This window comes from Legionella sp. MW5194 (assembly GCF_016864235.1).
Lineage (GTDB): Bacteria > Pseudomonadota > Gammaproteobacteria > Legionellales > Legionellaceae > Legionella_C.
Window position 1 is genome coordinate 3060172 of record NZ_CP045732.1, and the last position, 57671, is coordinate 3117842.

The following is a 57671-nucleotide window of genomic DNA, read 5'->3' on the forward strand; positions in this document are numbered from 1 at the left end:
ATAAAATAATTGACTGTTGAGCCCGTGCCTACGCCGACAATCATGTTGTCCTCAATAAAGGCGAGAGCCGCTTTGGCAGCCTGTTGCTTTAATTCATTCATCTTGCACTCACAGGGATAGAAAGCCGCATTCTAACGCCATAAGCTGTTCTTCACCAAATCAAGAATTTCCGTTCCCTGGCCATTGATAATGGCTTTCATCATGTAGAGGCTAAATCCTTTAACCTGTGCTGTGGTAATGGTCGGCGGCATGACCAGCTCGTTGCGGTTAACCCGCACGTCCACCAATGCCGGGCCGGGGTGACTGAAAGCCACCTGCAAAGCCTGTTGTAATTGTTCAGGCTCCTCCACCCGAAACCCCTTAATCCCTATCGCTTCGGCCATGTCGGCAAAATTGGGATTTTGCAACTCGGTGGCATATTCCATCATGCCGCCCACGTGCATTTCCATTTCCACAAAGCCTAAAGTACTGTTATTAAAAATAACAATTTTTATGGGCAAATTCTGCTGCACCAGGGTCAGGACATCCCCCATCAGCATGCTGAATCCGCCATCGCCGCATAAAGCGACCACCTGACGATTGGGAAAGGCGGTTTGCGCCCCGATGGCCTGAGCCAACGCATTGGCCATAGAGCCGTGATTAAAGGAGCCCAATAATCGACGCTGGCCATTCATGCTGAGATAACGCGCTGCCCAGACTGTCGGCGTGCCGACATCGCAGGTAAAAATGGTGTCGACATGCGCCTCCTCATTAATAAGGCGCGTTAAAAACTGCGGGTGGATAACTTTTTTGCCGGGGTTATAATTGGCAAGCGCATCCAAATCACGGCGTGCCTTTTTATAATGGCTAACCGCCTGTTCCAGGTGACTGCTGTCGGTTTTCGTCTCAATCAAAGGCAGCAGGGCTTTGAGGGTGGCGTCGCTATCGCCAATCACCCCAAGCGCGAGATCGGTGCGTTTGCCCAATTGTTCGCCGTGCAAATCAATTTGAATGATGTCCGCTTTACCCGGATAAAATTGCCGGTAAGGGAAGGACGTTCCGAGAAGCAGCAGGGTATCGCAAGCCTCCATTGCATAATAACCGGAAGAGAAGCCAATCAGTCCAGTCATGCCGACGTCATAGGGATTGTCGTATTCGACATAAGGTTTACCGCGCAGGGTATGAACCACCGGCGCACGCAATTTTTCACACAAGGCCATCAGCGATTGATGGGCGTTGGCCGCGCCGATACCGGCAAAAATGGTGATTCTTTTTGCGCTGTTTAACCGCTTTGCCAATTCATTCAATAACTCCGGTTGCGGAATCACCGCGGGTTGCGGCATAGGCATCCACGCCGGCATCGCCTCCGCCCGCATTTCATGCAAGGCCAAATCGCCCGAGATCACCAACACCGCCACACCCCGTTTTGCCAAGGCGGTTTGCATGGCAATTTTCAGCAAACGCGGGACTTGTTCTACCGAGGAAATGACTTCACAAAAACAGCTGCATTCCTTAAATAAAATATTAGGATGGGTTTCCTGAAAATAATCCCCGCCGATTTCCGGCGTTGGGATATGCGCGGCAATCGCTAAAACGGGGGCATTGCTGCGCTGGCAATCATAAAGCCCGTTAATCAGATGCACATTGCCCGGCCCGCAGCTTCCGGCACAGACCGCAAGCTCGCCGGTCAACTGGGCCTCGGCGCCGGCAGCAAAAGCCGCTACCTCCTCATGGCGGGTATGCACCCAGCGGATGTTTTTGCGTTTTTGCAGGGCATTGGTAATGCCGTTTAAAGAATCGCCAACAATACCGTAAATGCGCTTGATGCCTGCCTTTTCCAACGATTCCACAAAAACATCCGAAACAGTAGCCATGTTCAGTCCTTAGCGCCAGGCGTTAGTGTTGATTACTGACCGACAGTGGGTGCTGACATCGGCACCGCCGGCTTGGTCGTTATGGATTGACCTGACGGTTTGGGCGCGTTGGCAGCCGCTGCGGAGGAAGAAGACGAATGTGCGGCTGTACTGGATCCGCTGGTCGGCGCATTCGTACGATCATAGGTCGTAACACTGCCCGAGGAGCTGCTATGATACGTGGTGTCATCCCTGCCGCTGGAGCCGCCCATTAAGCTTTGCATGGTGTCACACCCCGTCATTAATAACGGTGAAGCCAGTAACAATGAGGTCATACAGACAGTGCGCAATTTCAGTTTTTGCATATCATCATCCTTGAATAATTGGAGATACAGTCGTATAGATTCTAGCGGGTGCTCCGGGCGTTGTAAAACGTCAACTTGTTAATACGACAAAATTGGGATAAATATGTCTTATGCGTGCAAAGCGCAACCCAATCATTAAAAGGATTCATTCATGATTTACCAGACTATTCTTGAAACCATAGGTCAGACCCCTGTTGTCCGCATTAACCGGATAAGCCAGGAATTGGACTGCGAACTCTATGCCAAATGTGAATTTTTTAATCCCGGCGGCTCAGTGAAGGATCGTATCGGCTATGAGATGGTTAGAAAGGCACAAGAAGCGGGACGCATTAAGCCCGGCGATACCCTGATAGAGCCTACGTCCGGAAATACGGGGATAGGCATCGCCCTGGCGGGTGCGGTATTGGGCTATCACGTCATTATTACCATGCCAAACAAAATGAGCCAGGAAAAACAGGCTGTACTGGAACGCCTGGGCGCCACCATCTACAGAACCCCGACTGAAGCAGCATCCAGCGATCCGGACAGTCATATTTCCCTGGCTAAGGATCTGCAGCGGCAAATTCCCAATTCCCATATCCTCGATCAATACGCGAACCCCGACAACCCCAATGCCCATTACTACGGGACCGCCCAGGAAATTATTGATGATTTCGGAAAAGACTTGCACATGGTGGTTGCCAGTGTAGGAACAGGAGGCACCATTACTGGCATTGCACGCCGACTGAAAGAATACAACCCGGCCATCCAGATTGTCGGCGTTGACCCCGTCGGTTCAATTCTTGGCGGCGGTTCAGAAATTAAACCTTACCTCGTTGAAGGGATTGGCTATGATTTCTTTCCCGATGTGTTAAACAATGACTTGATAGACCACTACATTAAAACGACAGATGCCGATTCATTCGCCATGGCAAGACGTCTGATTCGCGAAGAAGGCTTGTTAGTCGGCGGCTCCTGTGGCGCAGCGATGTGGGGGGCCCTTAAAGCAGCAAAAACACTCGGGAAACATCAGAAATGCCTGGTTATCCTGCCCGATTCCATCCGCAACTACATGTCTAAATTCGCTAACGATGAGTGGATGAAAGAGCAGGGTTTTCTGTAAGGCAATGGACTCCCCGAATGGGGAGCCCTTTATTTGATGGCCGAAATGGAACTGTGAGTATTTTCCTGATTGTCGTTTTCAATCATGTCCAGTACCAGTTTGGAATCGAGCTGACCAATGCTGACCGCACGGGCAATGGCATGGATAAGTTCCTTAACCACCTGCGCTTCATTGGATTCTTTGTTCAAGGCAATGACGGCGGGTTTGTTCTGAGCTCTGGCGGTGATTTCAGCAAAGAAATGCTCATTACCGTACTCAAGACCTACCTGACAAATGCGCCCGCGCAGGTAATCACTGCTGCCTAATCCTTTGACATACATGGAAATCAGTTGGTCTTTGTTCAAATTGCCATACTGAACCATGTTGGCCAGCAGGCTTTTATAATAATCAAACTCCACCAGCAGCCGCTTGTCTTCCGCTTCAATGCGCGCCAGGATGACCGGCATTTCCGGATCGGGCTTGCTTTGATCAGGGTTTGGTTCAATGGGTGGAACGGGTTGATTGGCAACCAGTTGAAAACGTTCGGGCTGGGATACGCGAGGAATGTAATGTTGTCCCTGCAACTGGATCACGACCTCACTCACCCCTTGGGATTCCGCTTGACCATGGTACTTCATTGCGGGTATTTCTTTGTTGGGCTCAACCACTTTCACGGTAACCGGGATGTGCAGGGCATTGGCTAAGGCAGCAATGGCCGTTTCGTCAATCCAGGTGGCTTGTTGGCGCATTTCAGCAGGTGACGTGCCTTCCGTGTTATCAACGAAAGCACCACGATAGTTTTCGGGATGGGTCACCATTTCATCGACTGCAATCTGGCGAAGGGTATACGCTAATTTATCAATAAATTCAGCCATTTTGGCAGGTGAATCGACCATTCTTGCCGGTGAATCGACTAAATCGCGAACACGCTCGGTCACGGTTTTCAATCCAGAGGCATGCTTCATGGGGAATAATTTAAAATGACGTGCCAATAAACGCTTAAACAAGTCTTCGATGCCCCGGGGACGAGCATTCATGGGGAAATTGTTTTTAGTCAGCAGCTTATCAACCAACGCCGCTGCAATCGCTCTAAAACCGCAATCGCCGTGACCGCCGACATCGACAAACGCCGGTTCCTGAAGTTTGACTATTTTTTTTGAATAAGTCGGGGCCACACCAGCCTGGATGGGCTTGACCCTGGCCGGGTCTCTAAAAAAACTTGATGTACTCATCGCACACCTCTGTGTCGGGTTATTCTTCCATTCTAATCAAACTTGATTAAGGAAATATTAAAAGGAATACTGTTTCTTCAATTACCTGAAAGGTAAAATTTAATCACTTTTCGGGCAATGGGAGTGAATAAATTGCATAAGCTGCACAAAAAAATCCTTATCCCACAAATTATTATGATCTTTATCTGCAAATTCAATCAATTTTTTAGGTTCTTTGGCTCTTTTATACAAAACCTGCGCCTGTTCAAAGGGAACAATCCTGTCCAAACGCCCATGCAGAATAAGCAGTGGCGCACCAATGTGGTCAATCCGGGATAGGGAATCGAACTTATCCCAGGGCGGCAGCAGAAGCCAGGGATAATGAAATCGAGCCACCGCCGTCATGGATGTGTAAGGGGATTGCAGGATCACGGCGCAAACGCGGTATTGTTCAGCCAGTTTGGTCGCGACACCGCTGCCTAAGGATTCGCCATAAAGAATCATCTTCTCGCTGGTCACCCCGTCGTTGCGTAAGAAAGTCATCGCCGCCTCCCCATCGCGGTACAGGCCTGCTTCACTCGGGTTGCCAGAATTACCGCCATAACCGCGGTACTCCACCAGCAATACCCCGTATCCGGCATTTAAAAACCCCGTCACCAACGGCATGCGAAAACCAATATGACCCGCATTGCCGTGTAAATAGAGAATGGTTGGTTTTCCTTTCGCCGCTTTTTTGTACCACGCGTTTAACTGGAGACTATCTGACGTGATTAATTTAACATCCTGCATACTTTGTGCATTGAAATGCTGTCGACTTGGCATTTGTTTTGCTGGAAAATACATAAGATGCCGCTGTAGAAAATACAGAAGTAACATAACCAGAGTGAATACAAAGGCTAGCGCCCAAAGAAACTGTTTCATCATTGCGTCCTTAAAAGGCGAAGTCCTTTACTTTAAAGCAGGGTCTCCATTCAAACAATACACGACCCGGGAGACACTGTACCCAGCAAGGAGATGGTATGGACCGTGTGCGGGAAGAAGATTTGCTGAGAATAAAGGAATTGCTGCGACATGCCAGTGAATTCATTGCCTATTTTGAACTGGCAGAAGTCAAAATGATGGAGTGGCGGCAGGACATTGAATCGCAGACGCAAACGCAGCAGCAACAGACACAGGAACAATTACAAAGCCTGCACAAGGAACTTAAAAATTTACACGAGGTATTGACTCAGGCAGGGCTGCAACGCCTTCGCCAGCATAGTGAACAAACGCTGAAACAGGGAGAAAGTCACCTCCATTCCCTGCAGAAAGCCAGTCAACAAATGCTCGCCGACATGCAGTCTCAGCATCGGGAATTCACTAAAACCGTCGAAAAAAGTTTAGCACAGCTCGATGATTATGCATTGACAGCAATCCAAAAGATCGGCACCTTGCTGGCTGACTATGATGTGCAGCATTTCAAACGGGTAGCGAATGAAAGTTGTGAATACGTGGAAAAGGCAGCCAGTCAGGCTATCACTCAAAGCACGCGCCTGCTTAAAACCTTTCAATGGCGCGCTGCCGCGTTCGCCTGTTTAACGACCCTGCTAACGGCTTTTGCCGTAGGGTTGTATGTCAACAATGAAATGCCCTGGGAAATGCACCAGCAGGCGCGCAATGAGCGCGAAGCGGGTAAATTACTGATGAAAGCGTGGCCCATGCTGTCGCAACAGGAAAAAGACAACATCGTTGCCGGCGGCAAAAGGAACAAATCTTGACCGGCTTAGTCTTTGCCGGCATCACGTCCCTGCTCGCCTTAGCCTGGCCTGCATTCAAACGCCGCCGGCGGCTTTGGCGATGGCGTCAGACGCTAGCCCTTCACCATCATGCCAAACGATTTAAGGCACTCTACCAGGATGTGGATGGCTTTGCGTTATCCCGCTTAAGCCGAACCCATCAGGATGCAATGGAGTACGTTTATGGGGAAATCGAATTTGAACCCTTCATCGCCTTGTTGTCGCTTTGTCACATCACCCCACACACCGTGTTTTATGATTTAGGCAGCGGTGCCGGCAAGGCAGTCGTTGCCTGTGCCATGGTCTACTCGCCTGGACGCAGTTGCGGAATTGAACTTTTCGATCCACTTCATCAAGCCGCTGAGGAGCGGCGCATTCAGTTGCAGGCATGGCCTGAGTATGCGCTTAAAGCTAAGCGCATAGAATTCAGACAGGCCGATTTTCTAGCGTCTGATTTGCGTGATGCTGACTTGATTTTTATTAATTCCACCGCCTTTTTTGGCGATTACTGGCGCAGGATAAGCAGTCATCTGGAACAGTTGAAGCCGGGCACGCAGGTATTAAGCACCAGCAAACCGCTGGATTCTGCTGCGTTTAACGTGCTCAAAACCACCGTCCTGCAAATGAGTTGGGGACGAGTTACCGCCTATTTACAGCACCGCATGCACACGAAATAAACGCCTGTCAGGCCGCTGCATTGCATTATTTGGCTAAATCTTGTTACAGTTAATTGATAACATTGAATAATTTATTCTCGGGTCTATACTGAATATAAAACAATAAAATAGGCATTACCGGAAGTGCGCTGGTAATGGTAGACCTTAGAACGCGGCTAACCGAGGTGGGTATGATTAAATCGGAACTCATTGCAACCCTTGCTGCTGAAATGACACGCCTTCCTGAGAAGCAAGTGACTGACGGCATTAACCGAATTCTCGACTTAATGAGCCAGGCCCTGATTGATGGGAAACGCATTGAGATTAGGGGATTTGGCAGTTTCTCACTGCATTACCGTCCGCCTCGCAATGCCCACAACCCCAAAACCGGGGAAAAAGTGGTCACTGAAGCCAAATACAGTCCCCACTTCAAACCCGGAAAAGAGCTTCGTGAACGGGTAGATGCTTCACGAGGCAAGATACCGCTTGCGAAAGAAGACGAGTAACGTGTTTCAGGTTCGCGGCAAGGTAACGCCGGTTTGCCCTTGGTATTTACCGCCCCTGTCGCGATAGGACACGGCACAGACCTCGTCAGACTCCAAAAACAACATTTGCGCAACCCCCTCGTTAGCATAAATTTTAGCGGGCAGGGGCGTGGTGTTAGAAAATTCAAGCGTCACATGCCCTTCCCATTCCGGTTCAAGCGGAGTCACGTTCACGATTATGCCACAGCGTGCATAGGTGGATTTCCCGAGGCAAATGGTCAAGACATTGCGGGGAATTCGAAAATACTCCACTGTGCGAGCCAGGGCAAAGGAATTCGGTGGAATAATGCAGACATCGGATTGCACATCAACGAAGCTGTTGGCATCAAAATTTTTAGGATCAACAATGGCAGAATTGATGTTGGTAAAAATTTTGAATTCATCGGCACAACGCACATCGTAACCATAACTGGAAACACCATAGGAAATAATACGGCCATTTCCCGTTTCCCTTACCTGCCGGCGCTCATAGGGAGAAATCATGCCTTCTTCCATGGCCATTTTCTCTATCCAGCGATCTGATTTAATTGACATGGCAACCCTGTATAAATTTTAAAACCGATTTTCTACCACAAAGCATGCCGCAGGGGAAGGTGTGGCGCCATTTTCAATTAGTCACCATGCGTTGCAATCGCATTTTCTTTATGTTTTATTGTAAAAAAGAGGCAAGGGGTTTATCGCATGATCTATCTCATCATTTTCCTGTTACTGTGCGCTTTGGCTTACCTGCTAACCCCTCTCATCTTCCCGAGTTACTTTATCAAAAGTCAGAACCATTCCCTGACAAACGAGGATACGCTGACCCACAACGACCTGCTTCAACTATTAAATTTTTTTGAGTACACCCCTGTGGAAATCGATGGGGTCTGTCACGGCTTTACACTAAATTGGGCATTGGCTGCGGCGGGTAACTCAGAAAGTTATTTTTTTAATCTGCTAAACACCTTAAGGACGCAGAAGGCTGTTTTACTTGAGCAATCCAAATCCATCAGCGAAAAGGTAAAAAATCACCAGACGCTGAATAAAAAGGAAATACAAATGGGCGAGTTGCAATCGCTTTTAGGCCTTATCTGCCTTGCCCAGGATCCGGATGTTTATCACGAGGTGTATAATAAACCGCTGGCGCAAAGTGCGATTAATCCAATCCTTAAAATGATCCGCTATCAAAAAACACCGGAACATCAAGCCGTCCAATGCCTGTATCAAAAGACCGTGCCCTGCGCTTCCAAAGCCAGGCTGCAGGAATTCCTGCAGCAACTCCGCCTGCTGCTCAAACCAGAGGATCATGTTGCCATTCTCGCGGGCAGCGAAGAGCACAGTCTTGGCTTTCGCGTTCATTCCAAAGGATGGCTGTTCATGGATATCAATAACCTGTACAGGCAATCAAAACACTACCCGCAACAAATCCTGTCAACGGCAGTCCTCGCAGATCGGTTGTATGAAACGCTTTTTGAAAAGGGCGACCATTTCATCCTATCCACCTGTTTTATCGCCAAGCCAAATGCCAGCTTACTGGATCGTTTAAAGAAACTGGATTTAATGTTCCCGGTCACTAAAAAAAACATGGCCATCACCAATTCACGCGGTTACGGCTTGCTGCCCATTGCGGCGCAAAGTAATGATGTGCCTACGGTGAGGGAGCTGTTGACGCTCGATAATCAGCATGCCTTTCTCAATAAAACTCAGCTTAAGCGTACCTTCTTTTATGCCGCCGCTTATAATCATGCGGCGATTCTCAACATGCTTCGTCGAAAAGCGGGGCTTGATCTCAATACGCCTTGTGACTCCGACCACAACAGCATGCTGGGTCTCGCCTGTCGGGAAGGGCATATGGAGGCGGTGATTGAATTGCTGCGTGACCCAAGGGTGGATGTGAATTACCTCAACAAAGAGGGATACACCCCCTTGATGCTGGCTTGCACCTCCGAATGCACAACCACGAACCGCGCGCTTTTTTCAGCCTTGCTTGAACGCGGAGCCAATACCCTGTCTCCTGACGGTAAGCCCATTGTGGAGCTGGCCGCCTTTTATGATAATCAGGCTGCCGTCGAGGCCATTACCAACCATCAAACCTCAACGACACCCAAGGATTCCGCTTCTGCCCTGAGACGGTGCTTAACAAAAGCCTATGGCCACTTTTTTAAAGCCTCTTCCCCGTCCAAGCCAGAGGGCACAGGTTCACCGGACAGCTGTTCGTTTAGGAACTCAATTTCCGCAACAGATCCCCCAATTCCACAGGCATAGGAAAAATGATGGTGGAATTATTTGTCCCGGCAATGGTTGCCAAGGTCTGGAGATAGCGAAGTTGCATGGCTTGCGGTTGCTCGGCCAGCACTTTGGCAGCCTGCAATAATTTTTCTGATGCCTGCAACTCCCCTTCCGCATGAATGACTTTGGCGCGGCGATCCCGTTCAGCCTCAGCTTGTTTTGCAATTGCACGAATCATGCTTTCATCCAAATCCACGTGTTTAATTTCCACATTGGCCACTTTGATGCCCCAGTTATCGGTTTGCGCATCGAGAATGCGCTGGATGTCGCTGTTTAATTGTTCGCGTTCAGCCAGCATTTCATCGAGTTCGTGCTGCCCTAAAACGGAACGCAGGGTCGTTTGTGCCAATTGACTGGTGGCCTCAAAATAATTCTCTACCTGAATAATGGCATGTTTGGGTTCGACAACCCGAAAATAAAGAACCGCATTGACTCTGACTGACACGTTATCACGGGAAATGACATCCTGGCTGGGTATATCCATCACCACGGTGCGCAAATCCACACGAACCATCTGTTGAACACCCGGAATAACAATAATTAAACCGGGGCCTTTGACCTGCCAGAATCGCCCTAACATAAAAACAACACCGCGCTCGTATTCACGAAGCACTTTGAAGGTCGAGAGCAACAGCAAGACCAGTATGATTAATGTGAACATCAGAAAGGGTGCCATACTATTCTCCTAATTATCCTGCTTCTTCACGGCGTTGCTATTTTCCAGTCGTGATTTTTTTTCAGGTTTTATTTCCTTCACTTCCAAAAGCAACCCTTTCGCGGCAATGACCCTTATCTTCTTATTCTTGCCTATGGGTTGCGACGCGTGCACATTCCATATTTCCCCTCGAATCACAGCTTGCCCCTGTAAATCAATATCCTCCATCGCTCTACCCTCTGCACCCACGAGCATGGCCGTGCCGTGCTGAACTTCATGACGCCGTGACTTGATGGCCATTCCAAGCAGAGTAAACAGCACCAGGATATTGACAGCCGCCATGGCACAAATAGCAGACCAGGCGACTTGGTAGCTTTGATGGTCAGTATCAATTAACAGGATAGACCCAAAAATAAAGGCGGCGCTGCCGCCAATGCCCAACGCACCAAAACTTAGGGAAAATGCCTCGGCTATAATAAAAACGATACCGAGCAGGATTAAGCCCAAACCGGCGTAACTGACAGGCAACAACTGCAACGCATACAAAGCCACGAGCATGGCAATCGCTCCAATGACACCAGGCAATACAAACCCCGGGTTCATTAACTCGAAAAAAATGCCATAAATGCCTAAAAGCAACAGAAGGTAGGCAATCGTGGGTTCGGTGATAATCAAAAGCAATTGCGTACGCCAATCCGGATGAATGCGTTCAATGGTGTTATTTTCAGTTTCCAATTGAATTTTCATGCCGTTTTGCATCACCACTTGCCCCTGCAATTGCTGTAACAAATCTTTCTCACTGTCAGCAATGAAATTGATGACACCCGCCTGTAATGCTTCCTGTGCGGTCATGGTGGCGGCATCGGTGACGGCTTTTTCAGCAAATCGGGGGTCCCGTCCGCGCAACTGTGCCAGGCTGCGGATATAGGCCTGTGCGTCATTGGTTATTTTTTTGCCCATCGTTGAGGTATTTTTTTTATTGCCGGTGCTCTTGTTTTCCCCACCGATCTGGACCGGGCTTGCCGCGCCCAAATGCGTACCCGGTGCCATCGCCGCCAAGGTACTCGCATAAAGAATATACGTGCCGGCGCTCGCCGCCCTGGCGCCGTTAGGAGCCACATACGCAACCACCGGTGTTTTAGACGAAAGAATAGTCTGAACAATGAGACGTAAGGATTTATCCAATCCACCTGGGGTATTGAGGCGCAGAATAATTAATGATGCTTTGTCGGCCTGAGTGATGCCGCGATGAATATAATCCGCCATGGCAGGGCCAATCGCTCCTTCTACATCAAGGACAATCATTTTTGCAGCGTAGGTGATGGTCGGAATAAGCAACAGCGTTAAACAAATAGCCCACTTCACAAGAAAGGCACGTCGTTTGCGCGGGTTCATACAACATCCTGTTTGTCTCCCATCCATTAAGCATAGCATTAACCCTGCTTTGTTATGGGGATTACCAGGGTAGACGGCTGGCCAGCCCTAAGGCTGGCCTCATCATTAGAAGAAAACACCAATCTGAGCAACCACGGTATCGGCTGTTTTACCCGTACCTACCGTATTGGCATTGATTACGCCTGGAGGAGCGATACCGTTGGCAAAATCACCACTGCGGTAGTCAATGTCATGGCGGTATTCAAGACTTTCTACCGTGTCTTTCCAGAGGGAAATATTGAAAACCGTGCTGATGCGTTCCCTCGGTAAATTGAGTGCCAGTGTGTCTTTAGACCATTGATAACCCAATGCCAATGAGGCGGGCTTATCAAAGGCTTTGAATGTCACGCCTCCTTCAATCTGTGCGGCCTGCGGTTTTGCGCCTCGGCCGTTAAAACTTAAGGCATTGGGATTGAATGCTTTGGTCGCGCCGACCCATTCTAAAGCCAGGGTATATCGATCGAAACTCACATTACCATGAATATTAAAGGCGGGTACTTTGCCCACGGCTTCGGAACCATTGGTAATTGAACCAAAGCCGCCAAAGGTGGTTCCTGCGGGGGAGCCCGTATTCTGCATACCGCCGGCGTCGGCAATAGTACCAAGGTATCCGGCACCGATCTCGCCAGTGACATCACCCTGTTCCAGCGTATAACCGGCGTTGACGCCACCTACACCATCACGTCCCAGGGTGGTATCAGAACGGAAGGCGTAAGCCTGGGTATAAGGACCTGTACCCTGTTGGGATTTATAACCCAGGATAATCGGTCTGGCTTTGGTGCGCGCCATGATCATGGTAATGGGCGAACTCACCATGGCGCTTGCATACTTGCCAAAGGGAACAAATAACTGACCTGCGGTAAAATAGAAGGGCGATTTGTCCAGATTACCAATGTTGACAAAGCCCAGGTTCAAATCAAAGGATGAATTGGCGACGCGCTGATTGCTGAGATCGGGCGGTGATTCATCATAGGCAATGCCGATAAACGCTTCCACCATGTCGTTTAAGGCAGCGGCAACATCCAGCTCACTGGATCCCAAGGTAATATCACCCTGTGAATTTCCAATGAAAGGCCTCGAGAGTGTGGCGACGGGTTCCGTTTTACCACTGATGGCAATAATGGGCATGGTAGGGACAGGATAGCCAATTCGCTCATAGGCGCGGTAAAGGCGTCGACGCTGCTGCATTAAACGAATATCGCGGTTAATACTGGAAATATTAACAATGTAATCGGAGCCATCAAAGGCAGGCCGGTCACCAAGGTAGGGCGAGGTCACAACGGGCGTACCGGCAATGTAGGTCAATACTCGCTCATCGGCAACCAATGCGGTTGGGTAAAAGCCGATGGATTCTGGATGACTGTCAATGGTATGCACGCTGAGCAGGCTGCTATGGAATGACAGAGGGCCTTCTCGGGGTATCGGTTTGGTTGGATTAGCCGTCGTTGCAGGCGATTGGCCGGCTGGTTTTTTACTGGGTTTGGGGATTTCCGCCGGTTGTGTGGATTGCGCGACCACCTGCTTTTGCAGTGTGTTAATCTGATCCTGAAGTGCTTTCGTCTGCTTTTGAAGGCGTTGAATTTCTTGCAACAGGTCCTTATCCGCTACAGCAAAACCCGGGCTGGCTAAGGCAGCCAGGGCTAAAAATAATACTTTGTGTTTCACAACCGATACTCCTGATTATAATTCAATCTTCCACTTGCTTCGGCGAGTTGATTATAACTGGAGGGAGTGAGGCTGGCCAGCGATTGTTCACTCTATTTATCTAAAAGGTAGTTTTTTGCAATAAAAAACCCATCCGAAGATGGGTTCTCAGAGCGGGATTGGCATTATGCCGGGGCAACCCATTTCAGACCGCCATACACACCGTACATACCAAAATCAGACATGTCAATTCTTAAGCATCCACACAACGGGTTAATGTGCTGCAATGAATTGAAGTAGTTAAATACCTGATAGCCTGCTTCAATGTTCAGTGTTCCATTCGCTGTTTCATAGGCATAGTTAGCACCTAACTTGGCTTCCACGCTGGGAACCACTGATTTCTGCGTACCATAACGAGTAAAGGCAACCAGATTATTACCAAAGAAGGTTGCTTCGTTATAACGTCCAGTTCCATAAAGAATAGATCCGGAAGTATTGGCTGTAATACTGAAGTTTTCCGTCAGATCATAGGAAAAATCAATACCTACGACAGGTCCCACGCCATTGAAGTCGGTATTTTGCGTACCAAACACGCCAGAGGTCAATAAGAGAATGGTGGGAGAAACAACGCTATAAGCCAGGTTGCTGTTGACACGAATGTCAGCGTACTGGAAACCGCCATAAAAACGAGCGTTCTTGCGCATTCCCATATCCACGTGTTGACCCATCACAGCATTCACACGATCAAACTTGTTGGTGAATGTGTGGGTAAAGTTGGCGGTTACAACACCACCCAGTGGCGAGGGGAAAACGCCAGTGAATGCGCCGTTGTTGCTGTCGACATCATAATGCAGCCAATCGACAGTAATGTCATTGCCTGTGCGGAAATGGTAAGATCCTTCCAGTTCGTATCCCCATCCCCATTCATTATCAACGTCTTTGTATTCACTCAGGGATGAGGCGGCGAGACCGTAAGCCTTGTCAGCATCATAAATCGGCTTTAAGTACAATGCCTGAATCCCGAGATCCCATTTTTTTGCTTCGCAGGGGACAGTAACATCGCCCGGGGTACAAGTCGGGGCCGGTGGAGCACCGTACATACCCGCTGCCGCAAAACCACTGATACTCATTCCTAGAATTGCCAGGGTTGTTCTTTTAAACATGTTTACTCCCTTAATCCAAAAAAAAGCCCATCACAGGTGATGGGCTTAAATCTTACCGAGTTGCTAATTAAACGTTGCCAACCCACTTCAGACCGACGTAAGGACCGTGCAGAGCGAAGTCAGTTTCGATAACGTTAGTAGCCAGGATCAATGGGCTAGTTCCGATATGCTGAGCATTGAAGTAGTTAACCCACATGTAACCAGCATCCAGAGTCAGATCGCCTTGAGCCATAGCGTAAGTGTATTTAGCACCCAGTTTCGCTTCCAGTTCAGGAACGATAGCAGTTTTGGAACCGTGAGTAGTAGCAACTGTAACACCGTTAACTACACGAGCAGTGTCAAACTTGCTGTCGCCAACCAGAATAGCAGTTGCGCCGTTTGCATAAACTGCGAAACCATTACCCCAATCGTAGGACATGTCAGCACCAACACGAGGACCGAAACCGTTGAAACGCAGGTCAGCTGTATCACGAACAGCTAAAGCGTTAACTTGAGCCCAGAAATCAGTGTCGATACGAGCGTACTGAGCACCACCGTGGAAGCGGATGTTTTTGAACTCACCGAAGTCAACGTGTTGACCGAATTCAAAGTTTACAGCATCCCATTGTGGCTCAACACTGGCAACTCCACCGACAGCGAAGAAATCATCAGTGAAATTGAAATCAGTGTCTTTACTGAAGTGGTACCAGTTGATGTTGATGTCGTTACCAGTGCTGAAGTGGTAAGAACCTTCTAACTTGAAGCCCCAACCCCAATCCAGATCCAGGTCGTGGTAGTAGGTGTTGCCAGCAGCATCAGTAGTAGCGAAACGGTAACCGAAATCGCCGTCATAAACTGGTTGCAAATATAAAGCTTGTACACCGAAATCCCAAGCAGTTCTTTCGCAAGGAACGGTTACATTACCAGGGGTGCAAACAGGACCCATGGTACCAGCAAACACTGCACTGCTTCCTAAAGCAAGAACAGCTACCGCTGTTTTTTTCAAATTTAACATTGCTTCATCTCCACTTTTTATTATTAACTTTCCGTTTTGCTGTCAAATCACAACGAGGTGTTGACCACAGTACGCAATCATCGCTCTATCCGAGAACGTACATAGGCAAATTATCTAGTCCAATTCTTGTAAAGTCAACATTAAAATTGCAAGTTTTATCAACAATCTTAATATTTTCCTCGAATTCGCTCATATTTTATTCAGCCTGAAAAATATAATGCAGAACTCTCACAAGCAGGCTTAATGGTTAAGGCTACATGAATTTTTTTAGTTTTGCCACCTGAAAGTAGGCTTTTTTTTGGTTTTTTATGCGAACATCACCAAGCATGCATCTTGTTGATACAACAAGACAAATTAAATGCCATGATCAACGCGTTGAACGTCAGCGTTTCAATCAACACGGATTGAAGAACTATATATAATGTATCGATGCACTGTATACACTGCAAGCAATCTATATTTTTTTCTCTATTTCGACCACCACGCGACGGTTTAATGCCATGCTGGCCTCTGTGGTATTCGGTGCGACCGGATCCAGCACGCCAAACCAGGTGGTATAAATCATGTCCTTGTTAATGCCCTGACTTAACAGAAACTTCTCCACCGCTTTAGCCCTGGCCTCCGACATTGCATTATTAATGGATTTACGGCCCCGATCATCCGAATACCCGTAAATGTTGATTTTTCTGACTTGCGGATCGGCATTCACATAAGTCACGATGCGTTTGAGCTGTCGCAGTTGTGCTTCTTCCAGTTTGTAATCGTTGGTATCAAACAATAACACCGTGGTCTTGACGTGCTCGTAGTTAAATGGCAGGAGATTGCCGAGGCAGCGCTGATATTTGGCATACACTTTCTGAAAATGAACAGGGGAAAGAATCACTGTGACTGGAAATCCTTGTTCCGAACGGTATTGGATACGCGTATTAAATCCCTTAGCCAGATAAGTCAGTGTGCTGAGGGCTGGGTCCCGTGGCAGGAAAAGTGCGAATTCGCCCGGAGTCAGTACGGTTTTAGTAATCGGAAAGCGCAAGGCGCGCGGCTTCCATACAGGCTCTTTCGCATACACCACTGCCGGCAGCTCTCGTTGCACCTGCTCCCACTTACTCATGATGAAATGCGGTGGTCTGGCGGCATATTGCTCAAAATAGGCAATGCCGTAGTTGGGAATAACCAACGACAGACCACAGCGCAGGCGGTTGCCGGTCATTTTCCATTTCTCAAACCCCATGGGGCTTTTGTATTGAACCGGCACGACAGCCTTTGCCTGCTCTCCCCATAAGCTGCCAATCACGATCAAAGGCAAAACGGAACATGTAAAAAACTGCTTTAAAGCCATTTTTTGTTCATCCTGCTTTGTTATTCCGTGTTATGCTCCCTAATATCGGCTAACTTTGTGGAACCTTTATTTTGCAAACACTCGTTATAACCCGTCCGGACGATTGGCATGTGCATTTTCGCGACGGCGAGGCGCTTAAAGAAACAGTCGCTGCAACCGCCATGCATTTTGCCCGTGCACTGGCCATGCCCAACTTAAAGCCGGCATTGACGTCGGTTAAGTCCGTGTTGGCTTATCGGGAACGTCTTATGAAGGCGCTGGCGTCGGCCTATGATTTTACGCCTTACATGACGCTTTATCTCAATGAACAGGTACAGCCCGAGGAGATGCTAGGCATTAAGGATGGCGATGCCATTCTGGGCGCCAAACTCTATCCAGCCGGCGCCACCACCAATTCAGACGAGGGAGCTCAGTCATTACGCGCCCTCTACCCCTTGCTGGAGGTCATGCAGCAGCAGGATCTGGTGTTGCAGATCCATGGCGAAATCACTCACGGGGATATTTTCGATCGCGAAGCCGCGTTTCTTACCGAGGGATTATTGCCCTTAACCCGCAATTTCCCCAAGCTTCGCATTGTTCTGGAACACATTTCCACCAAAGCCGCCGTTGATTTTGTCAGTGCGGCCGGCGAGCGGGTTGCCGCCACCATTACGCCGCATCATTTAATGTATAATCGCAATCAACTGTTAAGCGGCGGCATTAAACCGCATTATTATTGTTTACCGATTCTTAAGCGGAAGCGTGATCAACTGGCTTTACAACAAGCCGCCGTCAGCGGCAATGCCAAATTTTTTGCCGGCACCGACAGCGCCCCGCATGCACGCCAGACCAAAGAAACCGCCTGCGGCTGTGCCGGCATCTATTCTGCGCCTTATGCCGTTTCACTTTACGCCCAGGTGTTTGATCAACTCGGTCAGCTTGAAAAGCTGAATCATTTCATGGGCCATTTCGGCGCGTCATTCTATCAATTGCCCATCAACAAAAGCGAATTGCTGCTTAAACGGCAGCCACAGATCGTGCCTCACAGCCTGCCACTTGCCAAAGACAGTGTCATTCCCATGGCCGCGGGCGAAACATTGGCCTGGAGTGTTCATGAAGGTTAGTGCATTATTAAAGTCCAGTCTTAAACACCGTTTTCGCGGTTTCCTCCCGGTGGTCGTCGACATCGAAACAGCAGGCGTGGATCCCTGCAAAAACGCCTTGCTGGAAATGTGCATTGTTATTCTCGACATGGATGAGCAGGGGCATTATTACCCGGCTGCCTCGTATTTTGAACACATTCTGCCTTTTGACGGTGCAGAACTGGATGCCAAGTCTCTGGCGTTTAATCAAATTGACCCCTTTCAACCCCTGCGCTTTGCGGTCGATGAGAAGGACGCTTTGCAACGCCTGTTTACCCCCATCCTTGCCGCCCTGGACAAAAGCAAATGCCAGCGCGCCGTGCTGGTCGGCCATAATGCCTGGTTTGATTTGCTCTTTATTAAGGAAGCCGTGAAACGAACTGGCGTAAAAAGCCCCTTTCATGCCTTTACCTGCTTTGATACAGCAACTCTCGGGGGGTTGTTTTACGGAGAAACCGTCCTGGCTAAAGCCGCGGCGGCCGCAGGCATTCCCTTCAATACTCATGAGGCGCATTCAGCCATTTATGATGCGGAAAAAACAGCGGAACTTTTTTGCACGATGATCAATTCCTGGCATAAAACACTGGCGAAAACCGTTAAGGAATAAGATGAAGACTGCCGGCGGTTAGGCCGGCAGGAAAGCGTTACAGCGAGTCGGAGTGAGAAGCCAGGTACTCGGCAACCCCTTTGGGAGACGCTTTCATACCGGCCTTGCCTTTTTGCCAGCCGGCTGGGCAGACTTCGCCATGTTCTTCAAAAAACTGAACCGCATCGATAATACGCAGAATTTCATCCACATTTCGACCTATGGGTAAATCATTCACGATTTGTGAACGGACAACGCCATTTTTATCAATGACAAAGGCCCCGCGGAATGCAACGCCGGCAACAGGGTGTTCCACGCCGTAAGATTGGCAAATGGTATGCGAAATGTCAGCCGCCAGAGCAAATTTGACCGGACCAATACCCCCGTCTTTCACTGCCGTGTTACGGTAAGCGTTATGCGTAAATTGCGAATCAATGGATACCGCAATCACTTCCACACCACGCTCTTTAAATTCATGCATGCGGTGATCCAGGGCGATTAGCTCGGAAGGGCATACAAAGGTGAAATCGAGGGGGTAAAAGAAAACAAGCCCGTATTTTCCTTTGATGGTGTCATGCAAATTCAATTTATCAGTGATTTCACCATTACCGAGTACGGCAGGTACAGTAAAGTCCGGGGCTTTTCTTCCAACTAAAACACTCATCTGCTTCTCCTTAGGAAAGGCGTACCAGGTACGCGGATTTAAATTCACAGTGTACAGGGTGCAATGGCTTAAAGAGCAATCGCGTCTCTTAACAAGGCTTCCAGTTCCCCCTGCTGATAGAGTTCGGCAATGATATCAGAACCCCCGATTAATTCACCTTTTACCCAAAGCTGCGGGAAGGTGGGCCAATCAGCATAGTGAGGCAGCGTTTGACGGATGTCAGGATTGGCAAGTACATCGACATAAGCAAAATCAACACCACACGCATCAATGCACTGGACAGCACGGGCAGAAAAGCCGCATTGAGGCATTTTAGGCGTGCCCTTCATATATAACAATATCGCATTTTCAGCAATTTGTTGTTTGATTTTATCAATGGTTTCCACAAAGTCACCTACAATTTTGAAAATTAAAAAAACACCGCCAATTATGGCGAAAATAAGACCAGTTAGCAACTGGGGTTACCCTTTACCTGCATTGAATATGTTGAACATCCTGCTACACTTACTAACTCAAAAAATAAAACTGGAGAATGATTCATGGCATTCAGCTTACCCCCCTTACCTTACAGTCTCGAAGCCTTAGCGCCCACCATTTCCAAAGAAACCCTGGAATATCATTATGGCAAACATCACAATGCGTACGTGACTAACCTTAACAAATTAGTTGCCGGCACCGAATTCGAGCAGTTAAGCCTTGAAGACATCATCAAGCAATCATCAGGCGGTATTTTTAATAATGCCGCTCAGGTGTGGAATCATACCTTTTACTGGCATTGCTTAAGCCCTAACGGCGGCGGCGAACCCAAAGGACGTCTGGCTGACATGATTGCTAAAAAATTTGGTTCCTTTTCCGCGTTTAAAGAACAATTCAGTCAAGCGGCCATTACCACGTTTGGTTCAGGCTGGGCCTGGTTGGTGCAGGATAAGGATGGCGAATTGAAAATCACCAGTACCAGCAATGCAGGCACCCCGATGACAGAGGAACTGAATGCCCTGTTGACCTGTGACGTCTGGGAACATGCCTATTACATCGATTACCGTAATGCCCGGCCTGACTACGTCAGTGCATTCTGGAATCTGGTGAACTGGCAATTTGTAGAAGAGAACCTGCGCTAATAGCGCAGGTTTAACCGCCTGATGATTAATAAGGAGTTTTAATGGCATTAATTACGAGTTATAACCCGCTGCCGATTACTTTTACTCATGGAGAAGGTGTCTGGCTTTATGATGAACAAGGCAAAGCCTACCTTGATGGCTTAAGCGGTATTGCCGTCTGCGGGCTGGGGCATGCTCACCCTGACGTCACTAAAACCATCCAAACTCAGGCGGCCAAACTGTTGCACACATCCAATGCCTTCCACATTAAAGAACAGGAATTGCTTGCCGAAAAACTAACGGCACTTACCGGTATGGAGCAAGTTTTTTTTGCCAATTCAGGCGCCGAAGCCAACGAAGCGGCCATTAAACTCACCCGTCTGTACGGACATAAAAAAGGCATCGAAACACCTTCCATTATTGTCATGGAGCGTGCATTTCACGGCCGCACCATGGCGACACTCACAGCCTCGGGCAGCCGCAAGGTGCAGGCCGGTTTTGAGCCTCTGGTGCCGGGTTTTATCCGTGCGCCCTTTAATGATCTGGAAGCCTTGCATACGATCGCTTCGAATCGCGACGATGTGGTGGCCATCATGCTTGAACCCGTTCAGGGTGAGGGCGGTATTTTTGCCGCGGATGACTCTTATCTACGGGCGGTGGAACAACTTTGTCACCAACATGACTGGCTGCTCATCCTCGATGAAATCCAGACGGGCAACGGCCGCACCGGTAAATGGTTTGCTTACATGCACACCAATGTTCGTCCGGATATCGTCACGACCGCTAAAGGATTGGCCAATGGCGTGCCCATCAGTGCCTGCCTAATGAGTCAGCGCGCCTGCAATCTCTTTAAACCGGGCAATCACGGCTCAACGTTCGGCGGCAATCCATTAGCCTGCGCGACGGCCCTGACCGTGCTTGAGGTCATTGAGCGTGACAAACTGTGTGAGAAAGCCGCAAGTAACGGCAACTTTCTCAAAGAAAAACTCATGCGTGAGCTCAACGATCATCCGGCGGTTCGTGCCATCCGCGGCCGCGGCCTCATGCTGGGAATTGAACTCGACAGACCCGCGAATGATGCCCGGGCGATTGGGCTTAAGCATGGGGTTTTATTCAATGTCACCGCGGAAAATGTTATCCGTTTGCTTCCGCCTTTAATTATCAGTGAAAATGAAATTGAGGAATTGGTTTCACGTGTCTGCAAAACCATTCATGAATTCATCGCCTTAAAAACGAGGGAAGTCAGCTGAATTAATTCTACCCGAGTAACGGGCAGGATGATTAAGTGAAATGAAACACCTGCCCGCGCTTGACAAAACCGCAGAATCCCTGCTCTTCTGCGTCGGGTAGTTCCCCATCATTGTAATGGTATAACCACATTTTGCTTTTGATTTCGGCATCCAATTGACTTAGTTCAACAAAATTGGCATGCACACCGCTTAAATACGCTGACGTTTCGCAATCATGAAAAATAAGGTCGGCCTGCTGATAATAAGGCAGCAGCCTGTGTAAATTAAACTGGGTGTCCGTCGTCAGCAAAATCTTGCTTTTTTTTGCCCGCATAAGCAGACCATAGCTGGGTTTCAGTATGCCATTAGAAATCATGTGCACTGTTTTTACCAGGGTCAATGAAATCCCCTCCCAGACAAACGGGGTGGTATCCGTCATGGCTCTAACAGTGAAATAACTGGAAAGCGAGGCTTCTTCGGTTTTTAATGTCGCCATACCGCCCTCCAGACGATGCTGCCACAAGGGATCGACTAAACTTTCATGGATGAGTAATTCGGGCTTGGACAAATCCATGGTAAATTTGCGCTTAAATCCCAGCCATTCAAGTCCGCCGCAGTGATCCCCATGCAAATGACTGATGTAGATGGCATCAATGTCTTTTGCCGCATAGTTGGCATGCGCTAAGGAGAAGCGAACATCGGTACCGCAATCAATGAGTAATGTTTTCCCCTCATCGGTGATCAACAGCATGTTGGAATGAAAATTACCTGCGTCTTCTGATAAGCCATTGGCTGTACCTAAAAATAATAATTTCATACTCTGTCCTATTTATGCGTATGCACAAAAACCCCATTCCAATCCGGTGGCAAATCCTGGGTGCGCAAGTGCATAATTCGCTGGATATAAAGTTCATACAGATATCTATCAGGATAGCATTTTTGCAACTCCTGAAATGCGGTTAAAGCCTGAGACCAGCGCTGTTGATAAAAATGGGCCAGTGCGGCCTCATAATCCTGTAATTGCGTCAGTAAGGCCGCATCGGCCTCTTGCTGGTAGCCCAAGGGTTCATAAATTGCCAGGGGTTGCTGCCGGCCTTTCACGGTAACCTTGTCAATGAGCTGCCAGACAAAGGCATCCTGGGAAGCGCGTGTCGCCTCACTGACTAAAATATCGACGTGGTAGAATTTAGTGAGTTGCTCAAGCCGCGAAGCCAGATTCACGGTGTCGCCAATCACGGTGTACGCTCGTCGAAACTCCGAACCCATGTCTCCGACATCCATTTTGCCGGTGGAAATGCCAATGCCCAGTTTAATTTCAGGAAAAGCAACCTGCCCATGGTGAATGCTTGTTGGTAACGCGGTCTTAATCGCCAAGGCCGCGGCCACAGCATGAAACGCATGCTGCTCATCGTGCAGCGGCGCACCCCAAAAGGCCATGACCATGTCGCCCACGTACTTGTCTATGGTGCCTTGATGTTCAAAAATAATGCGGGTCATGGGTGTAAACAAGGCATTCAACAACCACTTGACGGTGCTGGCATCCAGACTTTCGCTAATGGCGGTAAAATCACGGACATCGGAAAATAACACGGACATTTCCCGCGTTTCCCCCTCCATGCTGAAATGCTCCGCTGCATTGGTCATCTCCTCAATGTGAGAGGGGGGCACGTACTGCCCAAACAACCGTTTGATTTTATTTTTTTGCCGCCGCTCGTACACAAATTCATAAAGAAAATTAACCAGCGCCAGCAGTAAGAGCAACAGACAGAAACTTGCCACCGAAAAATAAGTGTTTTTATAGGTAAACAATAAAAAAGAACCCAGCAAGAGGGCCGCGGTCAGGAGCAGATAAAGACCAATCAGCCACACAGGACCAAGAAATGGCATAATCAGAATGAGTGGTGCTCCAAGCAGTGACATTTCCACCAGCTTTTTCGTATGATGCGAATGGTGAATGGTTGGAATCTGCTGGTTTAAGATCGCAGCAATGACATTGGCATTGATTTCTACCCCAGGGAACGTCTCGGAAACAGGCGTGGGGTGACGATCGGATAACAGAATGGTTGACGAACCGACAATGACGATGGCCCCAGCCAGCTCCTCTGCGGGCACTTTTTTATCGAGTAGATCAGCAATGGAGTAATAGGGAAGTGTGCCGGCTTCACCAAAAAATGGAATGAGAATTTGCCCCGATGGATTAAGCGGAATGACCGTCCCACCGACATTCAGCCCGGTTAAAATGGCCTTTCCCTCGCCGTTTGGCCGGGTTATCAGTGACACATGATCCACCAGCAGATAGCGCATGACCACTGCGAGGCTTAAACTGGGGTATAGCTTGTTTTCAAAACCAGCGACCAGCAGACCGTGTCTGACCAATCCGTCCGCATCAGGAAAATTGGACACGAACCCGCCAAAACGAGCAGCCTCAATGAAAGACTTAAGGCTCGATTGATAGCCTTGAAACTGAATGACCGACAACCCGTTGGATTGTATGGCCTCCTCTTTTTCATTCAGTAAAGCGGCAGGCAGTGCGCCTTTGTTGAGTTTAGCCTGGTAAAACAAATACCCCAGTACCGTTTCATGGGTTTGCATTGCTCTGGCAAACAGCAAATCATTGTCAACCGCCGGCGCGAGCTTGTCCAGTGTATCCATTAATGGCTGCCAGGAGTTAGCCGAGGGCAGATGAATAATCTTGTCCTTTAAACCCAGCGCATAATTGATTTCCGGCTCGGAAAAAACAACATCAAAGGCGACAAGGATGACGCCATACTCTTTCAGGCGTTCAATCAACTGAGCAAAAATGGCGCGCGGCCAGGGCCAGCGGCCCTTTTTTGCCACAGAGTAGTCATCAATATCGGCAATGACGACCCGCGGGAAAGAAGGCAATGGCCGGGGGCTGTTCCTGACCAGAATGTCGTAAAAATAATTATCGAGTCGATGCAGGAAGTGACTGGACTCCACAACACGGAATTGTTCGAGACCAAGACTGGCTATTACAACAACAAAACCGGCCAGAATTTGCAATCGCTTGGCTTTGAAAGAAGCCTTAACATCCATGTCCAGTCACTTTCATGATAGTACCTGTAAGATGCCGCTTAAAACCAACGATTGCTCGCTCGTTGGTTATCCTATGTTCATTTTCACGGACAGAGTCGATTGGTTGCTGTGATACACGCTGCCGCGCTGGAAGTACTGCTGCTCCAGACGGAAAACGTATTGCTTGTAATTGAAGGCAATACCACCGCCCACTTTGTAACCATTCATGTCCAGATTGAACTCGGGGACAGGTCCTAAAATCACACCGGTCAGCGCAGGGCGGCTATTAGAAAAATCAAGAACCTGCAACAGACCGCCCTCAACAAACGGCTGGACGCTGTCATTGATTTTATAACCAAGTTCCGCATTTTCCTGTAAATAAGACACTTTATTGGTTAAGGATGGAACGCTCTGCGTTGCCGGATCAAAGGCAAAATGAATGGCGTAAGGATCCTGATCCACTTCCGTGCGCAGCGCACGCAGGTTGGCGTTAAATACAAACTCTTTCCAGGTGTGTGTAAACAGGGCAGACACACTGGCAAACCAGTTTTTACTGATGGCATTGGCATAGCCGTTTTTCTGCTGGAACTCAAATCGCGTGCTGGTGTTGTAGCTCAAACTGTTCTGGCCATAGCCGCCAGCCAAATCAAAGAAAAAATGCTGCATCAGGCGCGTTAATACGTGGGCGTAAATGCTGTTGTTGCGAATGGATTGCGTGGAAGACACCAGTGGCAGGGAAAGCAGTTGCAGTTGCGAACTGAGTTCGGTATCCAGTTTGTAAATAAAAAAGCCGCCGGAAATGCGCTGATTAAATTGAAAATTATTGCCGCCCACACCATACAGATTGGAATGGCCATTAAACCGGTTAAAGGTCAGTAATTTGGACGAATCAAATTTAAAATCCTGGTAGCTGTAGGCGGCACCCAGATCATACCGACTTACAGAAGGCACATTGTCCACAGAGGAATCAATTTCTTTGCTTTGCTCTGTACTGGCAGTCGCCATTAAAGGGAACAGCAGACAGGCATAGCATAACCACTTATTCTTATTCATAGCTACTCCATGCAGGTTACTTGGCCCTAAAAAGGCTGCCAACTCGGCATCAGGCCCCTGTTAACCTAAAATTATAATGCTTTTTATTCCGTAGAATCGAGCAAAATTTTTATCATCACTTCTCCGCAACTAGGTCGCAAAGAATGGCGGGAAATCAGGCGTCACGGTGATTGTTGGCCCGAGCGGCGACTCTACCGCGGTATCAATCACGTTGCTTGGGACCAGTTGCCCAATCACATCAATTGCCATTAGGGCCGGTTCCACTTTGGACGCAGCAGTCACTATCCAGCCCAATGCACCCCAGGAAATAGACCCTGGAGTCACCTGACCTGAAACGCAATCGTAGGTGGCGCTTTTGTATTTTTCTTTAGGTCCCAGGCGGGTATCTCCCATGGTGACCTGCCCCTGATAGACTTGCGTGGCAATTTGCGTGGCTTTGATATTCCTGTTGTTTTTGCATCGTTTTTCTGACGTTGGCGATTTTACCACCATTGCCCTGTAAGAGGTACCGGAAATTGCGAGAGCAATCACTGGGGTTTTTAAAATGGCTTTTTTCTGACTTTTGGTTGTTGATTCCACACCGCCGCTTTTTAAATTGGCCTGACTCTGAATGCCCTTGCCCGCGGGGGTGTAACTGGTAATCTCATAAGTCGAATTGGGCTGCAGAGCCACCAAGGTGCCGTTGCTGTAGCGAATCTGAACCTGGGAATTGGCCCCGGTGACAATGGTATCACCCACATAAAAGGAAGCGCCGCGTGTCAGCGGAAGTTTTTGGTTATGGCGCTCGACCGTCACCTGATTACTGGCAAACAGCACGGTGCCGATAGCCTGCTGTGCATAAGCCGCAAAAGCATGACCCAATAAGCAAAAAAAGAGCAGTTTTTTCATGTGAGTATGTCCCTGGATTCTCTCATCAGTTAGCAATCGTACTCTGCCTGATTACACATCGTCAACCGCATTACATGGAATCACTGGCCAGCAGGCGATTGGCGTAAAACAGGCGCTTGGCAATTATTTTGACGATGCCCTTATGGAAGGCTGCAGCCAGTTCCGGGTGCTCTTCTGTCATTTTATCCAGGTTTTCTGCAGTAAAGCGATAAGCCAAACAGTCATTGGCTGCTACAACAGAAGCCGTGCGGGGTTGATTTAAATAGAACGCCATTTCACCCACAATGGTACCGGCAAGCAGACGACGCAACCGTTTTTCTTTCGCTGAGCCATAGCCTAAAATGATTTCCAGTTCACCCTCAGCTATCCAGAACAGTTCCCGCGTTTCTTCCCCCTCCTCGCAGACGATGCTTCCCTTGCTGAACGTCAATCGTTCGCCATAAGACAATAAATCATCAATCTCGCGAATGTCAGGAAAACTTAAATTAAAAAGCGACTTGTAATCCGCTTCCCTGCTGGTCTGATACTTTTGCATTAACGCGTTTTCACACCATTCAAGAGCATGGTCCAGGTCGATGAATTTTTTATAGGCCAGTTTTTTATGCTCTGTGGTGGCAAAACGCTGGATTTCCTGCTCAATCACGCGAGGAAGATGAGTAAACAGTACTTTGACGCGTTGCTTCTGGGTATAGTTCAACAAATTAATGAAGCTTAAGGCACCGGACACCTCAATTCCGGTCACCTGGTTAAAATTAATAATCAGGTAATCACCGTGCGGGCCTTTATCCAGGTGCTTGCGAATGCGATTAAGGATGTCATAGGCATTACCAAAAAAAAGATACCCTCTGACATTGACGATCAGAATTTTATTACCATGTTGTTCCAATAAGATTTTGTCTGCTTCATTGCGCTCGACGTGACTGTGCAAGACATCGGCAGAAAGCATGGACGACACGACCGGGATACGGCTATATCGAAAAAAGAAAATGGCTAAGGACAATAACAAACCAATCATAATTCCCGTCAGCAGACCTAAAAACACGATGGCAGCCATAATCATCAGCACAATCAGGTAATCCAGCCAGGAAATTTTCTTTTTAATCGCCACCAGCCATTCCAGCAAAAAATCAAATGCCACATAAAGCAGCAGGCCGCTGAAAATAAATTTGGGTAACAGGGTCAGCAACCCAGCGCCCGCAATCATCAGTAACAGGCAGAAAATGCCAGCCAGGATACCCACAGCACGCTGACCGAGGCGAAAATGAAGATTGGTTTTCGAGAACGACAGCACATGATACCCGCCTAAGCCGCCGCCTAAACCGATTAAACTGTTGGCAATGCCATTGGCTTTTAATTCGCGGTTAATGTCCATGCTTTCCCGGCTGCTGATCTCAAAGCTCGATATATTGAGCAGCATGCTTATCATACCCAATACCGCCAAGGCAAAATAATCCGCCATGTGATTAAGCAGCAGGTGCCATTGCACGGACTGATTCAGCACGTTTTCACTGGGCCACAACGGGAGTCTGCCGTCGGGAAAGGGTCCCAGCATCAAACCGGCCCGTTTCGCGTCACTCAGTGAAATACCCTGAACCAGCAAATAAAGATAAAACCCGACAAAACTTAAAATAACCATCACTGGGAACACGCGGCTGCTTCCCAGCAATCGCTCCAGAATGAGGATGCTGCCGCCCAATGCCGCCGGTAAAACCCATAATGCCAGCGTCTGCTCATGAACAAGCGCTTCAAACGTGCCCAGGGTGGAATGTCCGCCCACCATTGATTGCAGGGTACTAACCAGGAGCAACCACCCCGTCCCGGCCAAAAAACCACCAATGACCGGGTAAGGAATATAACGGACCAGCTTCCCAAGCCTGAAAGCCCCTAAACCGTACATGGTAAACCCTAAAAGCAGGGCCATGATGACGATCGCCATCATCACCGTCGGTAAAGGGTCAACTCCCCTGTCCAGTAACTGCAATTCCCGGGCAAGGGAGGCCGCCACCAGAGCGGTGATGATGGCAAAAATATCCTGGGAGGCGGCAATGGTGTATCGGGACGAACTGAACCAGGCCATGAGAATCAGCAGGATACCCGAGCCTAATAAGCCGGCTGAAATACCATGCAATAGATCAGACGATAAAGGCCCGCTGAAAATCAGCGACGCGTACGACAGGCAATCCACGGCCACCAGGGTACCAAGGAGTAAACCTGCGAACACAGTGGTGGTGATTGAACTGGCCTTAAAGATATTCATTAATATCGATACTTGAGCGTTTACCCAGGTGGATAACGTTTTCCTTTAACCAATCATCAGCCAAATGACGCCCCAGGTCAAACAGGTGAAGGATAAACTCCCAATCCGTGTTTAATTTACTGGCCACGGAATAATTTTCCATCGCTTTATCTGCCCGTATGGCGTGCATATAGATCCGTTTCATGGTTTGGGCATACTCGTCTTTAATCCAGCCCTCATCAAGCATCTTACTGACAAAAGCGACAGCCCGCATTTCACGCATCAGTGAGGAATTAAAACTTACCTCATTCATGCGGTTTATGATTTCCGACGCCTTTTGCGGTAATTTTTCACGCTGAATGGGATTGATGTGGATGATCAAAATATCATTATGATGAGATTCGTAGATAAGAGGAAACAGGGCGGGATTTCCCATGTAACCACCATCCCAATAATAATCCTCCTTCACCTGAACGGCCTGAAAGAGGAAGGGCAGGCACGAGGAGGCCATGACGGCATCAAGGCAGATTTCTTCGTTTTGAAAGACCTTGATTTTGCCGGTTCTTACATTGGTTGCACAAATAAACAAACGAAGGGCTTTGCCTTGGCTGATTTGTTTAAAATCGACTAAGGACTCCACAATGTCCCGCAACGGATTGACATTGCCCGGATTAAATTCGTAGGGGGAGAACAATTTGGTCATCATATCGAACAGAAAATAGCCCTGGGAGAATTCAGGGGTGATTCCCAGCCATTGCTCAAGCCAGGTGACCTTAACCGGACTGAAGAAAACGCCGGCTTCGCTGATTGCTTTCCAGAAATGGGTTAATAAATGACGGGCTTCGTCAGGTCCCCCGTCGGCCATCCCCTGCGCCAGAATGACGGCATTCATTGCCCCGGCGCTGGTGGCGGAAATACAATCCAGGCCAATGCTGCCGTCCTCAAGAAGCCTGTCCAGCACCCCCCAGGCCAAAGCGCCGTGTGTGCCGCCGCCCTGCAGGGCCAGATTAATAGTTTTTGCGTGTTTAGCCATAACCATTCCCTAGTTTCAATTAGCATAGGCAGAGTTGATCACACGCGTCAAGTCAGTGAAAAAGTGCGGCTTGCTAATCGCCCTGGTCAACCTTTAAACTAAAACATCATACAAGGACGTGAAGGACGCACCATGAAATACGCTAACCGGGATCCCTTAAAAAGCCTCGATAATCTGCGCAAGGAGTTATCACCCCGACGCCTGGAATTGAAACACCTTTCAAGTGAGGAACGTCATGCCGTGGATCAAAACCCCCTGGCCTCGTTTCTCTCACTAAAAAAAGAGGAGCCAACCCCCCATGGGTTGTTTAAGAGCGCCATGCTGCCCATTAAGGATATTTTGCTGCTGCTTCAAGACAGTGTTCAGGGCAAATTCAATGATTACCTGCAGGAGGCACTCAATAACGCTGAAATTGAAGTGGCCATCAAGCCGCAAAATCCAGCCGATAGCGACAGCCGCAAAACCCTGGAAATCAAAATCAGGGTCGTCGCCACAGCCATTGATAATTACGCCAATTTGTTAGCCATGGTGTTAGGGAATAAATCGCTGACGTCCGAGGACGAGGAAACCCTCCACCAGGCCCATAAAACGCTGAGTACCGCCACAGGCTATTTGCGCTCGATTGAAATAAAGTATGAGCTCATGCAGTTAAGGGCATTTTGCAACCGATCGGTGAATGAACACCGCTTTAACTGTTTCGGTCTGTTCCAGGCGTTTTCTTCCTGGCACTCTTCGCAATACAATGCCCTGTTGCAATGGTTTGAAGACTTAACGACACAACCCCTGTCAGAATATGAACTGGTCGGTGGAATTTATTGCATACGGACTCAACTTGAATTGATCTCGAATAAAACGGAGCGTCACGCTTTTCGCGATGGGCTGGATACTCTTTTAGCGAAATACCATTACCCGCATCATACCGATAAGGGGCATTACGATTACCTTCGACCCTTTGTCAGCCGCGGGATGCTGTTGAAACTTCAGTTGCCCGAAGCCTTTCATTACCCCTCTCAGGACATTGTCATGGATTTAACCCTGTAAGGCGCCTTGACGCTGGCGCACTGCCTCATAAAGGGAAATGCCTGTGGCCACCGAGACATTGAGACTCTCAACACTGCCCAGCATGGGCAGTGAAAAAAGCCCGTCGCAATGTTCGCGCGTCAGCCGTCTTAACCCATCGCCCTCCGCCCCCATCACCAACGCAATGGACGAACGGCAATCGAGTTGATAAAGGCTTTGAGCCGCTTCACCGGCAGCACCATAAATCCAAACCCCTTCCTGTTTGATGGTTTCCATTGCCCTAACCAGATTCGTCACTCGAACCAGGGGAACTGACTCCGCCGCGCCACAAGCCACCTTACTGACCACCGGCGTGATGCTGGCGCTTTTGTCTTTGGGGATCATGACAAAGCGCACCCCGGCCGCATCGGCTGAGCGTAAACAGGCACCCAGATTATGCGGGTCAGTCACACCGTCTAAAATCAGGATAAGGGCGGGTGACTGGCTTGCTGACAACAGGTCCTTTAAATCACTCTCATTAAAATCGCGAACAGGGGCGGCCTCCGCCACGATGCCTTGATGGGTAAAGGCCTGAAAACGTTGGTTCATTGTCTGCTGATTTAATTTTTCAACGGCGACATGCCGGTGCTCGGCCAATTCCAGAATGGACTGTACTTTTTGATCCAGGCGTTCCTGATTGACATACAGTTTTCTAATGGTGCGATAGGGATTGCCTAACAGGGCTTTGACTGCATGCAAGCCGTAGACGTACTGCTCACTCATGATTATTCCCCTGACTCGACCGGCTCAAAATCAATTTTACGTTCATCGAGATCCACTCGCGCCACCAGGACTTTCATTTTATCGCCCAGGCGATACACCTGCCCGCCGCGCTCACCGACAAGGCGGTGTTTGACGGCATCAAAAGCATAATAGTCATTGCGCAGCGATGTCACATGCACTAAGCCTTCGACGTAGATTTCATCGAGTTCCACAAAAATACCAAACCCAGTTACCGCTGAAATAGTGCCCTTAAAGACTTGCCCGAGTTTGTCCTGCATGTACTCACATTTCAACCAGGCAACCACTTCGCGTGTGGCTTCATCCGCTCGCCGCTCCGTGGCTGAGCAATGCCGGCCCAGGCGATTCATGTCGTCTTCGCTGTAACTGAATTGATCAGCCGCATGATTATCGATCAGGTGACCGATAGCGCGGTGGATTAACAAATCCGGATAACGGCGAATGGGTGAGGTAAAATGGGTATAGGCTGAATAAGCCAGACCGAAATGACCATCGTTGCTTTCATGGTATTGCGCCTGCTTGAGCGAACGCAGCATGACGGTTTCAATCAGGTGTTTTTCCGGTCTGTTAGCAATCATGCCCATGGTTTTTTGAAAATCTTTAGGATGCGGTTTCTTACCCCCGCCAAGGGTCAGACCCAATTCTCCCAGAAACTGGCGCAGCGCCATGATTTTGTCTTCCTCAGGCACCGGGTGAACACGGTAAAGCACGGAGATGGCTGCCTTTTCAAGGAAGCGTGCCACAGCCACGTTGGCTGCCAGCATACACTCCTCGATCAGTCGATGGGCATCGTTTCTGATGACCGGAAGAATGCGTTGAATTTTACGGTTCTCATCGAATTCGATTCGGGTTTCAGTCGTATCAAAATCAATGGCGCCGCGCACTTTGCGTGCCTTGTGCAGTACATGGTACAGCTCGTAGAGCGACGTCAGCATCGGTTGCAGTAACTGGTATTGCGGATCGATGGTGTTGCTTTCCATCCATCGCCCCACCTGGGTGTAGGTTAGCCGTGCCTGGGAGTGGAATACTGCCCGGTAAAAACGGCTGCGAGTAATTTTTCCTTCGGCACTGATGGACATCTCAGCCACCATGCAGAGTCTGTCAACCTTGGGGTTGAGCGAGCAAATGCCATTGGATAAAGCCTCAGGCAGCATGGGCACCACTTTCCCTGGGAAATACACCGAATTGCCGCGATTCGCCGCTTCCCTGTCCAACGCCGAATCCTTGGCCACGTAATGGCTAACGTCGGCAATGGCCACATACAACTGGTAGCCTTTTCCTTTTTTGTAACAATACACCGCATCGTCAAAATCCTTGGCATCTTCACCATCAATGGTTACAAAAGACAAATGCCGTAAATCCGTACGTCCCTTTAAATCGCTTTCTTTGACCTGCATGGGAATTTTAGCCACTTCCGCCAACACCTCGTCGGGCCAGGAAGCTGGAATGGCATGGGCATGAATCGCGACTTCAATTTCCATCCCCGGCGCCATGTGCTCGCCAAGAATATGGATAATTTTGCCAATTGCCTGGTTGCGTTTGGTGGGAAAGGCGATGATTTCGGCCAGCACAATCTGGCCATTGCGGGCATTACTCGCAAATTCGAGAGGAATGGAGATATCCTGCGTCAGACGTTTGTTATCGGGAATTAAAAAGCCGACCCCGTGCTCGGTAAAAAATCGCCCGACGACATTGGTGTTGGCGTGTTCGACGACTTCATGGATTTTAACTTCCGGACGTCCGCGGCGATCAACACCGCTCTGATAGACGAGCACGACATCGCCATGCATGACTTCGCGCATGTCCTTGGCTGAAACCACCATGTCGTCACTGCCGTCATCAGGAATAAAGAAACCGTACCCGTCAGGATGCCCCTGAATGGTACCGCGTTGCAGGTTGATGCGCCCCAGCAGACAGAAGCGACCTCGCCGATCCTGCATGATCTGCCCATCCCGCACCATGGCCTTTAAGCGAAAACCCAGGGCTTCCTGCTCCTGCTCCTCAATCTCGAGTTTTTCAATTAATTGATTTCGAGACATGGGACGTCCGTATTCTTCCAGTACCTGCATAATCCATTCACGGCTCGGAATGGGCAGCTTGTATTTTTCCTTTTCCCTCTTATAGTGGGGATCTTTGCGTTTCTTACTCACAGTCACCTGTCTTTATACTGATTCCCTACAGTCTATCACTGATTAGGGCGAAGGGGGTAATCCAAATCCATTTCCGCCCAAATGCGTCAACAATGCCGAAAGCGTCATGTCTTCACCGGCCCAATAGGTACCGCTTGACTGTGCAGGCATCGTCACAACCGGCCATTGGCAGACCGCAATCGCACCGGTGCAGGGAATTTGCTGCTCATGCCCTGGTTTGGACTCGATACAGCTTAATTCAAAAGCATCCTTATCCAGCGACAGAGCCGACCATTTATCGCTTTGTAAGCGGCTGCTCCACCCAGCGCTTGCGCTCGGATCAGAAACCGGATGGGTAATCCAGAGATCATTTTTAGATAAATTATGAATCAAAATCAACACGGGTTTTTTTGCCGACAACATCACGGACTCACCCTGAATCGCCACAGGCTGACACGAAGCAGGGGCTTGGTCTTCTTGTGCTTCAACAGCCGCAGAAACGAGCATTAACAGGGCTAACAGATACTTCATGGGGCACTCCTCTTGGGTACACGTAAAATTTGCATGTAAGCTAACTTGGCAATCCGGTACAAGTAAAGTAGTCTTGAATAAAAAATTCAGGAAATTGAGCGTGCGCTTCCTTGCAAAGCTGCTTTTAGTGTTACTCAGCGTTAGTGTTTATGCCCAGACCATCCGTGTGGGTACCGGCTTGTACGCGCCTCCTTTTGAAATGCAGGCAGACAGGCAAAAGAACATGTATGGCTTTGACATTGAGCTCATGCAGGAAATTTGTCAGCGTGCAGGCTGGCGCTGCCAATTTAAGGGGATGCTCTTTGAACAGTTGTTTACTGAACTGAAAGACAACACCATTGACTTGGCGATCAGTGCCATCAGCATTACCAGCGAGCGCCAGAAACATTTTTTGTTCAGCCTGCCTTACATGGCCAGCGGCGCCCAGTTTCTAACCAAAAGCCAATCACCCATTCATACCATCCTGGATATCCGCAATCAACGCGTCGGCGTTGAACGAGGCACCGTCTTTAAACAAATGCTTCAGGCGCAATACCAGGATGCCATCGACATCAGCGAATACGCTACGCAGCAGGATGTCTTAAACGCATTGAGTAATGAGGATGTCGATGCGGTTCTGATTGATACGGGTGCCGCCCAATACTGGGTGGTCAATAACAGCGGCTTGTTTAAGGCCGTCGGTGACAGCCTGCCCGTAGGCATAGGCTATGGCATCATGGCCAATCAAAACCGCCAGGATCTAATTGAAACGGTTAACAGGCAATTGCTGGCCATGGAAAACGATGGCGCCTACCTTAAACTGTATTCCCGCTATTTTGGAACCCTGAGTTTGTAGTTCGGTAAAAGTACAACACTGGCTTTAAGTCATGGTACACTAGGCCTTTTGCCAAGGTCAGACGTCATGAACACCCTCGTCGTGTCAATCAAACAGTTACACCCTCATCGCATTATTGAATGGAAACAGCAGGGCATAACCACCCGTGAAGAAGGCTTTTTGGGCCTGGTGGAACAAAATCACGCCTTTAATTATCAGTTATGGCATGCTGAAGATCGGGCACGGCGTGAGGACATGGGTTTTGAATTCGTTTACAAGGCTAAACGCGAAATTGATTATTGCAACCAGCAGCGCAACGATCGCATGGAATCCATGGATCAATGGCTTTATCAGCAGTTAGAACCTCAGGCGGCTGATGCCTGCCCGGTTCACTCGGAAACACCCGGCATGATGATTGACCGCCTCTCCATTCTGGCGCTTAAGGCTTATCACATGCAGGAGCAGACAGAACGTTCCGATGTTGACGAATCCCATCGTCAAACCTGTCAGCGCAAATTACTGATTATCCATGCGCAGCAACAGCAGTTATTGTCGTGCTTAGCGCAATTACTGGATGAGGTTAAAAATAAACAGCGAACTTTCAGAGTTTACCATCAATTTAAAATGTATAACGATCCTAGTTTAAACCCGGAGATGTATCGTCATCGTTGAAATGGGATGGTTGTGAAGAAGTACGATGTGGGATTGGAATAGGTTTGGATTGAGACGGGGTAAAAAAGCCAGGCCAGGAAGAAGTAAGATTAGAACGGGAACCAAATTTTTTCACCGGCGGATTTGGTTCCCGTCGCGACGAATCGGTCGATGGGAGCTCCATACCGGGTGCGTCTTGCTCCTCATCCGATGCTCCTTCTTCATTAATCAGCAACGGTGAGTCGGGGCGCGCTTCACTGTCTGTCTCCTTAATCAAAGGCATTTGATCGAGCGGCGGGCGGCCAAAGCCGCGTGCCAGTGCCCTTAAAGCCAGGACTGCGGCATAAAACAGGGACATGACAGCACTCACGCCCAGCATCACCGGCGTATCCTGATAATGCCCCTTGTCATTCATTTCCTGCAGGGGATTCATGGAGTAATCAACCGCCTTGGAGCCTTTCCCCAAACCGGAAAAGAAGGAGCGGACCACTTCAAACCACTCTTGAAAAAAGTACTGCGGCGAATAATCCAGAGTCAACCCGCTGTGAATGGCGCTTTTTACTTCCTCATCGACATTCATTTCCTGAGCAGAATTTTTGATATCCTTAATCTTTTCCAGCATCTCGGCCAGCGGCTCATAAGGTTTCTCCCGTCCCTTCAAGGTCTGATGATGACGCCAGTTCTGGATGAGGGATTGGCTGATGAAGCCAATCAGTAAGGCCATCCCAAGGCCTGCTCCCAGAATTAACAGCAACGGTGGAAAAGGGGCTCCTGCCAGAACAAACACCGTGCCCAAAGTAAATAAAATACTGGTGACAGCGCTAAAAGCGGCCAAACCATTTTTAGCCCCGGCTAAAAAGGCGGAGGTGTAGGACAAGGTCAGTAAGGACTGTAATTCCTCCCGCTTGCTTTCAAATTCCTGCTTAATGTGGTGGATTTGACGGGAAAGCGCATTGCGTTCTTCTTCCAGTTTCTGAATGGCTTCGTTATTTTGTTCTGTGGGAGCAAATTTGGATAATTCGATGGAAAGCCGCTGCAACTCATTCAGCAATTCAATGATTTCCTGGCCATGCTCTTTACTGTAAAGCGCCAGTTCAACTTTCGCCTGAGCTATCAGCAGTTTCTTTTGGAAATCGTATTCCTCATAAATACGAGTGGCTATGCAAATGAGTGAGAAGACCATGCAAAAGACGGACAGGGTCACAAAGACCGGCCAGGCGGTCGGGGCTAAAAAGAGGATGCCCACGTACAGATAGAGGCTGTCGATGGCTCCCCCTAAAGCCGCTGAAAACAATGCGGCACGGCGGGTATTCAGTGTCTGACGCTGTATTTTTTCTCGCAGCAGCTGACACTCTTCTTTGCTTAAAAATTCCGCGTTTTGTATTTCGTCCAGCAAAAGTTTGTTCGCTTTCATCATGTCTTTGCGCTGGCTCAGCATGTAGCGGAACCATAAACGGTTGGCGATGGCAATGCCACCAAGCGCCAGAGCCAGAGGCAACATGAGAAAATTGAGGTTAGTACCGCCCAGCACATCCAGCATCTGAATGGTGCTGCGTACCCCTTTATACGCATTTTTCAAGCCTTTCATGGTGTCGCGGCAATAAGGCCAGACAACCGCGATGAAGCGTTTTAATTTGTCAGGGTTGTCATCGAAGTGGGTGGCCAGCATGGCGAAAACAATGAGAGTAATGGATTCTGTTGCGGCGACGGCGATACCGGCAGGCGACATTAGCCATTCATGCATGACATCCGAAGACGATCGATCACTGTTGGTCAGGGCAACATCGAAAAAATACTTGAGTGTACTGTAGGAAAGATTCCAACCGTCAAGGCAAGCATAAGCCAGATAGATTTTACCGTTCGTATGTAACCATTTGGCCAGTAACCGGCTTTGCGCATCCATTCTGCCAGCAATCAGATAAACAGTTTCATCCGAATCGTTTTGGGTATCAGCAGTTTTGGGGTTGACCTCGGTCATGCTTATTTAGTCTGTGCATTGCCAAAGATGCGCGCATTCTACCGAAATCATGCGTTTTTGACAAGAAAATTCGCACAATGACTCAAAAAAAGTCAAAAATGGCAAGGCCATTGCGTATGTTACCATAATAAAAATCACTATTCCTATTACTTTTCATTGATTCAACATCAATTATTGGCTTGCCAAGCCGATAAAAATTGAGTATAAAGAGAATTGTTTGCCATTTATTTAGTCAACCATAATGTTTATAAGCCAACCCATACTCTGTTTTGATTCTTCTGTCTTAAACGTGTCAGCGCGTTGCACCATGCATGTCTTGGCCTCCTGCGTTTCTCCTGTGGTGAATGTGGCCGCCTAGGCCCTCGACTCCCTCCCCAATTCAGACCACCATTAACCTTTTTTGAGGAATCGCTTTTTATGCCGCACTATAAATCCATCTTTGTCTATGGCTTCGCCATTTTTGCCATGTTTTTTGGCTCAGGCAATCTCGTTTTCCCCCTCGAAATAGGCCATGCCGCAGGCGGCAGCTGGGTGTATGGCTTTTTTGGATTATTGCTGACCGGTATTTTTCTGCCGCTGGCCGGGCTGTTTGTGATTAAACTGCATCATGGCGACTACCGTGCTTTTTTTAATGGCGCTGGAAAACTGGTTGGCGGGTTGCTGCCGCTGTTGATGCTGGCTTTGCTCGGTTCCTTTGGTGTCGTGCCGCGATGCATTACCGTCGCCTACGGCAGCATGAGCTACTTAATTCCCCAAATTCATCTTTTGCCTTTCAGCCTTTTCTTTTGCCTCGTCACCTTTCTGTGCTGCCTTGACGATCGCATCATGGTAAAAATTCTCGGTAAATGGATGAGTCCGGTCTTAATCATAACCTTACTCATCCTGATAGGTATGGCGGTTATCCAGTCCCCGGATACCACTCAGGCCCTCAAGCCGTCCATTTCATTGACCAATGGCTTTCTGACTGGCTATCAAACCATGGACTTGTTTGCTGCTTTCTTTTTTTCTGCCTTGATTTTTAATCAGATTCAGCAACAATTTCCAAACGCCGATCAAGGCGACATTATACGCTTTGCCATCAAGCCGAGCCTTCTGGGGGCAAGCCTTCTCGCCTTAGTATATCTGGGCTTTGTCTACATGGGGGCACATTACCAGGCCCTGCTTGAACACGTGAAGCCTGAACTGATGTTACCGGCAATCGCTGCCAATACCCTGGGCAGCCGGGCTACCCTTATCATGGGTGTCGCCATGTTCTTTTCCTGCCTGACTACCGCTGTGGCGCTGAATAATCTGTTTGCACGTTACCTGCATTCGTCCTTAAAGCTGAGTGAAAACCGTTTTCCATTCCTTCTTGCTGGCACCACCCTGACGTCGTTTATCGTCTCACTGCTGGACTTTAGAGGCATCGCTGCGTTTTTAGCGCCTGTCCTTGAAATGACTTACCCCGGCGTCATTGCCCTGACGCTGCTTGGCCTTATTTTGCGGAAAAAGCCTGCCCTTAAGGCACTGGCCTTTTACAGCATTACCGTCATGACCTTATTGATAGCGGGGCTTTCACTCGTTAGCTAAAATCGAATACTATCAAACGCAGCAAAGGAATAAATGTTTGAACAGGGTATTGGAATGGGCAAAGAGACACAGCAACACAACCAGGATCTGGAAGAGATGGACAAACGCTCTTCCAGAGCTCGGGAAGAACAGCGTCTGAACGCCAGGGAACGGGTTAACCGAGCATTTAAATGGCTGAGTGACGCCAAAGGAACACTTTCCCGTCAAACCCGAATGATGGACCCGTTAATCGAGAATCATCAAAGCGCATGCCATGACGCGGACAGTCAGTTTGATCCGCTCATCAAGGAAAAGCAGCAGCAACTGTTGCAGTTGGAGACAGAGCATCAGCAACTGACCATGGAAATAGAAACCCTGGCGCTGCAGATTAAAACCCGCAAAGAACATCTTTCAATGGCAAAGGCACGATTAGGCGAATTCCATAAACGCTTAAGCGCCGATAAAGGGCTCTACATTCCGACTGACATCCCTGCTCAGGAATTACAGACCTACCTTGAATGCTCCTCTTCAAAAATGACGGCAGCCATTGACCGTGTTTATGAAAACCAGCGCCGTGGGAAGACCTATTTTGGTTTCAACCGTCACAATGTTCATCAGCATTGGCTTTATTACACGACTTTTTTTCAAGCCACTGAAGCTGAAGAAGACTTGTTTGATCTCTTGAGCTACTTCAGGGAAAAATTAAAATGGATTGATTACGAATTAACGTCCTTTGAGAGCGGGGAGGTTTTGGAACAGGGCACCCCTGAGGGGGAATTGGCGCTAAAACAACACCGGGATACCGCTTTTTTGCCTGAGAGAAATCTCTGGACCCTGAGGGCAGACGAACGCCAACTTCTTAAGAAAAAGGAAGTGCTCCGTAAAATTCACGAAACAACCCTTAAAGAAAATCAGGCGTTGCTGCAGGCAAAAGCCTTAGTCCTTGAGCCCTCAGAACGAAGCCTCGAAGCCATGGAGAAGCGCTTGCTGCAAAGCCAATACACGGTACAGCTCGCCTATTGTGAGCATCAGCAGGCCCAGCTGGCGTTGACTATCCTTAAAATTGAATCGGGGCTGGTTCAGCTGGCAGAAGAAACAGACGCGTCGCTTAAGTGGTTTCAGGAATTAAAAACAAAGGAGCCCGATGAGGCATTCCAGTGCTTTTTAACCAAGACCGCGTCGGAGGTGTCGGCAGGCATGCATGCAGCTGCCCTCATCACCTCACGTCCATCGTTTCATGACTTGCCGCTCAGTGAACTGGCCGCCGCGCTTGAACGCGGGCGGATTAAACAAACAAAAAATCTCGAGGCTTTAATCGACGCCTGCCGCAAAACCGCACCGGATCCTCAACTCAACGGGTTTCAAGATAACCTGTTGGCGGAGTTTGAGCGTTTACAGGAAAAAGGCGTGTGCCTTACCGCATCATACAACCAAAAAGTGCAACAGCTGCATACCATGTCTGACGTCATGCGGTTGATGAAACAGAAGAAGGACATTGAAACTGTTTTAACGCGACTCGCCAACGAGGAAAAGACGAGGGAGCCTGCCCTTCTGGTTGGTGAATTACAGCCATTGCGAACGGCAACAATCAATCTTCTTGGCGAGATGGAAAAACGCAACGACCCGACTGTTGTCAGTCATTGTAAACAACTCCGCCAGGCGGCAACCTTAATCGAATTTCAGCTGGCGCGTTACCAGTCCGCGGATGATTTACTGCAATTAACCAAACAACAGCAACGCATTGCACAAACGCTTCACATCGTCAGCAAGGAAGCGGTTGTCGAAAGCAACCCCAGCGCACGAATGCGTGAATTGAACGCACTAAGCCTCGACACCGCAGCGGTGTTGGAAGCCACAAAAGGAAATCAGAACAAGGAGGTGGCGTCTAAACGGCTTAAACTGGATACCCTGCTTTCCCAGCTTAAACCCCACGTGATGCGTTATGAGGAAGAAAATGACAGACGCGAGGCCTGCGACCTTTTACACGATTGCAATGCATTAATGGGCCGCTTTAATCAACACGGCAACCGCGCTGGTTTGTATGAGGCCTATAAGGCTTTTTTTGACAATGGCCGTTTGGATCAGCTTTTACACCGCTTAAAGTCGAGGCCGAGCACGCCCCTTGTCGAAGACTTGTTGTCTAAAATCAACGCGATGGCATTGCAGCGCGATATACTGGCGCCAGAAACATTATCAGAACGGCTGTTTTTTGGCGAGGCGCCGCCGCCATCTCCCATTATTCTGGCGTGCCGTGAACCTGAAAAAATCAGTCGCGAGAAAACGATAAGCTTTGATTTACAACGGCTGGATAACTACTTGCTGGAACGCTCCCGGACCTATTATGTTAAAGATAAAATCAGTCAATGGACCTGTTCTTTGTTTGCCCCTACCGGCTACCGAAGCGATAAGGAGCGGCGTACCCGTTATATTTTTGATTTGAAAAGCGAGCTTGACCTGTATCAAAAAGAACCCACACTGGATAACTATCAGTCACTACTTAATTGCCTGGACCAGGGTATAGCGCATTTTTCACCACGGGCGAGCGCAGGCAAAGGCTACGAAAAAAGTCTTCGCGCTCAATTGGAGACACTGAAACGGCAACTCCCAGTCTCTGCGCCCCCTGACTTTGAACACACTGAACCGAACCCATCAGTCAAGGGATAACTGGCCGATGAGGGTATCCATCAGGGTCAAAATATCGTGAAGCCGGCGCGGCTGTCTCACGGGGTCCGTACGGCACAGGCAGTCCAGCAGGGAAGCAAGGTTTAACAGACGAATCGTCACCTGCCACTGGTCTGGCAGTAGGCAGGTTGCCTGGAGGCCGCCAACAAACGACGACACCCAGGACACGGGCATGGCATGCGCATAACGCAACATGTTCGCCACATCCCAAAGCGGTGATCCGGCAAAGGCAAACTCCCAATCAAGAATAGCGGTAATACGCCAGGCTCCATCCATTTTATCCACCAGCAGGTTGGCAGGATCGTAGTCGCCATGGACCAGGTGCGCCGGGTATTCATTGGGCAGGCAGGCGACAAAACGGATAAAACACGCCGCTATTCTCTGCCTTTGCACAGTAGAAAGTTGGGCTAAGGCAGTCGGATGCGTGAGTTGCTTGTCAACAAAGGCCGCAATGGTTGGGTTTTCAGGTTTTATGATACGCAATTCCCGGTCAAAAAATCCCGCGGATTTAAACCGGTGAGTCTGGATTTGGCCCAGTAAAACCCCGGCCTGATACAGCAGCGAATCACCGTGTTGTTTTTGGTTGCCAAGCAACACCTCGCGAAGACTGATTCCCCGGCAATAATCAATTAAGGCAAAACGATACCCCGACTGAAACCCGACAAACCGGCTCTGCGGGACAGGCAGCAGCGATGCCAGGCGGCTTGCCAATTGCTGCTCACGAAAGGCAGCGTCCTGATCGCGCAGGTAAATGCGAAGGACATACACCGGCTTATGCTCCTGACGAATAAGAATGGAAGAATTGGCACATCCGCCCCCAAGCCGCTCCCAGCGGTAGCGTTTTCTGTCTGGCAAGGCTTCAGAGACCATGGCGTCGATAACAGCATTGGACAAGGCAATACCTTGTCCTGCCGCCTCCCAATTGACTTTAAACATCATGCAATTCCAAACCGCCGGCACGAATGCCGGTTTTTTTGATTAAATTGAACACAATTTTAGCTTAAAAAAACAACAATTACTCCCCCTGATGCAAGAATAATGCTATAGTACGGCACTGATTTTATACGCAATTCCCCTTACTGGAACTGTGCGTAATTACACTAACCTGCTAGTATTAGCAGTCTTGTCAGCATTTCGAAAGGTCAAGTGAATGAAGTTGAGTGGTTTGATTGGTATGGTTTGGGCAGTACTCTCAGGGTGTTCCATGGCAGCAAATGAAAAAATAATTTATGGCTATGTCGAGAAAGCAACGCTGGTAGAAAAAAATCTGATGCTGTCGGCCAAACTGGATACTGGCGCCAAATCGGCCTCTCTAAGCGCAATCAACATTCAGGAATTTGAAAGAGATGGCAAATCGTACCTGCGGTACATTGTCCCCAGCAAAATAGGGAATGTGGAATTCACTTCGGAATACATCGGCAAAGTCAAAATTAAAGTACGTGCCGGGGAGCGCCACGAGGGCCTCTCCAAAATCGCGCCTATCAAACGGCCTGTTGTGCTTATCCGGATTAAAATCGGCGAAAGGGAACGCCTTATCGCGGTCAATTTAACCAACCGTAAACGCTTTAATTACCCTTTATTATTAGGCCGTGACGCCATTAAAGCCTTCGATGGTTTAGTCGATCCCAGCTTAGCTTTTACTATTAAAACCGAAAAAGTTGAACCAAAATGAAATCAAACAAACGCCATGTGTATGGCCTGATCATCTCGCTGTTTGTCATTGGCCTCGGCCTTTTTTTCTACCGTCACCTGGCGCTGGATGTTCCTCTTACCGATACTGAAACTGTCAACAGCTGGATGGTCGAGGCGAATTTACGCTTTGTAGCCAATCGTAATACGCCGGTCAAAGCCAATTTTGTTATCCCTTACATGCCGCCTTATTTTGCCATTCTCGACGAGTATTTTGTCTCCCATAATTACGGCGTCACTACCAACCTAAGCGGCTTTAACCGTCAAACAGTCTGGTCGCTTCGTCGCGGCAGCGGTGCCCAGTCACTGTATTACCGCGCCATTTTCCGTGAAACAGACGGTAATGAATCCAGTCTGGGCAAGCCGCCCATCGTCAAAGCCCAGCCTCTGGCCGAAAATCAGAAGTCGGCCGTGGATACCATTAGCACCCTGGTGCGGCAATCGTCTGCTGATATACAGACCTTTGCTCAGGGCACCATCAAGGAGCTCAATAAAAAAGACGGCAATGCCAAATTACTGGTAGGGCCTGATTTTACTGACGACAACGTGATTCAAGCCGCGATCACCGTGCTGAATCAGGCCAGAATTTATGCCATGCCGGTGAAGGGCTTGAATTTAAGCCAGCAGAATAAGGCAGAATTCAAATCCTATCTCGTGGTTTACAATGGGAAAGAGTGGATTTATATCAACCCCAGAACAGGCGGCGCGGGATTTCCCAGGAATTTCCTGGTCTGGCAATATGGTTCTGAGCCCCTGTTTCAGGTCACCGGCGGCAAAAAGCCGGTTTTTAATCTGACCATTTCCCCAACCCCAATCAATGCCCTGACCATTGCCAAGGCACGCGGGCTGCAAACCGATTCGCAGCTGTTGCGTTTTTCCTTGCTGCAATTGCCGGTCAACGTTCAGGAAACGTATAAAATTCTTCTGACCGTACCTATTGGCGCTTTTATTATCCTTTTGCTGCGTAATTTTGTTGGTTTGAAAACCTTCGGTACATTCATGCCGGTATTGATTGCACTCGCTTTTCGTGAAACGCATGTCATTTGGGGAATCACCCTGTTTGTGATCATTGTGTCATTCGGTTTGCTGGCGCGATTTTATCTGGATCAATTGCGGCTTTTGCTGGTGCCGCGATTAGCCGCCATCCTCACGGTGGTCATTCTTCTCATGATTTTTATCAGCGTCATGAGCCAGAATTTAGGCCTCGAATCGGGCTTGTCCGTGGCCCTCTTCCCCATGGTGATTTTGACGATGACCATCGAAAGGATGTGTATCACCTGGGATGAGCGCGGTGCATCCGAGGCGATTAAATCCGGCATCGGCAGTTTGATTGCGGCAGTCATCGCGTTTGGCGCCATGAATTATGCCCCCATGCAGTATCTGGTTTTCGCATTTCCGGAATTGTTACTCGTCCTGCTGGCATTGATTATCTGGTTCGGCCAATACCGGGGTTATCGTTTGTTTGAACTGAAGCGCTTTAAAGTCCTGGGCGGAGAACAATAATGTGGAAACTCTATCGCCGTTTGCGTGAGCGTGGTGTTTTAAGCATTAATCAACGGAACTGTGATTATGTCTTGCCCTACAATGAACGCAAACTTTATCCGCTGGTGGATGACAAATTAAAAACCAAACGCCTGGCGATTGCAGCCGGAATCGCCGTGCCTGAATTGTATCTGACCATTGAGAATGAGCATCAAATCAAAACGATTGATGACTTGCTTTCGCCGTATAAGGATTTTGTGGTCAAACCCGCCCATGGCGCAGGCGGCGATGGCATTCTCGTGTTTACCGATCGGGTATTTGGACGCTACCGGCAAATCAATGGCAAATTAACCACCAGCCAGGAATTAAGTTACCACTTGTCTTGCCTGCTTTCCGGCGCTTACAGCCTGGGCGGCCATGCGGATTATGCCATTATTGAACACCGCGTGGTGGTGGATCCGGTTTTTAAGGAAGTCAGTTACGAAGGCATTCCTGATATCCGTATTATTACCCTTCTTGGTTACCCAGCCATGGCCATGGTCAGACTGCCCACGCGTTTATCCGGGGGTAAAGCCAACCTGCATCAGGGCGCAATCGGTGTGGGGGTGGATTTAGCCAGCGGTAAGACCTTAGGTGGTGTATTCCATAACGATGCCATTGATTTTCACCCCGATACACTCAATGCCATTGTCGGCATTGACGTCCCTTACTGGGATAAAATCCTTGAAATTGCCGCCAGTTGTTATGAATTAACCGGGCTGGGTTATCTCGGTGTCGATATTGTACTCGATAAAGAACACGGTCCTTTTATGCTGGAACTGAATGCCCGTCCCGGCCTTAATATTCAGATTGCCAATCGCGAAGGGGGCCTGACCCGTTACCGTGAGATTGAAGCACGGGCGGCCTTAGGTAAAGAATCGGTTCCTGCACGAGTCGCTTTCAGCAAATCGCGATTTGGACGTGGTAATTAATTATTGATAACGTGCTTGTGTTGCGGTGTTTATCGCGGCCAGGCAAGCCGCGATAGGAAACAAGGAATTAATGCGTTTGAGCGGACTCATCACCGCCTTCATCGGTTTCAGCCAGTGAGCGAATGCGTTGGGCTTCGATAACCAGCAACTTGAAGTAATCGTAAGACATGTAAAAATCACCATGATCCCCCAGACGATCACCCCAGGAATTACGCAGGGTTAACAGACCGCGGTGTTCACGCCCTTCATCATCAATGGCAACGGCATTGTCGTCATAGCCGGTAATCACCATTTCATGTCCACCAAAAAAAGGTCTTTGGTAAACGTCGCGTGCAATTTGCGGTGTCAGCACCCAACTGTCGTTGGTGGAATTACGAGTGCCGACTGCCCCCATGGTACCCAGATCAAAATCGAGTAATAAAACGCCGAATGTCACCCGATCACCCGCTGACAGGGAAGCTTTCACCTGAGTCAACGTTTGATTGGTATCAAAACGGTCAAAAGCATCCATAATATCCAGGACAGGAGACCAGGCTACGTGATCGTCCATGCGCAGGCTGATTTCACGGTATTCCTCCGGTGTCATCGCATCAAATGGTCTTTCGCCTTCAAGCGGATATTCATGCAAACCACCGCATCCCTGAGCCGCTTCACGCTCTTTGGGCACGATCCCAAACATATCCATCTGGCTTAAAACAAATCGTCCCAGTGAACCATCCCAGCCGCTTAAGGCATACCCTTGTTTTTCGAGGTAATTGCCTAACTGCAATTGGCACAATTGACTGACATAGTCGCCTTTTTGCAGCACGGCATCAACGGCCGCCGTCGAAGCAAAGGTCACGCAGGAACCATGGTAGCCCTGATCCAGTACCGGTACGTCATTCATACCCAATTCCACCTGGGGAGGGTACTTGCTGTTAGAGGGGAACGCCAATTGCTGCGTTTTGTTCACGGCAGCGGCCGCTCTGGCTGCCAGAATTTGCTGTGCGTGCGTGGAAAGTTCGACTTTGAGTAATTTGATGGTTTTAATCTTGGGCGCCTGCAGGCTGTTTTTACCCTGCACGATGGGGGCTTTGATGGTTTTGGAAAAAGTGCCCTGGATGTGTATGTCCTGAGCCATGACGCTGCTGCTCATGAGCAAGGTTAAAGCAATTGCTGGTGTTACTTTCATCTCAATCTCCTAATGACCACTGATTGTGGCCGCAGGAGTTTATCATATGTATTTAATTTGATCACTAAGGCATGCTGCATCGAGGAAAAACCTAGGCCACGTTTAACCCGGGCACACTGAACCGTTGTTTATCCTGTAACCGGAGGGCGGTTAACATCCCCCCCCATAAGCAGCCAGTATCGATGGCATGAATACGGGGATTGGGCGAGTGGCCCTGTAATGCCGCCCAATGACCAAAAACAATGTCAGCCTCAATCACAGGCCGGTTCGGCACGTCAAACCAGGGCAGCAGCTTTGTCGAGGCGGTGGCAAGTGGGCCTTTATGGTGCAACAGCAATCGCCCTTTAGCATCGCAAAAGCGCATGCGGGTATAATAATTGGTAATGAGACGCAGTCGCTCCATGCCGCAGAGTTCATCGGACCAGTGGTCAGGATTATTGCCATACATATGAGCCAGGAACTCCCGGTAATCGGGTCCAGACAGCACCTGCTCCAGTTCACCGGCATGCTGTTTCGCTTGGTTTAAATTCCAGACCGGCGCAATGCCGGCATGGCACATCACCACATTCAAGGCTTCATCGTGATGGAGAATAGACTGGTGCCGCAACCAATGGCCCAATTCGTGACGATCGGGAGCAACAAGGATGTCGTGCAGGGTGTCATCCTGGTTTAGACGGGGAGAATCGGTAAACAATCGGCTTAAGAGATGCAAATCATGATTACCGAGGGTGACGTAAGGCTTGAGCGGCAGGTTTTTGACGAAACGCAATACCGCAAGCGATTGCGGCCCGCGATTGACAAGATCCCCGACAAACCACAGCCTGTCGCTACGCTCATTAAATTGAATGTGGTCCAGTAAACGAAGCAAGGGGTCATAACAGCCCTGAATATCGCCTATCGCGTAATCAGGCACCGTTTAATACTCCGGGTTTCGCCTGGGCCGAAGCCGGCGCTACTGTTTGCCAACGGCCTTCGGCATTGAGGTGATGCAATGCCTGAATCGCAGCATGGGATGGGTGGCCGATAAACTGATGATTCACTTGCGCCTGGTGGATGAATTCGGTGGCCGAAAGGGTGCTTACTTTCCCGGATTGCAGGGAATGAACAGACACCTCCGCCGGCAAGGCAATGGCGTAATCGGCAAACACAATACCGCTATGCATCTGCTGGTTATTCAATTGTTCAAAACGTGAAACCACCTGGCCGTCGGAACCTGCCCTGTGCAAGCCTAAGGACAGAAAACCATTTTGTATGGCCTGCCAGTTTTTAAACTCAGGATGCTCACGCACAAACAATTTAAAGATGTCCGGCGACATCAAAAGACCGCCGGGAACCATCAACAGGGGAGCCTTGTTAATCATTATGCGCCCGCTTTCCAGCGATTTGGTCAGCCACTGGATAAACTCAAGGCCAAGCTGCTGCTCCATGTTGCTGATGGATTCCGGTACACCGCCTGCAAAGGTACTGACACGGCCATACCGGTTGCCGCCGCGGGAACCATAATTACGAGCCATTAACTGATTGAAATAACGCTGAATGGCAATCGCGTCGGCACGAATGAGAATAGCACCCAAGGTCCCGGCCGCGTAATGATCCTCGTTCAGTAACGCAAGCCAGATGGCCAGCACAGGGGGATTGGAAGCAATCCAGGCAAATCCGGCGGCGGGCATTAGACGAGTCGCCAGCAGCAAATTGAGACGACGCCGAAATTCCACATCGGACTCTTTCAAAAATTCATAGACATAATGACTACCGACAGCTGCCAGACTCTCCAGCAGTGGATTCCATTGCTTTAAAAACAAGCCGTTGTTATCAAACAGTTCGACTTTCAAATCGATTTGCAGTTTACCTATTCCCTGCAACAGGGCTGCTGAAAACAGGGTGTATTGCCAGAGTTTCTGCTCTTCGGACAATTCCGCAGCGCCATCCAGCAGAATAAACTGCTTAAATAAATTCAGCGCTGCCTCCGTTCGGTTTAAGGCGTGATCAAGAAAACCCCCAGGCTGCGAATAATAACTGGTGGACGTTTCCGGCAAATTCTGGCAGTGGTTGACAAAATGATTCATTAACGCCTGGCAAAGTGTCTCAAACCGGGAGGAATCAAGGGCCAGCGTGTCTTTGATCTGATTAAGTAATGTGACTCTTTTTTCTTCAGCCAGCAGTACTTCGGCAGCAAGAACACGAGTCATATCTTTCAACGGGCGAGCCTGCAAGGCCTTGCCTTTTTTGCCAGGACGATGGAACAATGGAGTCTCCAAAAGTGTACTACAGTTATAATTTTATACTATTGCCAACCGCATTGGCTATGCGGACATACTCTTTGACAGACAGCTGTTCAGGCCGCATGACAGGGTTAATGCCAATATCCTGCAACTGGTCAGCGCTTAGTACCGGTTTTAAATTGTTAGCCAGCGTTTTTCGTCGCATCCCAAACGCCAGGGCCACCACTTTTTCCAGTACGCCATAATCCACTGCATCAAACGGGGATTGCGGGTAGGGCACGAGGCGCAGGATGGCTGAATCCACCTTGGGTTTCGGATAAAACGCATCAGGCGGTACATCAAACAAAAAACTTGCCTCGCAATAATATTGAGTCATGATGCTTAATCGTCCATAGGCTTTTGAACCCGGTTCCGCAGCGATTCGGCTGACGACTTCTTTCTGCAGCATAAAATGCATGTCCCGGATGAACGAGACCTGATGCAGCAAATGCAACAGCAGGGGCGTTGAAATGTTGTACGGCAAATTGCCAACCACACGCAAGTGTCTGCCCCACTGCGAAAAATCCACACTCAGGGCATCCGCCCCAAGCAACTGCAATTTGTCTTTCGCTTCAGGCAACTCCAGGAGCCTTTGCTGCAAATCCGTATCAATTTCAATGGCTATGAGTTGATTGAGCCGTCCCAGAAGCGGCACAGTCAATGCAGCAAGCCCCGGGCCGATTTCGACCATGGTGTCGGCCGGTTGCGGATTAATGGCATCGATGATACGGCCAATGATCGCCTGATCCTGTAAAAAATTCTGGCCAAAACGCTTGCGTGGATGATGACTCACCGGACTTTACCTCGTTTAAAATCGCAGTCATTATACCCGATTTTTCAGCTTTTGTCCGATTCGCCATCGGACGACTACCGAGACAATCGCATCCGTGATAGCTTAATCAGAACACTCTTTTCATGAACCTTATCATGCTTCTGCATTTAATCGAACTACGGCACAGGGCGTTGAAGACAGTTATTTTTTTCCTGGTGCTGTTTTGCTTTTTCTTTTTTTATGCCAATGCACTGTTTCACACGCTGGTGACACCTCTGCTTAAGCAATTGCCTGCAAACCATACGTTGATTGCCACCCGAATTACCTCACCAGTCCTCACCCCGGTCAGGCTTGCGGCGGATACCGCACTGCTGGCCACAGCCCCGTTTGCCTTAAGCCAATTGTGGTTATTCATCGCCCCAGGCCTCTACCGACGTGAACGCCAATCAATCGTCGGCGCCTTGAGTTTAAGCCTGGCTTTGTTTATGGCGGGATTGCTTTTCTGCTTTTATATCGTCTTGCCCTTTATGTTTCAATTTTTTGCCCAGGCAGTTCCCGACGGCGTGAAACTCATGCCGGACATGAATGACGCGATTGATTTTATTACCCGCATGCTGATTCTTTTTGGCTTCTGCTTTCAAGTTCCCCTGTTGTGCACCACCCTGGTGCGCCTGCAATGGCTTGACGTGGAGACTTTAAGACAGATACGACCCTACGTGATTGTGGCGGCCTTTACCTTGGGCATGTTGCTAACGCCACCGGATGTCCTGTCGCAAGTCATCCTGGCCGTGCCTTTATGCCTTCTGTACGAAGCGGGGATTTGCCTGGCGGTCTGGAAGAATCGCCTCAAGCCCGCTACACTGCCTCAACGCAGCGCAGAGGGTTAACTCAGGCAGACAACCTTACTGCAAGCGCCTGTAAGGGATGTCGTAACAGCAGGAGGCTTGCCATCATGATAAAAATCGCATAACGGTTAAGGTAATCAAGCGGGCTTGAGGGCGCTTGCCAGTCCGGTTCCTGACCAGTCACCCAGCAACTAATGGCTATGCACACCGGCAAATAAAGCAACATTACAATTTCCTGAAAGACGCGGGCCTCAATAAAATTACCGATGAAAAGCAGCGCGGTAAAATAAAAAAAGGCGACGTAGCGTAGTGGCCTATAGCGCTTGGGGATGTAATCATAAAATGCAAACCAGAATAACGGCAATCCGGCAAAACAAAACATAAACAGCAGCAGATGCTGCTGGTTAAATAACCAGATTAAATTGCTGTTAAAATGCGTTTCTGCAAACGAAAGAAAATACCACTCGGTCCAGGCGCCGGGTAAATGTCGGACCAGAGACAGGATCACCAGGCGCGCGAAGGCATAGGCCAGGGCGGCAGCCGCCAGGGGCTTGAGCAGGTCGCGGCGTTCCTGCCAGTGCAGGGCTGGAATCAGCAAGACCAGCAACACACTGCTTTCACGATTAAACGTAGCCGCCAACACCACCAGCGTGAACGCAACCCAGCGTTTTTGCAGACACAGTAAAAAGCCCAGGGCCATAAAAAAGAGACAAGCACTGTCATAGGGATAAAAAAAGGTGGCTTCACCCTGGGTAGTAACGCGATAGTTCACCACACTCATTAACGGCAGTAACAGCAGAAAAAGCCAACTGAACAATTCCGACTGGTTTTTATTAAATGCAAACTGAAACAAACGCTTTACGGTGAAAAACAAAAGACTGACAAAGACGAGCTCCAACAGAAAAAAAATCTCTTCAGGGGACCAGGGCAGGACACGATGCAGGCCATTGGCCAAGGCTGGGACCAACAAGCGCTGACCGAACGGCAGTCTGGCATTTAAATTCATCAGCTTTTCAAGGTTGGTATCGATATAGATGCCCGTTAACCTCACGTGCATGTAGGCATAGCTTATCACCAGAACCCAGGTCACGAAGGTGGTTTTGTAGCGAAAGAGCACTTTATTCATTCATTCTTGCATTGGTATTCAAGATTCGCTCAGGCTAACCGATAAATTAATTAAAAGGCAAATTTGATCACGCGGTGAGGTGTATCATGATTAAAAATGCGAAATTTAATATTGGCGATCGGGTATGGCATCAGCAACTGGGATACCGTGCCGTGATCATTGACGCAGATCCTGTTTTTCAGGCTTCCGGACGCTATAATCCTCAGGCCAGTAAACGGGCTTTTGCAACCCGCAATCCCTGGTACCGGCTGTTAGTCGACAACTGCAGCCAGATTACCTATGTTGAAGAATGCCATCTAGCGCCCGATACGATTCCGTTGTGGATAGACAATCCCAATGTAGGTGATTACCTCATTGAAAAAAAGAATGGTTACTCCAGTAATTCCAAGCGCCACTAAGGTTATGTGCTTCGCACCATGAAAACCAGGAAGGCAACAAAAGCAATCAGCACCAGTGCAAGGAGGCCCATGGTGGCAAAGCTTTTACTGAAATTTTCACTGGTAAACAAATCAGGGCGCCCTTTGACGGTACGGAACAAATACCAAATAATTAAGCCTGCGCCAATGAGTCCGAGTATTTGATAAAACGTTTCCATTAATTGTCCTCCGGTTCGAAACTGAATGCATCTGAAAATAATTGTTCACGCGGCATGCCGGACGCCACCAGCGCATCACGGATGGCATACACCATGTCAAACGGTCCAGCGATAACAATCTGGTGGTTCAACAGCGTGTCAGGGTAATCCATTTGCACAACAGCGGCTACGTTTTCACGGCTCTCCCCCGACAGCAGCGTCACGTAGCGAAAGCGGCTGACATGAGCCTGCCACTGCTTCACTTTATCATCCATGTATAAATCGCTTTGGGAGCGTGCCCCCCAATACAGGGCAAACGCACGCGCATCACCCGTGGCCAGTAATTGCTCGATCATGGCCTTGACAGGAGCAAAACCCGTGCCGCCAGCAAGGAATAGCACCGGGCGATCCGGGTGCAATTGATTGAGAAAACAATCGCCATAAGGCAAGGCTATCTGCACACGGCCTTCGCGTTTTATTTCCGCGAACAACGGCTGATTATAAGGATTTCCCTGATCATGGCGTATGTGCAATTCGTATTTGTGCGAACCCAGTGGGGCGTTGGCAATGGAAAAACTTAATGCGTCTTCACCACAAAGAATTTTTAAATACTGGCCGGATTGATAGTCGATGAAGTGTTGTGGCGAAAGGATTAATTCGATAATACTGTCCGTTAGGGGAGTCACGCGCTCCACCTGTGCCCAGGTCTTTTTAATACTCATAGCGATAATCCCAAAGAATCCCAATAGCCGTCGACACGCTGAATAATCTCGTCATCCATCGCAATGGCCCGGCCCCATTCGCGCTGGGTTTCACCTTTCCATTTATGGGTCGCATCGATGCCCATTTTAGAGCCTAATCCGGATACCGGTGAAGCAAAATCAAGGTAATCAATCGGGGTATTATCCAACAGGACAGTATCCCGCGAGGGATCAACTCGCGTGGTCAGCGCCCAGATCACATCCTCCCATTGACGCGCATTAATGTCATCATCGCAGACAATGACAAATTTAGTGTACATAAATTGTCGCAAAAACGACCAGACAGCCATCATGATGCGTTTGGCGTGGCCGGGGTATTGCTTTTTGATGGTGACGACAGCCAAACGGTAGGAACAACCCTCCGGCGGCAAATAAAAATCAACTATTTCCGGGAACTGCTTTTGTAACAGGGGAATAAATACCTCGTTTAAAGCCACGCCTAAAATGGCAGGCTCATCGGGCGGACGGCCAGTGTAAGTGCTGTGGTAAATGGGATCCGGGCGATGCGTGATACGCTCGACTGTCAACACCGGAAAATGGTCTACTTCATTGTAATAACCCGTGTGATCGCCAAAGGGTCCTTCCGCCGCTTCTTCGCCAGGATTAATGTACCCCTCAAGAATAATTTCGGCACTGGCAGGAACATGCAGATCACTGCCCAGGCATTGCGTTAATTGCGTACGTTGCCCGCGTAATAGACCGGCAAAAGCATATTCGGATAACGTATCCGGCACCGGCGTCACCGCCGCAAGCAAGGTCGCAGGATCCGCGCCAAGCGTCACCGCCACGGGAAAACGCTCCCCCGGACGGGCTGCCTGCCAGGCCTGGTAATCCAGTGCGCCGCCCCGATGGGACAGCCAGCGCATGATTACCTTGTTTTTGGCAATGACCTGCTGACGATAAATTCCCATGTTTTCGCGCGCCTGATGCGGGCCCTTGGTCGTCACCAATCCCCAGGTGATTAAAGGTGCTGCATCGCCAGGCCAGCAGGTCTGGACAGGCAAGCGGGCAAGATCAACCTCGTCCCCTTCAAACACATGGGTCTGGCAGGGGGCCTGACTGATGTATTTGGGCGCCATCGTCAGCGCCTGTTTCAACAAGGGCAGTTTGCTGAATGCGTCTTTAAACCCTTTAGGCGGCTCGGGTTCCTTAAGCGCAGCCAGCAATACCCCCACTTCCCGTAACGCACTGACCGATTCTTCCCCCATTCCCAGCGCCACGCGCTCGGGGGTACCGAATAAATTGGTCAATACCGGCATGGTTGCCCCTTTGGGGTTGGTGAATAATAAAGCCGGGCCGGCTTTGCGTAAAACCCGATCACTGATGACGGTCATTTCCAGAATGGGCGACACCGGGTAATCAATGCGTTGCAGCAAATGACGCGATTCAAGCTGGTCGATAAAATCACGTAAATCAGTATAGTTCATGCCATCGTACAGGAGTTAAGTGAAGCAGGGATTATCGCACAAGATGCTTTTGGGCGATACGTAAGGAGCCTTTTCTCTTATAGCAGCACTCTATGCTACTATAACCCCAGTTCTAACCATCCGGATTGATGATGTCCAACGACCAGCAAACGACATTGACCGCCATCATTAGCGCCTTAAAGCAGCTTAAACCCCAGATCATGTTATTTAAAGAGTCAATGCAGGATTTTAAAAAGCGACTTGAAACGGTTAGCGACGAGAGCGAATTGACCACCCTGGTGCAAGGTATTGATCAACGGGAAAAGGAGCTGAATCAGTCATTACACAAGGCCGCCGCCGGAATGGATAAAGCCCTGTTTGACGCCATTTGCCAGCAATGCCAAAGCGACAGTGATTTGAACGAAATCATGGCGGTATTTCACGCGGACAATAGCCTTGCCCACTTAGTCACTACCACCCGTGAACGGCTTGGCGAACAAACGCTTTATGCCAAATTAAGCGGCGACGAGTTGCAAATGGCGAAAGATTTTATGCAGCGGCTTAAACAATTGAGCTCCGTTGCGCAACTGCTTGACGCTCAAAAGGAATTGTTTCGGCAGCGACTAAAGGGCGCAGAGGATGCTCAAACGGTTGATGAAATTGAAAATGACATGCTAGCGCAGCATGAAGGCATCACCAAAGTCTACAATGCCATCATTTTTTACCCTGACAATGAGCGTGTGGCTCAGGCTCTGGTTGACTATTTTGAAACCAATCCGCAATTGTTAGCCGTGGTTAAAGCCTTTGAATTTTTTGATTCATTAGCACAAGATCTGGCTAACGCTAAAACGCGGCTAAAACGCGCATAGTGGAAATTTGCCTGTCAAATTGATATAATATCAGGTTGTCTGTGCATGAGATTGACCTGTGAGAAAAGAACGTTCTGTATTTTTTTGTATGCTTTTGATGCTTCCTCTTGCAAGCGGGGCTAAAACAAACGAGGAATCGCCTCCATTAAAAAAGCCAACGCTCCTGGAAAAACAGGTAATGCAGCAGAAAAAAACCAGCGACAGCCCCAGCCTGATTGAACTGTATCGCCCCAACTACGTGTTACCTTATTACTACACCAACAAGCCGTTCCACGCCATTTATCAGAACGCAACGCCCAATAATCAGGAAGTACAGAATGATGAATTTAAAGCGCAAATCAGCCTTAAAATCCCCATTTTCCGCCATGTCATTAAAGACAAGCCGTTAGCGCTTAATTTCTCCTACACGCAGCTCATGTATTGGCAGGTGTATGCCAAATCGCAGTATTTTCGTGAAACCAATTATGAACCTGAATTATTCCTTGAGAACTACTTTAATCCCTATTTTGCAGCTCAACTCGGCCTTAACCATCAATCCAACGGCCGCGGCGGTTCCCTCGAACGCAGTTGGAATCGCGCGTACACGCAACTTAAATGGACGGGTAACCGCTGGCTGGTGAATTTACGACTCTGGGCTTTAATCGACAAAGCCGAATCCAGTGATTTACACAACCCGGATATCGCCCATTTTCTGGGGCATGATAACCTGGTGTTATCGCATCAATTGCCCGGCGATTGGAAAGCCAGTCTCGAATTACAGAATCTTGAAAGCGGTTTGCAGCGCGGATTCGTGCAAGTGACGTTGTCCTACCCTATTTTGCAATCGCTGTCGGTTTATGGTCAGGTGTTCAGCGGCTATGGGCAAAGTCTGATTGAATACAATCACCGCACCACCAGTGCCGGGATTGGAATTGTTCTTAATGATTGGGTAAGCTAGGGAAGGCAGCGCACATGAGGAAACCGTCATGTGCGCTGAGACTGCTTTATTTGTTAACGCTTCATTTCCTCAAAAAACTCCGCATTGGTCTTGTGATTTTTCATGCGCTCAAGGAGGAATTCAATCGCTTCACACTCTTCCATCGATTGCAGAATCTTACGCAGAATCCAGGTGCGGTGAAGGTCTTCAGGACTTAAGAGCAGATCTTCACGGCGGGTACCGGAACGATTAATGTTGATGGCCGGGAATACACGACGCTCAGAGATATTACGGCTTAAGTGGATTTCCATGTTACCGGTTCCCTTGAACTCTTCGTAAATCACTTCATCCATTTTTGAACCAGTATCAACCAGGGCGGTCGCAATGATGGTCAGACTGCCACCTTCCTCCACATTACGGGCCGCACCGTAGAGGCGCTTGGGACGCTGCAGGGCGTTGGCATCCACACCCCCGGTGAGTACCTTACCTGAAGAAGGAATCACGGTGTTGTAGGCCCGCGCAAGACGGGTAATGGAGTCTAAAAGAATGATGACATCGCGCTTGTGCTCGACCAGGCGCTTGGCTTTTTCAATGACCATTTCGGCCACCTGGACGTGACGGTTAGCGGGTTCATCGAATGTGCTGGCGACCACTTCGCCCTTAACAGAGCGCTGCATCTCGGTCACCTCTTCGGGTCGCTCATCAATCAACAACACAATCAGGTAACAATCGGGGTAGCTTTTCTCAATCGAATGGGCAAGATTTTGCAGCATCAGTGTTTTACCCGCTT

Annotated in this window: 55 protein-coding genes (2 of these 55 only partly in view); 21 read left to right on the top strand and 34 right to left on the bottom strand. The window is 49.0% G+C overall.

Going from position 1 to position 57671, the window contains the following annotated elements:
- The 3 genes in view from rpiA to GH742_RS14180 are tightly spaced (at most 32 nt apart) and all read right to left on the bottom strand, a layout consistent with a single transcriptional unit that may run on beyond the window.
- Positions 1–101, bottom strand: the start of a protein-coding gene (gene rpiA / locus GH742_RS14170; RefSeq protein ID WP_203455498.1) for a ribose-5-phosphate isomerase RpiA. 550 nt of this gene lie to the left of the window's left edge; the window shows 101 of its 651 coding nt (coding positions 1–101); it begins with the start codon at positions 99–101; the stop codon falls past the left edge of the window.
- 30 nt (positions 102–131) lie between these two features.
- Positions 132–1853, bottom strand: coding sequence for a ubiquinone-dependent pyruvate dehydrogenase (gene poxB, locus GH742_RS14175; RefSeq protein WP_203455499.1), 1722 nt, complete (start codon positions 1851–1853; stop codon positions 132–134).
- A 32-nt stretch (positions 1854–1885) separates the two neighbouring features.
- A complete protein-coding gene (locus GH742_RS14180; RefSeq protein WP_203455500.1) occupies positions 1886–2197 on the bottom strand; it encodes a hypothetical protein in 312 nt (103 codons plus the stop codon).
- Between the two features lie 151 nt (positions 2198–2348).
- On the opposite strand from GH742_RS14180, the gene GH742_RS14185 reads away from it, so the two are divergent.
- Positions 2349–3299, top strand: a complete 951-nt coding sequence (locus tag GH742_RS14185) for a pyridoxal-phosphate dependent enzyme (protein ID WP_203455501.1) — start codon at positions 2349–2351, stop codon at positions 3297–3299.
- Between the two features lie 29 nt (positions 3300–3328).
- On the opposite strand, the gene GH742_RS14190 is transcribed toward GH742_RS14185, so the two are convergent.
- Together GH742_RS14190 and GH742_RS14195 are read right to left on the bottom strand one after the other, a co-directional pair.
- A complete protein-coding gene (locus tag GH742_RS14190; RefSeq protein WP_203455502.1) occupies positions 3329–4510 on the bottom strand; it encodes a hypothetical protein in 1182 nt (393 codons plus the stop codon).
- Between the two features lie 99 nt (positions 4511–4609).
- Positions 4610–5413 (bottom strand): alpha/beta hydrolase, encoded by an 804-nt coding sequence (locus GH742_RS14195; protein WP_203455503.1) that lies wholly within the window; start codon positions 5411–5413, stop codon positions 4610–4612.
- A 95-nt stretch (positions 5414–5508) separates the two neighbouring features.
- Here GH742_RS14195 and GH742_RS14200 point away from each other — a divergent pair, with 95 nt between their 5' ends.
- The 3 genes from GH742_RS14200 (at position 5509) to GH742_RS14210 (ending at position 7426) form a co-directional block, all read left to right on the top strand.
- On the top strand, positions 5509–6246 hold the full coding sequence (locus GH742_RS14200) for a hypothetical protein (RefSeq protein WP_203455504.1): 738 nt from the start codon (positions 5509–5511) through the stop codon (positions 6244–6246).
- On the top strand, positions 6243–6941 hold the full coding sequence (locus tag GH742_RS14205; RefSeq protein WP_239005224.1) for a methyltransferase: 699 nt from the start codon (positions 6243–6245) through the stop codon (positions 6939–6941). The genes GH742_RS14200 and GH742_RS14205 overlap by 4 nt, the downstream gene beginning before the upstream one ends.
- Positions 6942–7111: 170 nt before the next feature.
- Entirely contained in the window at positions 7112–7426 is a 315-nt protein-coding gene (locus tag GH742_RS14210) for an integration host factor subunit beta (RefSeq protein WP_058527790.1), read from the top strand.
- A 6-nt stretch (positions 7427–7432) separates the two neighbouring features.
- Here the strand turns inward: GH742_RS14210 and dcd are convergent, their stop codons facing one another.
- Positions 7433–7999 carry a dCTP deaminase gene (gene dcd / locus GH742_RS14215; RefSeq protein WP_058532536.1) on the bottom strand — a complete coding sequence of 189 codons (567 nt, stop codon included), beginning with the start codon at positions 7997–7999 and terminating at the stop codon, positions 7433–7435.
- Between the two features lie 147 nt (positions 8000–8146).
- On the opposite strand from dcd, the gene ankG reads away from it, so the two are divergent.
- Complete coding sequence (gene ankG, locus GH742_RS14220) at positions 8147–9709, top strand: Dot/Icm T4SS effector AnkG/AnkZ/LegA7 (RefSeq protein WP_203455505.1); 1563 nt, start codon at positions 8147–8149, stop codon at positions 9707–9709.
- On the opposite strand, the gene GH742_RS14225 is transcribed toward ankG, so the two are convergent.
- The 6 genes from GH742_RS14225 to GH742_RS14250 form a co-directional block, all read right to left on the bottom strand.
- Positions 9663–10409, bottom strand: a complete 747-nt coding sequence (locus GH742_RS14225; RefSeq protein WP_203455506.1) for a slipin family protein — start codon at positions 10407–10409, stop codon at positions 9663–9665. The two genes, ankG and GH742_RS14225, sit on opposite strands and share 47 nt — an antisense overlap.
- A 9-nt stretch (positions 10410–10418) precedes the next feature.
- Complete coding sequence (locus GH742_RS14230) at positions 10419–11783, bottom strand: nodulation protein NfeD (RefSeq protein WP_203455507.1); 1365 nt, start codon at positions 11781–11783, stop codon at positions 10419–10421.
- Between the two features lie 105 nt (positions 11784–11888).
- Positions 11889–13487: an LbtU family siderophore porin gene (locus GH742_RS14235; RefSeq protein ID WP_203455508.1), complete on the bottom strand. Its 1599-nt coding sequence runs from the start codon at positions 13485–13487 to the stop codon at positions 11889–11891.
- A gap of 164 nt (positions 13488–13651) precedes the next feature.
- The gene (locus GH742_RS14240) at positions 13652–14629 is read right to left on the bottom strand and encodes an Lpg1974 family pore-forming outer membrane protein (protein ID WP_203455509.1); all 978 of its coding nucleotides are present in this window, start codon (positions 14627–14629) and stop codon (positions 13652–13654) included.
- Positions 14630–14696: 67 nt separating this feature from the next.
- The gene (locus GH742_RS14245; protein WP_203455510.1) at positions 14697–15623 is read right to left on the bottom strand and encodes an Lpg1974 family pore-forming outer membrane protein; all 927 of its coding nucleotides are present in this window, start codon (positions 15621–15623) and stop codon (positions 14697–14699) included.
- A gap of 454 nt (positions 15624–16077) precedes the next feature.
- Complete coding sequence (locus GH742_RS14250) at positions 16078–16962, bottom strand: OmpA family protein (RefSeq protein WP_203455511.1); 885 nt, start codon at positions 16960–16962, stop codon at positions 16078–16080.
- Between the two features lie 71 nt (positions 16963–17033).
- Here GH742_RS14250 and pyrC point away from each other — a divergent pair, with 71 nt between their 5' ends.
- Together pyrC and rnt are read left to right on the top strand one after the other, a co-directional pair.
- A complete protein-coding gene (gene pyrC, locus GH742_RS14255) occupies positions 17034–18065 on the top strand; it encodes a dihydroorotase (protein WP_203455512.1) in 1032 nt (343 codons plus the stop codon).
- Positions 18055–18690 carry a ribonuclease T gene (gene rnt / locus GH742_RS14260; RefSeq protein ID WP_203455513.1) on the top strand — a complete coding sequence of 212 codons (636 nt, stop codon included), beginning with the start codon at positions 18055–18057 and terminating at the stop codon, positions 18688–18690. The genes pyrC and rnt overlap by 11 nt, the downstream gene beginning before the upstream one ends.
- A gap of 37 nt (positions 18691–18727) precedes the next feature.
- Here rnt and GH742_RS14265 read toward each other — a convergent pair whose 3' ends face one another.
- Together GH742_RS14265 and grxD are read right to left on the bottom strand one after the other, a co-directional pair.
- Positions 18728–19333 carry a peroxiredoxin gene (locus tag GH742_RS14265; RefSeq protein ID WP_058532548.1) on the bottom strand — a complete coding sequence of 202 codons (606 nt, stop codon included), beginning with the start codon at positions 19331–19333 and terminating at the stop codon, positions 18728–18730.
- 68 nt (positions 19334–19401) lie between these two features.
- Positions 19402–19719, bottom strand: coding sequence for a Grx4 family monothiol glutaredoxin (grxD, locus tag GH742_RS14270; protein WP_203455514.1), 318 nt, complete (start codon positions 19717–19719; stop codon positions 19402–19404).
- Positions 19720–19872: 153 nt separating this feature from the next.
- Between grxD and GH742_RS14275 the strand changes: the two genes are divergently transcribed.
- Complete coding sequence (locus GH742_RS14275; protein ID WP_203455515.1) at positions 19873–20451, top strand: superoxide dismutase; 579 nt, start codon at positions 19873–19875, stop codon at positions 20449–20451.
- 41 nt (positions 20452–20492) lie between these two features.
- Positions 20493–21680, top strand: a complete 1188-nt coding sequence (locus GH742_RS14280) for an aspartate aminotransferase family protein (protein ID WP_203455516.1) — start codon at positions 20493–20495, stop codon at positions 21678–21680.
- 31 nt (positions 21681–21711) lie between these two features.
- Here GH742_RS14280 and GH742_RS14285 read toward each other — a convergent pair whose 3' ends face one another.
- The 6 genes from GH742_RS14285 to GH742_RS14310 all read right to left on the bottom strand — a co-directional run bounded on the left by GH742_RS14285 (position 21712) and on the right by GH742_RS14310 (position 29905).
- Positions 21712–22476 carry an MBL fold metallo-hydrolase gene (locus tag GH742_RS14285; protein WP_203455517.1) on the bottom strand — a complete coding sequence of 255 codons (765 nt, stop codon included), beginning with the start codon at positions 22474–22476 and terminating at the stop codon, positions 21712–21714.
- 8 nt (positions 22477–22484) lie between these two features.
- Positions 22485–24716, bottom strand: coding sequence for a CHASE2 domain-containing protein (locus GH742_RS14290; RefSeq protein ID WP_203455518.1), 2232 nt, complete (start codon positions 24714–24716; stop codon positions 22485–22487).
- A gap of 66 nt (positions 24717–24782) precedes the next feature.
- The gene (locus GH742_RS14295) at positions 24783–25748 is read right to left on the bottom strand and encodes an autotransporter outer membrane beta-barrel domain-containing protein (protein WP_203455519.1); all 966 of its coding nucleotides are present in this window, start codon (positions 25746–25748) and stop codon (positions 24783–24785) included.
- Between the two features lie 129 nt (positions 25749–25877).
- Positions 25878–26636, bottom strand: coding sequence for a FecR domain-containing protein (locus tag GH742_RS14300; RefSeq protein WP_203455520.1), 759 nt, complete (start codon positions 26634–26636; stop codon positions 25878–25880).
- Between the two features lie 70 nt (positions 26637–26706).
- Entirely contained in the window at positions 26707–28893 is a 2187-nt protein-coding gene (locus GH742_RS14305) for an SLC26A/SulP transporter family protein (protein ID WP_203455521.1), read from the bottom strand.
- Positions 28880–29905 carry a patatin-like phospholipase family protein gene (locus GH742_RS14310; protein ID WP_203455522.1) on the bottom strand — a complete coding sequence of 342 codons (1026 nt, stop codon included), beginning with the start codon at positions 29903–29905 and terminating at the stop codon, positions 28880–28882. The genes GH742_RS14305 and GH742_RS14310 overlap by 14 nt, the downstream gene beginning before the upstream one ends.
- A gap of 132 nt (positions 29906–30037) precedes the next feature.
- Here GH742_RS14310 and GH742_RS14315 point away from each other — a divergent pair, with 132 nt between their 5' ends.
- Positions 30038–30946 (top strand): hypothetical protein, encoded by a 909-nt coding sequence (locus tag GH742_RS14315; protein WP_203455523.1) that lies wholly within the window; start codon positions 30038–30040, stop codon positions 30944–30946.
- Here the strand turns inward: GH742_RS14315 and rlmB are convergent.
- From rlmB to GH742_RS14330, 3 genes are read right to left on the bottom strand one after another with little or no spacing between them, the layout of a single operon-like run.
- Positions 30935–31687: a 23S rRNA (guanosine(2251)-2'-O)-methyltransferase RlmB gene (rlmB, locus tag GH742_RS14320; RefSeq protein ID WP_203455524.1), complete on the bottom strand. Its 753-nt coding sequence runs from the start codon at positions 31685–31687 to the stop codon at positions 30935–30937. The genes GH742_RS14315 and rlmB overlap by 12 nt on opposite strands.
- 2 nt (positions 31688–31689) lie before the next feature.
- Positions 31690–33855, bottom strand: a complete 2166-nt coding sequence (rnr, locus tag GH742_RS14325) for a ribonuclease R (protein WP_203455525.1) — start codon at positions 33853–33855, stop codon at positions 31690–31692.
- Between the two features lie 42 nt (positions 33856–33897).
- Positions 33898–34365 (bottom strand): hypothetical protein, encoded by a 468-nt coding sequence (locus GH742_RS14330; protein ID WP_203455526.1) that lies wholly within the window; start codon positions 34363–34365, stop codon positions 33898–33900.
- Positions 34366–34465: 100 nt separating this feature from the next.
- Between GH742_RS14330 and GH742_RS14335 the strand changes: the two genes are divergently transcribed.
- Together GH742_RS14335 and GH742_RS14340 are read left to right on the top strand one after the other, a co-directional pair.
- Positions 34466–35200 carry a transporter substrate-binding domain-containing protein gene (locus tag GH742_RS14335; RefSeq protein ID WP_239005225.1) on the top strand — a complete coding sequence of 245 codons (735 nt, stop codon included), beginning with the start codon at positions 34466–34468 and terminating at the stop codon, positions 35198–35200.
- 66 nt (positions 35201–35266) lie between these two features.
- Entirely contained in the window at positions 35267–35851 is a 585-nt protein-coding gene (locus GH742_RS14340) for a DUF4254 domain-containing protein (protein ID WP_203455528.1), read from the top strand.
- On the opposite strand, the gene GH742_RS14345 is transcribed toward GH742_RS14340, so the two are convergent.
- Positions 35817–37808 (bottom strand): hypothetical protein, encoded by a 1992-nt coding sequence (locus tag GH742_RS14345; RefSeq protein ID WP_203455529.1) that lies wholly within the window; start codon positions 37806–37808, stop codon positions 35817–35819. The two genes, GH742_RS14340 and GH742_RS14345, sit on opposite strands and share 35 nt — an antisense overlap.
- A 417-nt stretch (positions 37809–38225) precedes the next feature.
- On the opposite strand from GH742_RS14345, the gene GH742_RS14350 reads away from it, so the two are divergent.
- Together GH742_RS14350 and GH742_RS14355 are read left to right on the top strand one after the other, a co-directional pair.
- A complete protein-coding gene (locus tag GH742_RS14350; protein WP_203455530.1) occupies positions 38226–39377 on the top strand; it encodes a branched-chain amino acid transport system II carrier protein in 1152 nt (383 codons plus the stop codon).
- A gap of 33 nt (positions 39378–39410) precedes the next feature.
- Positions 39411–42020, top strand: a complete 2610-nt coding sequence (locus GH742_RS14355) for a hypothetical protein (protein WP_203455531.1) — start codon at positions 39411–39413, stop codon at positions 42018–42020.
- Here GH742_RS14355 and GH742_RS14360 read toward each other — a convergent pair.
- Positions 42006–42977 (bottom strand): phosphotransferase family protein, encoded by a 972-nt coding sequence (locus GH742_RS14360; RefSeq protein WP_203455532.1) that lies wholly within the window; start codon positions 42975–42977, stop codon positions 42006–42008. The genes GH742_RS14355 and GH742_RS14360 overlap by 15 nt on opposite strands.
- Positions 42978–43242: 265 nt before the next feature.
- Between GH742_RS14360 and GH742_RS14365 the strand changes: the two genes are divergently transcribed.
- The 3 genes from GH742_RS14365 to GH742_RS14375 are packed head-to-tail and all read left to right on the top strand — an operon-like array spanning position 43243 to position 46180.
- On the top strand, positions 43243–43710 hold the full coding sequence (locus GH742_RS14365) for a RimK/LysX family protein (protein ID WP_239005226.1): 468 nt from the start codon (positions 43243–43245) through the stop codon (positions 43708–43710).
- On the top strand, positions 43707–45230 hold the full coding sequence (locus GH742_RS14370) for an inactive transglutaminase family protein (RefSeq protein WP_203455534.1): 1524 nt from the start codon (positions 43707–43709) through the stop codon (positions 45228–45230). Before GH742_RS14365 ends, GH742_RS14370 begins: the two co-directional genes overlap by 4 nt.
- Positions 45230–46180: an alpha-L-glutamate ligase-like protein gene (locus GH742_RS14375; protein WP_203455535.1), complete on the top strand. Its 951-nt coding sequence runs from the start codon at positions 45230–45232 to the stop codon at positions 46178–46180. The genes GH742_RS14370 and GH742_RS14375 overlap by 1 nt, the downstream gene beginning before the upstream one ends.
- Before the next feature lie 67 nt (positions 46181–46247).
- Here the strand turns inward: GH742_RS14375 and GH742_RS14380 are convergent, their stop codons facing one another.
- From GH742_RS14380 to rsmA, 4 genes are all read right to left on the bottom strand, one after another.
- Positions 46248–47351, bottom strand: a complete 1104-nt coding sequence (locus tag GH742_RS14380) for a C1 family peptidase (RefSeq protein WP_203455536.1) — start codon at positions 47349–47351, stop codon at positions 46248–46250.
- Between the two features lie 91 nt (positions 47352–47442).
- Positions 47443–48264, bottom strand: a complete 822-nt coding sequence (locus tag GH742_RS14385; RefSeq protein WP_203455537.1) for a symmetrical bis(5'-nucleosyl)-tetraphosphatase — start codon at positions 48262–48264, stop codon at positions 47443–47445.
- Entirely contained in the window at positions 48257–49597 is a 1341-nt protein-coding gene (locus tag GH742_RS14390) for a TraI domain-containing protein (RefSeq protein ID WP_203455538.1), read from the bottom strand. Before GH742_RS14390 ends, GH742_RS14385 begins: the two co-directional genes overlap by 8 nt.
- A gap of 25 nt (positions 49598–49622) precedes the next feature.
- Positions 49623–50405, bottom strand: coding sequence for a 16S rRNA (adenine(1518)-N(6)/adenine(1519)-N(6))-dimethyltransferase RsmA (gene rsmA / locus GH742_RS14395; RefSeq protein ID WP_203455539.1), 783 nt, complete (start codon positions 50403–50405; stop codon positions 49623–49625).
- Positions 50406–50539: 134 nt separating this feature from the next.
- Here rsmA and tatC point away from each other — a divergent pair, with 134 nt between their 5' ends.
- Positions 50540–51271 carry a twin-arginine translocase subunit TatC gene (tatC, locus tag GH742_RS14400; protein WP_203455540.1) on the top strand — a complete coding sequence of 244 codons (732 nt, stop codon included), beginning with the start codon at positions 50540–50542 and terminating at the stop codon, positions 51269–51271.
- Position 51272: 1 nt separating this feature from the next.
- Here the strand turns inward: tatC and GH742_RS14405 are convergent, their stop codons facing one another.
- Positions 51273–52355, bottom strand: a complete 1083-nt coding sequence (locus GH742_RS14405) for a hypothetical protein (RefSeq protein ID WP_203455541.1) — start codon at positions 52353–52355, stop codon at positions 51273–51275.
- A gap of 86 nt (positions 52356–52441) precedes the next feature.
- Between GH742_RS14405 and hspQ the strand changes: the two genes are divergently transcribed.
- Positions 52442–52753 carry a heat shock protein HspQ gene (hspQ, locus tag GH742_RS14410; protein ID WP_203455542.1) on the top strand — a complete coding sequence of 104 codons (312 nt, stop codon included), beginning with the start codon at positions 52442–52444 and terminating at the stop codon, positions 52751–52753.
- Between the two features lie 2 nt (positions 52754–52755).
- On the opposite strand, the gene GH742_RS14415 is transcribed toward hspQ, so the two are convergent.
- Genes GH742_RS14415 through ubiD form a run of 3 tightly spaced genes read right to left on the bottom strand, consistent with a single transcriptional unit; the run spans position 52756 to position 55117 of the window.
- Positions 52756–52950: a hypothetical protein gene (locus tag GH742_RS14415; protein WP_203455543.1), complete on the bottom strand. Its 195-nt coding sequence runs from the start codon at positions 52948–52950 to the stop codon at positions 52756–52758.
- Positions 52950–53651, bottom strand: a complete 702-nt coding sequence (locus tag GH742_RS14420) for an NAD(P)H-flavin reductase (protein ID WP_203455544.1) — start codon at positions 53649–53651, stop codon at positions 52950–52952. The genes GH742_RS14415 and GH742_RS14420 overlap by 1 nt, the downstream gene beginning before the upstream one ends.
- Positions 53648–55117, bottom strand: a complete 1470-nt coding sequence (gene ubiD / locus GH742_RS14425; RefSeq protein WP_203455545.1) for a 4-hydroxy-3-polyprenylbenzoate decarboxylase — start codon at positions 55115–55117, stop codon at positions 53648–53650. Before ubiD ends, GH742_RS14420 begins: the two co-directional genes overlap by 4 nt.
- A gap of 128 nt (positions 55118–55245) precedes the next feature.
- Here ubiD and GH742_RS14430 point away from each other — a divergent pair, with 128 nt between their 5' ends.
- Positions 55246–55965, top strand: coding sequence for a hypothetical protein (locus tag GH742_RS14430; protein ID WP_203455546.1), 720 nt, complete (start codon positions 55246–55248; stop codon positions 55963–55965).
- A 97-nt stretch (positions 55966–56062) separates the two neighbouring features.
- Positions 56063–56902 carry a phospholipase A gene (locus GH742_RS14435; protein WP_203455547.1) on the top strand — a complete coding sequence of 280 codons (840 nt, stop codon included), beginning with the start codon at positions 56063–56065 and terminating at the stop codon, positions 56900–56902.
- Between the two features lie 53 nt (positions 56903–56955).
- On the opposite strand, the gene rho is transcribed toward GH742_RS14435, so the two are convergent.
- Positions 56956–57671: the 3' portion of a transcription termination factor Rho gene (rho, locus tag GH742_RS14440; RefSeq protein WP_108290948.1), read on the bottom strand. 541 nt of this gene lie beyond the right edge of the window; only the last 716 of its 1257 coding nucleotides appear in the window; its start codon lies off the right edge, out of view — the gene reads right to left on this strand; it ends in the stop codon at positions 56956–56958.

Bases quoted from the DNA above. Each gene is read 5' to 3' on its own strand.
- GH742_RS14420 (WP_203455544.1), bottom strand. From the start codon at position 53,651: ATGAGTATTAAAAAGACCTGGGCACAGGTGGAGCGCGTGACTCCCCTA.
- GH742_RS14180 (WP_203455500.1), bottom strand. From the start codon at position 2,197: ATGCAAAAACTGAAATTGCGCACTGTCTGTATGACCTCATTGTTACTG.
- rnt (WP_203455513.1), top strand. From the start codon at position 18,055: ATGAAGGTTAGTGCATTATTAAAGTCCAGTCTTAAACACCGTTTTCGC.
- GH742_RS14280 (WP_203455516.1), top strand. From the start codon at position 20,493: ATGGCATTAATTACGAGTTATAACCCGCTGCCGATTACTTTTACTCAT.
- GH742_RS14290 (WP_203455518.1), bottom strand. From the start codon at position 24,716: ATGGATGTTAAGGCTTCTTTCAAAGCCAAGCGATTGCAAATTCTGGCC.
- GH742_RS14415 (WP_203455543.1), bottom strand. From the start codon at position 52,950: ATGGAAACGTTTTATCAAATACTCGGACTCATTGGCGCAGGCTTAATT.
- GH742_RS14435 (WP_203455547.1), top strand. From the start codon at position 56,063: ATGCTTCCTCTTGCAAGCGGGGCTAAAACAAACGAGGAATCGCCTCCA.
- GH742_RS14190 (WP_203455502.1), bottom strand. From the start codon at position 4,510: ATGAGTACATCAAGTTTTTTTAGAGACCCGGCCAGGGTCAAGCCCATC.
- rlmB (WP_203455524.1), bottom strand. From the start codon at position 31,687: ATGAGTGAGCAGTACGTCTACGGCTTGCATGCAGTCAAAGCCCTGTTA.
- GH742_RS14185 (WP_203455501.1), top strand. From the start codon at position 2,349: ATGATTTACCAGACTATTCTTGAAACCATAGGTCAGACCCCTGTTGTC.
- GH742_RS14295 (WP_203455519.1), bottom strand. From the start codon at position 25,748: ATGAATAAGAATAAGTGGTTATGCTATGCCTGTCTGCTGTTCCCTTTA.
- GH742_RS14375 (WP_203455535.1), top strand. From the start codon at position 45,230: ATGTGGAAACTCTATCGCCGTTTGCGTGAGCGTGGTGTTTTAAGCATT.
- GH742_RS14310 (WP_203455522.1), bottom strand. From the start codon at position 29,905: ATGGCTAAACACGCAAAAACTATTAATCTGGCCCTGCAGGGCGGCGGC.
- GH742_RS14200 (WP_203455504.1), top strand. From the start codon at position 5,509: ATGGACCGTGTGCGGGAAGAAGATTTGCTGAGAATAAAGGAATTGCTG.
- dcd (WP_058532536.1), bottom strand. From the start codon at position 7,999: ATGTCAATTAAATCAGATCGCTGGATAGAGAAAATGGCCATGGAAGAA.
- GH742_RS14430 (WP_203455546.1), top strand. From the start codon at position 55,246: ATGATGTCCAACGACCAGCAAACGACATTGACCGCCATCATTAGCGCC.
- GH742_RS14230 (WP_203455507.1), bottom strand. From the start codon at position 11,783: ATGAACCCGCGCAAACGACGTGCCTTTCTTGTGAAGTGGGCTATTTGT.
- GH742_RS14370 (WP_203455534.1), top strand. From the start codon at position 43,707: ATGAAATCAAACAAACGCCATGTGTATGGCCTGATCATCTCGCTGTTT.
- GH742_RS14355 (WP_203455531.1), top strand. From the start codon at position 39,411: ATGTTTGAACAGGGTATTGGAATGGGCAAAGAGACACAGCAACACAAC.
- GH742_RS14275 (WP_203455515.1), top strand. From the start codon at position 19,873: ATGGCATTCAGCTTACCCCCCTTACCTTACAGTCTCGAAGCCTTAGCG.
- poxB (WP_203455499.1), bottom strand. From the start codon at position 1,853: ATGGCTACTGTTTCGGATGTTTTTGTGGAATCGTTGGAAAAGGCAGGC.
- GH742_RS14340 (WP_203455528.1), top strand. From the start codon at position 35,267: ATGAACACCCTCGTCGTGTCAATCAAACAGTTACACCCTCATCGCATT.
- GH742_RS14300 (WP_203455520.1), bottom strand. From the start codon at position 26,636: ATGAAAAAACTGCTCTTTTTTTGCTTATTGGGTCATGCTTTTGCGGCT.
- GH742_RS14345 (WP_203455529.1), bottom strand. From the start codon at position 37,808: ATGACCGAGGTCAACCCCAAAACTGCTGATACCCAAAACGATTCGGAT.
- ubiD (WP_203455545.1), bottom strand. From the start codon at position 55,117: ATGAACTATACTGATTTACGTGATTTTATCGACCAGCTTGAATCGCGT.
- GH742_RS14380 (WP_203455536.1), bottom strand. From the start codon at position 47,351: ATGAAAGTAACACCAGCAATTGCTTTAACCTTGCTCATGAGCAGCAGC.
- GH742_RS14365 (WP_239005226.1), top strand. From the start codon at position 43,243: ATGGCAGCAAATGAAAAAATAATTTATGGCTATGTCGAGAAAGCAACG.
- GH742_RS14360 (WP_203455532.1), bottom strand. From the start codon at position 42,977: ATGATGTTTAAAGTCAATTGGGAGGCGGCAGGACAAGGTATTGCCTTG.
- hspQ (WP_203455542.1), top strand. From the start codon at position 52,442: ATGATTAAAAATGCGAAATTTAATATTGGCGATCGGGTATGGCATCAG.
- GH742_RS14305 (WP_203455521.1), bottom strand. From the start codon at position 28,893: ATGAATATCTTTAAGGCCAGTTCAATCACCACCACTGTGTTCGCAGGT.
- ankG (WP_203455505.1), top strand. From the start codon at position 8,147: ATGATCTATCTCATCATTTTCCTGTTACTGTGCGCTTTGGCTTACCTG.
- GH742_RS14330 (WP_203455526.1), bottom strand. From the start codon at position 34,365: ATGAAGTATCTGTTAGCCCTGTTAATGCTCGTTTCTGCGGCTGTTGAA.
- GH742_RS14315 (WP_203455523.1), top strand. From the start codon at position 30,038: ATGAAATACGCTAACCGGGATCCCTTAAAAAGCCTCGATAATCTGCGC.
- tatC (WP_203455540.1), top strand. From the start codon at position 50,540: ATGCTTCTGCATTTAATCGAACTACGGCACAGGGCGTTGAAGACAGTT.
- GH742_RS14195 (WP_203455503.1), bottom strand. From the start codon at position 5,413: ATGATGAAACAGTTTCTTTGGGCGCTAGCCTTTGTATTCACTCTGGTT.
- GH742_RS14265 (WP_058532548.1), bottom strand. From the start codon at position 19,333: ATGAGTGTTTTAGTTGGAAGAAAAGCCCCGGACTTTACTGTACCTGCC.
- GH742_RS14240 (WP_203455509.1), bottom strand. From the start codon at position 14,629: ATGTTTAAAAGAACAACCCTGGCAATTCTAGGAATGAGTATCAGTGGT.
- GH742_RS14405 (WP_203455541.1), bottom strand. From the start codon at position 52,355: ATGAATAAAGTGCTCTTTCGCTACAAAACCACCTTCGTGACCTGGGTT.
- GH742_RS14225 (WP_203455506.1), bottom strand. From the start codon at position 10,409: ATGGCACCCTTTCTGATGTTCACATTAATCATACTGGTCTTGCTGTTG.
- GH742_RS14250 (WP_203455511.1), bottom strand. From the start codon at position 16,962: ATGGCTTTAAAGCAGTTTTTTACATGTTCCGTTTTGCCTTTGATCGTG.
- GH742_RS14210 (WP_058527790.1), top strand. From the start codon at position 7,112: ATGATTAAATCGGAACTCATTGCAACCCTTGCTGCTGAAATGACACGC.
- GH742_RS14350 (WP_203455530.1), top strand. From the start codon at position 38,226: ATGCCGCACTATAAATCCATCTTTGTCTATGGCTTCGCCATTTTTGCC.
- GH742_RS14285 (WP_203455517.1), bottom strand. From the start codon at position 22,476: ATGAAATTATTATTTTTAGGTACAGCCAATGGCTTATCAGAAGACGCA.
- GH742_RS14245 (WP_203455510.1), bottom strand. From the start codon at position 15,623: ATGTTAAATTTGAAAAAAACAGCGGTAGCTGTTCTTGCTTTAGGAAGC.